General features: G+C 72.0%; 47 protein-coding genes and 1 tRNA gene (1 of these 48 running past the window's edge). 32 read left to right on the forward strand and 16 right to left on the reverse strand.

The window, feature by feature from the left end; all coding sequences use genetic code 11:
• Positions 1–91: 91 nt before the first annotated feature.
• Positions 92–706: a 5-formyltetrahydrofolate cyclo-ligase gene (locus tag ABT070_RS38665; RefSeq protein ID WP_351767606.1), complete on the reverse strand. Its 615-nt coding sequence runs from the start codon at positions 704–706 to the stop codon at positions 92–94.
• A gap of 104 nt (positions 707–810) precedes the next feature.
• Between ABT070_RS38665 and galU the strand changes: the two genes are divergently transcribed.
• The 7 genes from galU to ABT070_RS38700 all read left to right on the forward strand — a co-directional run bounded on the left by galU (position 811) and on the right by ABT070_RS38700 (position 6,361).
• Complete coding sequence (galU, locus tag ABT070_RS38670; RefSeq protein WP_351767607.1) at positions 811–1,713, forward strand: UTP--glucose-1-phosphate uridylyltransferase GalU; 903 nt, start codon at positions 811–813, stop codon at positions 1,711–1,713.
• 5 nt (positions 1,714–1,718) lie between these two features.
• Positions 1,719–3,044 (forward strand): molybdotransferase-like divisome protein Glp, encoded by a 1,326-nt coding sequence (gene glp / locus ABT070_RS38675; RefSeq protein ID WP_351767608.1) that lies wholly within the window; start codon positions 1,719–1,721, stop codon positions 3,042–3,044.
• Positions 3,045–3,107: 63 nt separating this feature from the next.
• The gene (gene moaC / locus ABT070_RS38680) at positions 3,108–3,587 is read left to right on the forward strand and encodes a cyclic pyranopterin monophosphate synthase MoaC (protein ID WP_351767609.1); all 480 of its coding nucleotides are present in this window, start codon (positions 3,108–3,110) and stop codon (positions 3,585–3,587) included.
• A complete protein-coding gene (locus ABT070_RS38685) occupies positions 3,584–4,120 on the forward strand; it encodes a MogA/MoaB family molybdenum cofactor biosynthesis protein (RefSeq protein WP_351767610.1) in 537 nt (178 codons plus the stop codon). Before moaC ends, ABT070_RS38685 begins: the two co-directional genes overlap by 4 nt.
• A 26-nt stretch (positions 4,121–4,146) precedes the next feature.
• Positions 4,147–4,743, forward strand: a complete 597-nt coding sequence (locus ABT070_RS38690; RefSeq protein ID WP_020128382.1) for a GNAT family N-acetyltransferase — start codon at positions 4,147–4,149, stop codon at positions 4,741–4,743.
• A gap of 145 nt (positions 4,744–4,888) precedes the next feature.
• Positions 4,889–6,205 carry a divisome protein SepX/GlpR gene (gene sepX, locus ABT070_RS38695; protein WP_351767611.1) on the forward strand — a complete coding sequence of 439 codons (1,317 nt, stop codon included), beginning with the start codon at positions 4,889–4,891 and terminating at the stop codon, positions 6,203–6,205.
• Positions 6,206–6,287: 82 nt separating this feature from the next.
• Positions 6,288–6,361 (forward strand) — tRNA-Ala (locus ABT070_RS38700).
• Positions 6,362–6,474: 113 nt separating this feature from the next.
• On the opposite strand, the gene ABT070_RS38705 is transcribed toward ABT070_RS38700, so the two are convergent.
• Both ABT070_RS38705 and ABT070_RS38710 read right to left on the reverse strand, forming a co-directional pair.
• Positions 6,475–8,916 (reverse strand): FtsX-like permease family protein, encoded by a 2,442-nt coding sequence (locus ABT070_RS38705; protein ID WP_351767612.1) that lies wholly within the window; start codon positions 8,914–8,916, stop codon positions 6,475–6,477.
• Positions 8,910–9,686: an ABC transporter ATP-binding protein gene (locus tag ABT070_RS38710; protein ID WP_351767613.1), complete on the reverse strand. Its 777-nt coding sequence runs from the start codon at positions 9,684–9,686 to the stop codon at positions 8,910–8,912. The genes ABT070_RS38705 and ABT070_RS38710 overlap by 7 nt, the downstream gene beginning before the upstream one ends.
• Positions 9,687–9,819: 133 nt before the next feature.
• Here ABT070_RS38710 and ABT070_RS38715 point away from each other — a divergent pair, with 133 nt between their 5' ends.
• Positions 9,820–11,220, forward strand: coding sequence for a sensor histidine kinase (locus ABT070_RS38715; RefSeq protein ID WP_351767614.1), 1,401 nt, complete (start codon positions 9,820–9,822; stop codon positions 11,218–11,220).
• Entirely contained in the window at positions 11,211–11,852 is a 642-nt protein-coding gene (locus tag ABT070_RS38720) for a response regulator (protein ID WP_351767665.1), read from the forward strand. Before ABT070_RS38715 ends, ABT070_RS38720 begins: the two co-directional genes overlap by 10 nt.
• Before the next feature lie 6 nt (positions 11,853–11,858).
• Here ABT070_RS38720 and ABT070_RS38725 read toward each other — a convergent pair whose 3' ends face one another.
• On the reverse strand, positions 11,859–12,341 hold the full coding sequence (locus ABT070_RS38725; RefSeq protein WP_351767615.1) for a GNAT family N-acetyltransferase: 483 nt from the start codon (positions 12,339–12,341) through the stop codon (positions 11,859–11,861).
• A gap of 112 nt (positions 12,342–12,453) precedes the next feature.
• Between ABT070_RS38725 and ABT070_RS38730 the strand changes: the two genes are divergently transcribed.
• On the forward strand, positions 12,454–13,257 hold the full coding sequence (locus ABT070_RS38730; RefSeq protein ID WP_351767616.1) for an exodeoxyribonuclease III: 804 nt from the start codon (positions 12,454–12,456) through the stop codon (positions 13,255–13,257).
• A 171-nt stretch (positions 13,258–13,428) separates the two neighbouring features.
• Here the strand turns inward: ABT070_RS38730 and ABT070_RS38735 are convergent, their stop codons facing one another.
• Positions 13,429–14,073: a MerR family transcriptional regulator gene (locus tag ABT070_RS38735; RefSeq protein ID WP_351767617.1), complete on the reverse strand. Its 645-nt coding sequence runs from the start codon at positions 14,071–14,073 to the stop codon at positions 13,429–13,431.
• A gap of 140 nt (positions 14,074–14,213) precedes the next feature.
• On the opposite strand from ABT070_RS38735, the gene ABT070_RS38740 reads away from it, so the two are divergent.
• The 4 genes from ABT070_RS38740 to ABT070_RS38755 all read left to right on the forward strand — a co-directional run bounded on the left by ABT070_RS38740 (position 14,214) and on the right by ABT070_RS38755 (position 17,925).
• A complete protein-coding gene (locus ABT070_RS38740; protein ID WP_351767618.1) occupies positions 14,214–15,722 on the forward strand; it encodes a flavin-containing monooxygenase in 1,509 nt (502 codons plus the stop codon).
• Positions 15,723–15,793: 71 nt separating this feature from the next.
• The gene (locus ABT070_RS38745; protein ID WP_351767666.1) at positions 15,794–16,660 is read left to right on the forward strand and encodes an alpha/beta fold hydrolase; all 867 of its coding nucleotides are present in this window, start codon (positions 15,794–15,796) and stop codon (positions 16,658–16,660) included.
• Positions 16,657–17,541 (forward strand): SDR family oxidoreductase, encoded by an 885-nt coding sequence (locus tag ABT070_RS38750; RefSeq protein WP_351767619.1) that lies wholly within the window; start codon positions 16,657–16,659, stop codon positions 17,539–17,541. Before ABT070_RS38745 ends, ABT070_RS38750 begins: the two co-directional genes overlap by 4 nt.
• A gap of 93 nt (positions 17,542–17,634) precedes the next feature.
• Positions 17,635–17,925, forward strand: a complete 291-nt coding sequence (locus tag ABT070_RS38755; protein ID WP_351767620.1) for a hypothetical protein — start codon at positions 17,635–17,637, stop codon at positions 17,923–17,925.
• Between the two features lie 122 nt (positions 17,926–18,047).
• Here the strand turns inward: ABT070_RS38755 and ABT070_RS38760 are convergent, their stop codons facing one another.
• Positions 18,048–21,512 (reverse strand): S41 family peptidase, encoded by a 3,465-nt coding sequence (locus ABT070_RS38760; protein ID WP_351767621.1) that lies wholly within the window; start codon positions 21,510–21,512, stop codon positions 18,048–18,050.
• 182 nt (positions 21,513–21,694) lie between these two features.
• Here ABT070_RS38760 and ABT070_RS38765 point away from each other — a divergent pair, with 182 nt between their 5' ends.
• The 6 genes from ABT070_RS38765 (at position 21,695) to ABT070_RS38790 (ending at position 27,698) form a co-directional block, all read left to right on the forward strand.
• Positions 21,695–22,300 carry a TetR/AcrR family transcriptional regulator gene (locus tag ABT070_RS38765; protein ID WP_351767622.1) on the forward strand — a complete coding sequence of 202 codons (606 nt, stop codon included), beginning with the start codon at positions 21,695–21,697 and terminating at the stop codon, positions 22,298–22,300.
• A 123-nt stretch (positions 22,301–22,423) separates the two neighbouring features.
• Entirely contained in the window at positions 22,424–24,688 is a 2,265-nt protein-coding gene (locus ABT070_RS38770; protein WP_351767623.1) for an MMPL family transporter, read from the forward strand.
• Positions 24,689–25,041: 353 nt separating this feature from the next.
• Entirely contained in the window at positions 25,042–25,533 is a 492-nt protein-coding gene (locus ABT070_RS38775; RefSeq protein WP_351767624.1) for a YbaK/EbsC family protein, read from the forward strand.
• On the forward strand, positions 25,530–26,375 hold the full coding sequence (locus ABT070_RS38780) for an EamA family transporter (protein WP_351767625.1): 846 nt from the start codon (positions 25,530–25,532) through the stop codon (positions 26,373–26,375). The genes ABT070_RS38775 and ABT070_RS38780 overlap by 4 nt, the downstream gene beginning before the upstream one ends.
• Positions 26,376–26,496: 121 nt before the next feature.
• Positions 26,497–27,351: an arylamine N-acetyltransferase family protein gene (locus ABT070_RS38785; RefSeq protein WP_351767626.1), complete on the forward strand. Its 855-nt coding sequence runs from the start codon at positions 26,497–26,499 to the stop codon at positions 27,349–27,351.
• A 74-nt stretch (positions 27,352–27,425) separates the two neighbouring features.
• A complete protein-coding gene (locus ABT070_RS38790) occupies positions 27,426–27,698 on the forward strand; it encodes a DUF1876 domain-containing protein (protein WP_351767667.1) in 273 nt (90 codons plus the stop codon).
• Between the two features lie 23 nt (positions 27,699–27,721).
• Here ABT070_RS38790 and ABT070_RS38795 read toward each other — a convergent pair whose 3' ends face one another.
• The 6 genes from ABT070_RS38795 to ABT070_RS38820 form a co-directional block, all read right to left on the reverse strand.
• Complete coding sequence (locus ABT070_RS38795; RefSeq protein WP_351767627.1) at positions 27,722–28,900, reverse strand: serine hydrolase domain-containing protein; 1,179 nt, start codon at positions 28,898–28,900, stop codon at positions 27,722–27,724.
• A 77-nt stretch (positions 28,901–28,977) separates the two neighbouring features.
• Entirely contained in the window at positions 28,978–29,442 is a 465-nt protein-coding gene (locus ABT070_RS38800) for an organic hydroperoxide resistance protein (protein ID WP_351767628.1), read from the reverse strand.
• Positions 29,443–29,723: 281 nt separating this feature from the next.
• Positions 29,724–30,191 carry a MarR family winged helix-turn-helix transcriptional regulator gene (locus tag ABT070_RS38805; protein ID WP_351767629.1) on the reverse strand — a complete coding sequence of 156 codons (468 nt, stop codon included), beginning with the start codon at positions 30,189–30,191 and terminating at the stop codon, positions 29,724–29,726.
• Positions 30,188–30,964: an energy-coupling factor ABC transporter ATP-binding protein gene (locus ABT070_RS38810; RefSeq protein WP_451102599.1), complete on the reverse strand. Its 777-nt coding sequence runs from the start codon at positions 30,962–30,964 to the stop codon at positions 30,188–30,190. Before ABT070_RS38810 ends, ABT070_RS38805 begins: the two co-directional genes overlap by 4 nt.
• Positions 30,952–31,713 carry a cobalt ECF transporter T component CbiQ gene (gene cbiQ, locus ABT070_RS38815; RefSeq protein WP_351767630.1) on the reverse strand — a complete coding sequence of 254 codons (762 nt, stop codon included), beginning with the start codon at positions 31,711–31,713 and terminating at the stop codon, positions 30,952–30,954. The genes ABT070_RS38810 and cbiQ overlap by 13 nt, the downstream gene beginning before the upstream one ends.
• Before the next feature lie 4 nt (positions 31,714–31,717).
• Positions 31,718–32,791, reverse strand: a complete 1,074-nt coding sequence (locus ABT070_RS38820; RefSeq protein ID WP_351767631.1) for an energy-coupling factor ABC transporter permease — start codon at positions 32,789–32,791, stop codon at positions 31,718–31,720.
• A gap of 220 nt (positions 32,792–33,011) precedes the next feature.
• Here ABT070_RS38820 and ABT070_RS38825 point away from each other — a divergent pair, with 220 nt between their 5' ends.
• Positions 33,012–33,368, forward strand: coding sequence for an SsgA family sporulation/cell division regulator (locus ABT070_RS38825; protein ID WP_351767632.1), 357 nt, complete (start codon positions 33,012–33,014; stop codon positions 33,366–33,368).
• Between the two features lie 103 nt (positions 33,369–33,471).
• Here the strand turns inward: ABT070_RS38825 and ABT070_RS38830 are convergent, their stop codons facing one another.
• Positions 33,472–35,151 (reverse strand): penicillin-binding transpeptidase domain-containing protein, encoded by a 1,680-nt coding sequence (locus ABT070_RS38830; RefSeq protein ID WP_351767633.1) that lies wholly within the window; start codon positions 35,149–35,151, stop codon positions 33,472–33,474.
• Positions 35,152–35,362: 211 nt separating this feature from the next.
• A complete protein-coding gene (locus ABT070_RS38835; protein WP_351767634.1) occupies positions 35,363–36,994 on the reverse strand; it encodes a penicillin-binding transpeptidase domain-containing protein in 1,632 nt (543 codons plus the stop codon).
• Between the two features lie 437 nt (positions 36,995–37,431).
• Here ABT070_RS38835 and ABT070_RS38840 point away from each other — a divergent pair, with 437 nt between their 5' ends.
• Entirely contained in the window at positions 37,432–39,606 is a 2,175-nt protein-coding gene (locus ABT070_RS38840; protein WP_351767635.1) for an ATP-binding protein, read from the forward strand.
• A gap of 637 nt (positions 39,607–40,243) precedes the next feature.
• Here the strand turns inward: ABT070_RS38840 and ABT070_RS38845 are convergent.
• Positions 40,244–41,995, reverse strand: coding sequence for a dolichyl-phosphate-mannose--protein mannosyltransferase (locus tag ABT070_RS38845; protein ID WP_351767636.1), 1,752 nt, complete (start codon positions 41,993–41,995; stop codon positions 40,244–40,246).
• 96 nt (positions 41,996–42,091) lie between these two features.
• Here ABT070_RS38845 and rsmI point away from each other — a divergent pair, with 96 nt between their 5' ends.
• From rsmI to ABT070_RS38900, 10 genes are all read left to right on the forward strand, one after another.
• Positions 42,092–42,976 (forward strand): 16S rRNA (cytidine(1402)-2'-O)-methyltransferase, encoded by an 885-nt coding sequence (gene rsmI / locus ABT070_RS38850; protein ID WP_351767637.1) that lies wholly within the window; start codon positions 42,092–42,094, stop codon positions 42,974–42,976.
• A 256-nt stretch (positions 42,977–43,232) separates the two neighbouring features.
• Complete coding sequence (locus ABT070_RS38855) at positions 43,233–43,676, forward strand: hypothetical protein (protein ID WP_351767638.1); 444 nt, start codon at positions 43,233–43,235, stop codon at positions 43,674–43,676.
• Positions 43,677–43,717: 41 nt separating this feature from the next.
• Positions 43,718–44,611 carry a TatD family hydrolase gene (locus ABT070_RS38860; RefSeq protein ID WP_351767639.1) on the forward strand — a complete coding sequence of 298 codons (894 nt, stop codon included), beginning with the start codon at positions 43,718–43,720 and terminating at the stop codon, positions 44,609–44,611.
• A 115-nt stretch (positions 44,612–44,726) separates the two neighbouring features.
• A complete protein-coding gene (locus tag ABT070_RS38865) occupies positions 44,727–46,214 on the forward strand; it encodes a resuscitation-promoting factor (protein ID WP_351767640.1) in 1,488 nt (495 codons plus the stop codon).
• A 47-nt stretch (positions 46,215–46,261) separates the two neighbouring features.
• The gene (gene rsmA, locus ABT070_RS38870) at positions 46,262–47,206 is read left to right on the forward strand and encodes a 16S rRNA (adenine(1518)-N(6)/adenine(1519)-N(6))-dimethyltransferase RsmA (protein ID WP_351767641.1); all 945 of its coding nucleotides are present in this window, start codon (positions 46,262–46,264) and stop codon (positions 47,204–47,206) included.
• Positions 47,203–48,096, forward strand: a complete 894-nt coding sequence (locus ABT070_RS38875; protein WP_351767642.1) for a 4-(cytidine 5'-diphospho)-2-C-methyl-D-erythritol kinase — start codon at positions 47,203–47,205, stop codon at positions 48,094–48,096. The genes rsmA and ABT070_RS38875 overlap by 4 nt, the downstream gene beginning before the upstream one ends.
• Before the next feature lie 315 nt (positions 48,097–48,411).
• Complete coding sequence (locus tag ABT070_RS38885) at positions 48,412–50,217, forward strand: ABC-F family ATP-binding cassette domain-containing protein (protein WP_351767643.1); 1,806 nt, start codon at positions 48,412–48,414, stop codon at positions 50,215–50,217.
• 191 nt (positions 50,218–50,408) lie between these two features.
• Positions 50,409–52,247 carry an outer membrane protein assembly factor BamB family protein gene (locus ABT070_RS38890; RefSeq protein WP_351767644.1) on the forward strand — a complete coding sequence of 613 codons (1,839 nt, stop codon included), beginning with the start codon at positions 50,409–50,411 and terminating at the stop codon, positions 52,245–52,247.
• Between the two features lie 85 nt (positions 52,248–52,332).
• Positions 52,333–54,495: an outer membrane protein assembly factor BamB family protein gene (locus ABT070_RS38895; RefSeq protein ID WP_351767645.1), complete on the forward strand. Its 2,163-nt coding sequence runs from the start codon at positions 52,333–52,335 to the stop codon at positions 54,493–54,495.
• Positions 54,496–54,760: 265 nt separating this feature from the next.
• Positions 54,761–55,459 (forward strand): helix-turn-helix transcriptional regulator, encoded by a 699-nt coding sequence (locus ABT070_RS38900; protein WP_351767646.1) that lies wholly within the window; start codon positions 54,761–54,763, stop codon positions 55,457–55,459.
• A 36-nt stretch (positions 55,460–55,495) separates the two neighbouring features.
• On the opposite strand, the gene ABT070_RS38905 is transcribed toward ABT070_RS38900, so the two are convergent.
• Positions 55,496–57,671, reverse strand: partial view of an FG-GAP-like repeat-containing protein gene (locus ABT070_RS38905; protein ID WP_351767647.1) — the 3' portion only. The gene runs 1,415 nt beyond the window's last position; the window shows 2,176 of its 3,591 coding nt (coding positions 1,416–3,591); the start codon falls outside the window, past its right edge; its stop codon occupies positions 55,496–55,498.

Below are 57,671 nucleotides of genomic sequence, written 5' to 3' on the forward strand. Positions count from 1 at the left end.
ACCCCTGGTTCTAAACCCCTGCGCTGTCCCCGCTCCGCTCGGGCCCCTCCCCGCGCGCGTGGAGGGCCCCTTCCGTGTGAGGGCAAGGGTGTCAGGTGAAGCGGCGCGTCCCCGAGGGCGTCACCACCGCGTGCACGGGCCGGTCGTGGGCCTCCCCGGGGACGTGCTCGACGACCTCGGCGTCGTACAGGAGCACCACCAGTGAGGGGCGGGCCCCGGAAGCCGCCAGCCGGGCCAGCACACGGTCGTACGACCCTCCGCCGCGCCCCAGGCGCATACCGCGCGCGTCGACCGCCAGGCCCGGCAGCAGCACCACGTCGGCGTCCGTCACGGCGTCCGGGCCGAGTCGCTCGCCGGCCGGCTCCAGGAGGGCCATCCTGGACCCGTGCAGGACCCGCGCGAGAGAGCCTTCGCCGGTGTAGGCGCCCCAGTCCAGGTCGTTGTCGGGCAGCAGTGCGGGGAGCAGCACGCGCACGCCCCGCGCGCGCAGCGCGTCCAGCAGCGCCAGGGTGCCGGGTTCGGTACCCACGGAGACGTACGCCGCCACCGTGCGCGCGTGCGTCAACTCGGCCAGTTTTAGGGCCTGCTCGGCCAGGGAGACGGCCGCCGCGCGGACGTCATCGGGCGTCAACCTGCTTCTCACGGCGAGGAACCCTTGCCGCAACATACGTTTGTCAGACTCTGGTCCGCCTTCGAGGTGGCTCATATGTCGCTCCCGCTCATCTCCCACACCGCTCCAATGCGTTCATATGATCATCAATTAGCCGGAGTCACAGATCCCTCTCAAAGTCACCGGATAAGGTTGCCGACATGACGCAGTCGCACCCCAGGATCAGCAAGGCTGTCATCCCCGCAGCCGGTCTCGGCACCCGGTTCCTGCCGGCGACCAAGGCCACTCCCAAGGAGATGCTGCCGGTCGTGGACAAGCCGGCTATCCAGTACGTGGTCGAGGAGGCCGTCTCCGCAGGCCTCGACGACGTCCTCATGGTCACGGGCCGCAACAAGCGCCCCCTCGAGGACCACTTCGACCGCAACTACGAACTCGAGTCGGCCCTGCAGAAGAAGGGCGACGCCGCCCGGCTCGCCAAGGTCCAGCAGTCCAGCGACCTCGCGACCATGCACTACGTGCGCCAGGGCGACCCCAAGGGCCTGGGGCACGCCGTCCTGTGCGCGGCCCCGCACGTCGGGCAGGAGCCCTTCGCGGTCCTGCTGGGCGACGACCTGATCGACCCCCGTGACCCACTGCTCCAGCGGATGATCGAGGTGCAGGAGCTGCACGGCGGCAGCGTCGTCGCGCTCATGGAGGTCGCACCCGAGCAGATCCACCTCTACGGCTGCGCGGCCGTGGAGGCCACCGTGGACAGCGACGTGGTCAAGGTGACCGGCCTCGTCGAGAAGCCGGACCCGGCGGACGCCCCGTCGAACTACGCGATCATCGGACGCTACGTCCTCGACCCGAGCGTGTTCGGCATCCTGCGGCAGACCGAGCCCGGCCGCGGCGGCGAGATCCAGCTCACCGACGCCCTCCAGCAGCTCGCGCAGGACGAGAAGGTCGGCGGCCCCGTCCACGGCGTCGTCTTCAAGGGCCGCCGCTATGACACAGGCGACCGCGGCGACTACCTGCGTGCCATTGTCAGACTCGCGTGCGAACGTGAAGATCTGGGTCCGGACTTCCGGTCCTGGCTGCGCAGTTACGTCACCGAGGAGATGTAGCCACTTTGAGCACCGCCGCGCCCCGCCCCACCGGCCAGGACCAGCTCTGGTCGGTGGACGAACACCTGGAGGACATCCTCGCCACCGTCCGCCCTCTGGAACCCATCGAGCTGCAACTGCCCGACGCCCAGGGCTGTGTCCTGGTCGACGACGTCATGGTGCCGGTCTCACTGCCGCCCTTCGACAACAGCTCCATGGACGGGTACGCGGTGCGGGTCGCAGATGTCGCGGGCGCGAGCGAGGAGTTCCCGGCGGCTCTGGACGTCGTCGGCGACGTCGCGGCGGGACAGGCGGCCGACCTGCTGTACGTGGGACCCGGCCAGGCCGCCCGGATCATGACCGGCGCCCCGCTCCCGACCGGGGCCGAGGCCGTCGTCCCGGTGGAGTGGACGGACGGTGGGCTCGGCGAGGGCCCGGTCAGCGGGATGCGTGCCCGCAGCCTCGCCCCCGAGCAGGCGTCGGGGCACGTACGCGTGTACCGGCCCGCCGAGGCACGCGCGCACGTACGCGCGAAGGGCAGCGACGTGAAGGCGGGGGACCGCGCCCTCGACGCCGGGACCGTCCTCGGACCGCCCCAGATCGCCCTGCTCGCCGCGATCGGCCGGGGCGCCGTACGCGTACGCCCACGCCCGCGCGTGGTGGTGATGTCCACCGGCAGCGAACTCGTCCAGCCCGGCGAGGAGCTGGGCAGCGGCCAGATCTACGACTCCAACAGCTTCGCCCTCACCGCGGCCGCCCGGGACGCCGGTGCCATCGCCTACCGGGTCGGGGCGGTCGCCGACGACGCCGAGACGCTCCGCTCCACCATCGAGGACCAGCTCGTCCGCGCCGACCTCGTCGTCACCACCGGCGGAGTGAGCGTCGGGGCGTACGACGTCGTCAAGGAAGCCCTGGAGCACGTCGGCGACGAGGACGAGGCGGGCGGTGGCGTCGAGTTCCGCAAGCTGGCCATGCAGCCCGGCAAGCCCCAGGGCTTCGGCTCCGTCGGCCCCGACCACATCCCCCTGCTGGCCCTGCCGGGCAACCCGGTGTCGTCGTACGTCTCGTTCGAACTGTTCGTCCGCCCCGCCATCCGGACCCTCATGGGCCTCGAGGACGTGCACCGGCCCACCACGCGCGCGAAGCTGATCGCGGACAAGGCGCTGACCTCGCCGAAAGGCCGCAGGCAGTTCCTGCGAGCCACCTACGGCGACGGCACCGTCCGCCCTGTCGGGGGCGCCGGCTCCCACCTGATCGCGGCCCTCGCGCACGCCGACTCGCTGATCGTCGTCCCCGAGGACGTGGAGTCCGTCGAGCCCGGTGCCGACGTCGAGGTGGTCCTCCTCGGCTGAGTACTCCTGGTTGGGGGTACCGTGTCGCGCACAACAGGCCCGGACCGGGAGCGCCACACCACCATGAGTACGCAGGACCGACTGACGCACATCGACGACGTGGGCGCCGCCCGCATGGTCGACGTTTCCGGCAAGGACGTCACCGCGCGCACCGCGCGTGCCAGCGGGCGGGTCCTCGTCTCGCCCCGCGTGATCGAGCTGCTGCGCGGCGAGGGGGTACCCAAGGGGGACGCGCTGGCCACCGCGCGGATCGCGGGCATCATGGGCGCCAAACGCACCCCGGATCTCATCCCGCTGTGCCACCCCCTGGCCGTATCCGGTGTGAAACTGGATGTGTCGGTCGCGGACGACGCCGTGGAGATCACCGCCACGGTGAAGACGACGGACCGCACGGGCGTCGAGATGGAGGCGCTCACCGCGGTCTCCGTGGCCGCGCTCACCGTGATCGACATGGTGAAGGCGGTCGACAAGGGAGCGGTCATCACGGACGTGCGCGTGGAGGAGAAGACGGGCGGCAAGTCGGGCGACTGGAGCCGGGCATGACACTCGACGTGTCGGTCGGCGGCGCCCTGCTCGCGCCGTACAGCGCGCTGGTCGTGACCGCCTCCAACCGGGCCGCCGCAGGCGTCTACGAGGACCGGGGCGGCCCGCTGATCGCCGAGGGCCTGCGCGGCTTCGGCTTCGCCGTCGACGGGCCGCAGGTCGTCCCGGACGGGGACCCGGTGGAGGCGGTGCTGCGGGCCGCCGTCGAGGCCGGGTACGACGCCGTCGTCACCACCGGCGGCACCGGCATCTCGCCCACCGACCGCACGCCCGAGGCGACCCGCGCGGTGATCGACCACGAGGTGCCCGGCATCGCCGAGGCCATCCGGGCGTACGGCCGGGAGAAGGTGCCCACCGCGGTGCTCTCCCGCGGTCTGGCCGGAGTGGCGGGCGGGACGCTGATCGTCAACCTGCCGGGTTCCACCGGCGGGGTGAAGGACGGCCTCGCCGTCCTGGAGCCCCTGCTGATCCACGCCGTCGACCAGATCCGTGGCGGCGACCACCCCAGACCCGGCCACGGGGGTGCCAGCTGAACAGCGCATCCTGGCCCGTCGAACTGGTGGAGGGCGACATCGTCCTGCGGCCCATAAAGCTGCGCGACCAGCGGGCCTGGCGCGAGGTCAACCGGCGCAACCGGGACTGGCTGCGCCCCTGGGAGGCGACCATCCCGCCGCCCGCGCCCAGCGGGCCGATCGCCCACCGGCCGACCTACCGCCAGATGGTCCGGCATCTGCGGTCCGAGGCGAACGCGGGCCGGATGCTGCCGTTCGTGATCGAGTACCAGGGGCGGCTCGTCGGGCAGTTGACGGTCGCCGGTATCACCTGGGGGTCGATGTGCTCCGGGCACGTCGGTTACTGGGTGGACGAGTCGGTCGCCGGCCGCGGTGTGATGCCGACGGCCGTGGCGCTCATCGTGGACCACTGTTTCCGTACCGTCGGACTGCACCGCATCGAGGTCTGCATTAGGCCCGAGAACGGGCCGAGCCGCCGGGTCGTGGAGAAACTCGGATTCCGTGAGGAAGGGCTGCGGCCGCGCTATCTCCACATCGACGGCGCCTGGCGTGACCACCTCGTCTTCGCGCTCACGGCGGAGGAGGTCCCGGAGGGCCTGCTGAACCGGTGGCGCCGGACACGCTCGCAGAAGGCGTCCAATTGAATTAGGCCGACCAGCCGAATGCATGTTCGAAAATGATCGGTTGATCGCACCGGTCGCAAAAAAAGTTCGAAATATCAGCCAGATCGTGCGACACACCGGCCCAATTGGCGGATGGCCTCACGCAAACCCCTCTACCGTGTGAGGCGTGAGCAGCAGCGGCCTCATCTACGCAGTCATTGTCGGGGCCTGGGCCGCCTACTTGGTGCCTATGTGGCTCCGTAGGCAGGACGAGCTGAACGAGGCCCGTCCGACGGAACGCTTCAGCACCGCCATCCGGCTGCTGTCCGGACGGGCGGGAATGGAGCGCCGGTACGCCAAGGACCTGCGGGCGCGCTCCACCGAGGAGGGGGAGTCCGGCGCCGACGTTCCGGACGCCGTCACCGCATCGGTGGACGTCCGGTCCTTCGCCATGCCTCCGACCCGCCCGCAGGTGAAGGCGCCGGTTCAGGAGCGCGGTCAGGAACGAGCTCAGGAACGAGCTCACGAGCGCGGTCAGGAGCGAGGGCCCGGACGTCCGGAGACGGCGCGTGAACCGGCGCGCGATCCGGCGGCCAAGCCCGCGCACGACCACCGCGAACAGGGTGCCAAGCCCGCACGCGACGGGGGAGCCGGGCCGGCGGCCCGACGGGCGCCGGTCGCCAGGCGGACACCCGCCGAGCAGGCGTCCGCCGCCCGCGCCCAGCGCTCGAAGGCGCTCGCGCGCCGTCGGCGCACCACCGTGATGCTCTTCCTCGGCTTCACGCTCGGCGCGATCGTCGCGGCGGTCGGCGGGCTCACGTTCCTGTGGGCGCCCGGCGTGCCCGCCGTCCTGCTCAGCGCGTACATCGGGTACCTGCGTTCCCAGGAGCGCCGTCGTTTCGCCTTCCAGATGGACCGCAGGCGCGCCGAGGTCGCCGCGCAGCGGCTGCGTGAGCGTCAGCCGCGTCGGCGCGCGCCCGCCTCGGCGAACGCCTCGTCCGTCGACACCGGCCCCGACGCCGGCGCAGAGGAGCCGCACGCGGCCCCCGAGCCGGAGACCGACCCGGGTCTGCTGGCGCTCGCCGCGGACCGCAGGGCGCTCGTCGAGCAGACCGATCACGCGGAGTGGGTCGACCAGCAGCGCGAGCGGCAGCGCCGGCCCGGCCACGGCGAGAGCTGGGATCCGGTACCGGTACCGCTGCCGACGTACGTGACCGCCCCGGTCGCGCCCCGGGCGACCTCCGACGTGGACCTCGGGGCGCCGGACGCCTGGAGCTCGGCCCGCTCGAGTTCGGTGGCGCCGGAGCACGAGGCGACGGACGCCGGGGACGCGCCGGCCGGGGAATCCGACGACGCGGACCGCGCGGACGACAGGGGAGCGGACGGCGACGAGCGCAGCGACGCCCGGCGCGCGGCCTCCGCCCGACGCTCGCGCGAACGCGGCCGCACCCCGCTGTTCGACCAGTACGAGGACGGCGAGCGACCGCTGGCGGCCAACGAATGAGAGCCCCGGCATCCCGCGCCCGGCCTCGGGGAACGGATTTCCAGGCAGGCCGACCGGGATGCTAGAGTTTCACTCGTTGCAAGGGCCTGTGGCGCAGTCTGGTAGCGCACCTCGTTCGCATCGAGGGGGTCTGGGGTTCAAATCCCCACAGGTCCACGCAGCATAGAGCCCCCGTCGGGTAACCGACGGGGGCTCTATGGTGTTCGGGGTCGGGCGGCCGGCCGGGTGGGCGTGGTTCGTGGTTCAGGTGGGGCGGCCGGTGCGGTGGTTCACGGCCGGGCCGAACGGAGTGCCGGTGCCGTCGATGCCAGTGCCGTGACGGTCGCGAGCAGGGCGCATGCCGCTGTCGTCCAGGTGAGTGCCTGCCAGGGCAGGACGATTGCCGTCGGGGCCGAGAGCAGGTGCAGGGCGGCGCTCAGGGCGGTCAGGTCGACGGCCGTCACCACCAGGCCCAGCAGTGTGCCCACCGCTACGGCGATCAGTGCCTCCGTGGCGGCCAGTCGCAGTATCTGGCCGCCCGTGGCTCCGGCCAGCCGTAGGGCCTTCAGGCCGGGGCCGCGTTCGGCGGCCGCCATGGCCAGGGTGTTCGCCAGCGAGATGCCGGTGTAGACAAGCGCGATGCCCAGGACGAGCAGCATGCCGAGCCGGGTCGTCCGGTTGGTCTGCGGGAGAGCGGCCCGCACCCACTGCGCCTTGCTCGTCACCCGCACCCCGTCGACGGTCCGCAGCCGCGCCGCCACCGCCGTCGGGTCCGCGCCCGCCCGCACCCGTACGTCCACGCGGTCCACGCCCCCGCCGCCCGCGTTGGCCGGGGTGACGTAGGCGCCGTTGTCCCCGGTGCCGATGGAGAGCACCGCGGCGATCCGGAGGGTCTTCGGCGTACCGTCTCCGAGCCACACCCGCACCCGTTGCCCCACCCGGTGCCGCGCCCACTCCTCGGTCACGACGATCGATTCGTCGTCGAGGTCGGCGAGCCGCCCGGCGGTCACCGGCAGCCGTACGGTCGCGGCGAGCAGCGCCGGATCGGCCGCCCGGGCCTCGGACTTCACGAGCGCGACACCGTCCTCCAGCGTGAACACGGCGGTGGCCGAACCGGCCGACACCACCGTGCCGGGCACCTGCCGGAGCCGGTCGAGGACCCCTGCCCGCAGGGTTGTTCCGTCCCGGGGCGTCACCACGAAGTCGGCGGCCGTCTGCTGCCGCACCTCCGCCGCCCGCGCCGCGCCGATCGTCGCCGTCGCGCCCAGCAAGGAGCCCGCGAGCGCCACGGTGACCAGGACGGGTGCGGCCACCGCGGCGGTACGGCGGACCCCGGTGACCGCGCCGGCCCGCGCCAACAGGCCCACCGCGCCCGGCAGCCGGGGCACGAGCGGACGCACCGTCAGGGGCGAGAGCAGTGCCACCGCAGTGATGAGCAACAGGGGACGGCTGATGTACGACTTGCGGTGGAGCAGCTCGCCCGGGTCGGTCACCAGCGTGTACGCCAGGGTCGCGGCGGCCGCGAGCAGCAGCGCCGTACCGCACACGCGCCGTCCCCGGGTCAGCGCGCGGCCGTCCACCGAGGCCTCGCGCAGCGCCTGGGCCGGGGCGGTGCGTCCGGCCCGCCAGGACGCGGCGAGCGCGCCGCACAGGGCGACCAGCAGGCCCGTCCAGAAGGCCAGGTGGTACGGCCAGACGCCGGCCGAGGGGCCGCCGATCGCGTACCACCGGGGCGCGAGGCCGCCGTCGACGACCAGCTCGGCCAGGCGCGGCGCGCCGTACGTGCCCAGCACACAGCCCGTCGCCGAGGCGAGCGCGCCGACCAGCAGGGCCTCCGCGAGGACCGTCCGCCGGATCTGGCCCGGGGTCGCCCCCGCGGTGCGCAGCAGGCCGAACTCGCGGCGCCGCCGGTCGACCGCGAAGGCGAAGGTGGACGCCACGACGAAGACGGACACGAAGGCGGTCACGCCGCCCGCCGTGCCGAACAGGGCGTTGAGCGCCGTCAGGGCCTCGGCGTCCCGGCCCGGGTCGGCGTCGGCCAGCCGGCGGGCGTCACCGGTGAGGATCCGTACGTCCGCGTCGCCGTCCGTGACCGTCGCCCGGACGGCCGCCGCGTCCGCCTCCACGACCAGCTGGGTCGACTCCGGGGACAGCCGGGCGGCCTGGGCGTCCGGGTAGAACACGGCGTGCTCGAAGCCGAGTCCGGGTACGGCCACCGCCTCGACCGTGCCGACCACCCGCAACGGGCCGTCCTCGGTGCGCAGTCGGGTGCCCGGGGTCGCCCAGTCGCCGCTGGTCACGACCTCGCCGGCCGCTGCCGGGGACCTGCCCGCGGTCAGCCGGTAGGGGGCGAAACGGGCCGTCGACCAGGGGTGGCCGACCAGGTCGTCCGGCGCGGTCCGGGCGCCGTACGTCCGGACCGGGAAGGAGCGGTCCTCGGTGACCGGGCCGAGCGCGCGGAGCGCGGCGACGGTCCCGGCGGGCACCGGGCGCGGCCGGGCCAGCTCCTTCGTCCGCTCACCGGTCGGGGTCGTGACCCGCAGGGTGTCCTGGCCCCCCACCACCACCGGTGCCGCCGCGAACCGCTCCGGGGCGCGCGCCGGAGCGTCCAGTGAAGCGGCCAGCGCCTGTCCCATCACGGTGAGCAGCGCGACGCCGAGTGCGAGGGCGACGAAACTGCCGACGAAGGCGGCCCATCGGGCGCGCAGGGTGTGCCACGCGACGCTCAGCACGCGGCACCCGCCGAGGCGAGCGCGGCGCCGTCGGCCGCGGTCTCCAGCCCCGCCATCCGGGCCGCGATCGCCGCCACGGACGCGTCGGCGCCGCAGAGTTCGCCGTGGACGCGGCCGTCGACCAGGAAGACCACCCGGTCCGCGTAGGACGCGGCGAGCGGGTCGTGGGTGACCATGACGACCGTCCGGCCGGCCTCGTCGACCAGGGAGCGCAGCAGGGTCAGCACCTCGCGGCCGGTACGGGAGTCGAGCGCGCCGGTCGGTTCGTCGCCGAACAGGACCTCCGGGCGGGTGATCACGGCGCGGGCCAGGGCGACGCGTTGCTGCTGGCCGCCGGAGAGCCGGTCCGGCCGGTGACCGGCGCGGTCGGCGAGTCCGACCTGCCGCAGGGCGTCGAGGACCTGTGCCCTGGACGGGCGGCGGCCGGCGAGCCGCAGCGGGAGGGCGACGTTCTGCTCGGCGGTGAGGGAGGGCAGCAGGTTGAACGACTGGAAGACGAAGCCGATCCGCTCCCGGCGCAGCAGCGTCAGCCGGCGCTCGCCCATCCCGGTCAGTTCGGTTCCGCCGATCCGCACCGACCCGGAGGTCGGCCGGTCCAGTCCGGCCGCGCACTGGAGCAGCGTCGACTTGCCCGAGCCGGACGGCCCCATGACGGCGGTGAACGAGCCTCGGGGGAGGGCGAGGGTGACGTCGTCGAGCGCGGTCACCCCGGTGCCCGCGGCACCGTATCGCCTGCTCACGGAGGTCAGTTGGACGGCGTGTGTGGTCATGGCCCCACGAAACCGTGCGCACCCCCGCCGGGTCTGTCGGGCAGGGGCGAGACCTGGGGTGGGGCCAGGCATACCCCCGAACCTCCGGTCAGGCCGATGGCCGCGGCGCGGCGCCCCTTCTACGGTGATCCGCATGCAACCCCGAAACGTGTGGCAGGCCTTGTCCCGCCCGGGCTACCTGCTGTCGCCGTGGCCCTGGCGGGCCGTCGTCTACCTGCTGACGGGGGCGGTCACCGGAGCCGCCGTCCTCGTGGGGCTGGTCGCGGTGGTGGCGGTGGGCGGAGTCCTCGCGGTCGTCCTCGTCGGGCTGCCGCTGCTCGCGGCCGTCGCCTTCGCGGGGCTCCCGGTGGCGGCCCTGGAGCGACGACGGCTGCGGCTCGTCGACGCGGACGACGCGCCCGGCGCGCATCTCGAGCCCGCCGCGCCGGGCCTGCGCAGCTGGCTCACCACCCGGCTCCGGGAACGGGCCACCTGGCGCGAACTCGGCCACACCCTCCTCACCGCCTGTCTCCTCTGGCCGGCCGAGGCGCTCCTGCTGACCGTCGCGCTGTTCGTCCCCCTCGCGACGGTCGCGGCCCCGCTGCTGCTGGCGACGGCCGGCGGGGGCCGTGAGACGAAGGTGCTCAAGGTGTGGACGGTGACCGGCTGGCCAGCCGCCTTCGGCGCCGCCGCGCTGGGCGTGCTGCTGCTGGCCGTGGGCGGGTACGCCCTCGGGGCGGCGGCGGGCGCCCGAGCCGCGCTGACCCGGCTGCTCGTCGCCCCGCGCGGGGGCGATCCGCGCGTCAGGGTCGTCGAACTCACACGCTCGCGCGCGCGGTTGGTCGACGCGTTCGAGTCGGAACGCCGACGGATCGAACGCGATCTGCACGACGGCGCCCAGCAGCGGCTGGTCGCGCTCACCATGAACCTCGGTCTGGCCCGTCTCGACGCCCCGCCCGGCGGCGCCCTCGCCGAGCAGCTCGCCCGCGCCCACGAGGAGGCGGGCGCGGCCCTCGCGGAACTGCGTGAGCTGATCCACGGCATCCACCCCCAGGTGCTCGCCGACTACGGCCTGGAGGCGGCCGTCGCCGACGCCGCCGACCGCTCGCCCGTCCCCGTGGACGTGGAGTTCGCCCGGCCGGCCCCCCGGCTCCCGCAGGCGGTGGAGGCCGCCGCCTACTTCGTGGTGCGCGAGGCGCTGGCCAACGTGGCCCAGCACAGCGGGGCGCGGCACGCACGCGTGCGTGCGGAGCACCGGGGCGGGCGGCTGCTCGTCCTGGAGGTGACCGACGACGGCCGCGGCGGCGCGGACAGCGCCCGCGGCACCGGCCTCACCGGTCTCGCCGACCGGGTGTCGGTGCTCGATGGAAGACTGATCCTTACCAGCCCGCCGGGCGGACCGACCCTGCTGCGTGTGGAGATCCCTTGCGAGCCGAGCCAGCCGAACCCGCCGCGTCAGCCGAACCCGCCGAACCCGCCGCCCCGGCCGAGCGGGCCGAACCCGCCGAGCGGGCCGGACGGCCGGACGGGGACGGTCACCGAGGCCTGCGCGTAGTCCTCGCCGAGGACGGCGTCCTGCTGCGCGACGGCCTCACGACGCTCCTCACCCGCTTCGGACACGAGGTCGTGGCGGCGGTGGGCGACGCGCCGGGCCTGTTGCGGGCGGTCGCCGACCACGCGCCCGACATCGTCGTGACGGACGTCCGCATGCCGCCCGCCTTCCAGGACGAGGGGCTGAGGGCGGCGGTGGGGCTGCGCGTGGAGCGGCCCGGACTGCCGGTGCTCGTCCTCAGCCAGTACGTGCAGCGCGCGTACGCGGCCGAACTCCTCGACTCCGGCGACGGCACCGGCGTCGGCTATCTGCTCAAGGACCGGGTCGGCCAGGTGGAGGAGTTCGTGGACGCGCTGCGCGAGGTCGCGGCCGGCGGCACGGTCGTCGACCCGGAGGTCGTACGGCAACTGCTGCGCCGGCGCCGCGATCCGCTGGCCCGGCTCACCCCGCGCGAGCGGGAGGTGCTGGGGCTGGTGGCGGAGGGGCGGTCCAACGGCGCGATAGCCCGTCAGCTGGTGGTGTCGGAGGCGGCCGTGGGCAAGCACATCGGCGGCATCCTCACCAAGCTGGACCTGCCGCCGGCGGACGACACCCACCGCCGTGTCCTGGCGGTGCTCGCCTACCTCAGAAGCTGAGGCTCTTCAGGAGCCGAGCGGCTTGGCGTAGCAGCGGCTGTTCTCGTACGCGCGGTAGTAGCCGAACTTCGTGCACGGCGCGTATCCGCTGGAGGTGTACAGGGCGATGGCCTCGGGCTGCTCGGTGCCGGTCTCCAGGACCATCCGGACGCGGCCGGCCGCCCGCGCGTCCTCCTCCAGGGCGGTGAGCATCCGCCTGGCCAGTCCTCGGCCCCGCATCTCCCGGATCACGAACATCCGCTTGAGTTCGGCGTCGCCGTCCTCGTGCCCCTCGCCGTCGTCGTCCTGGCTGCGCCAGCCGCCCGTGGCCACCGGCCGGTCCAGCTCGTCGTACGCGATGAGATAGACCCCGCGCGGCCGCTGGAAGTCGGACGGCTCCAGGACCGTGGCGTCACCGCCGTCGCCGTAGCGCTCGTGGTACTCGGCCTGGACCTCGTCGTTGAGCTTGACGGCGTCGGGGTGGTCGAAGGCGACCGGGCGTATATTCATGCCGTTCACAGTAGATGTATGCACAATCCTGGAAAAGTGAATTCTGGACCTGGTCCAGTGTGCCGGTATCCGCCGGAGGCCGGCGCGCCACCCGGGCCTGTATCGTGCCCGGGTGCTGACCGTGACCTCCGTGAACGTGAATGGACTGCGTGCCGCCGCGAAGAAGGGCTTCGTGGAGTGGCTCGCGGACACCTCCGCCGATGTGCTGTGCCTCCAGGAGGTGCGTGCCGAGCCGGGGCAGTTGCCGGAGGCGGTCCGGGCCCCCGAGGGCTGGTTCGTCACCCACGCGCCGGCCGCCGCGAAGGGCCGCGCCGGTGTCTCCCTCTACAGCCGCCGTGAACCGGACGCCGTCCGGATCGGTTTCGGCTCGTCCGAGTTCGACGGCAGCGGCCGTTACGTCGAGGCCGACCTGCCCGGTGTGACGATCGCCTCCCTCTATCTGCCCTCCGGCGAGGTCGGCACCGACCGGCAGGACGAGAAGGTCCGCTTCATGGGCGAGTTCCTGGCCCACCTCAAGGACCTGCGCGCCCGTGCCGCCGCCGACGGCCGCGAGGTCCTCGTGGTGGGCGACTGGAACATCGCCCACCAGCAGGCCGACCTGAAGAACTGGCGCTCCAACACCAAGAACTCCGGCTTCCTCCCGGAGGAGCGCGACTGGCTGACCCGGGTCTTCGCCGCGGAGGACGGCGGCTACGTGGACGTCGTACGGTCGCTGCACCCGGACGTGGAGGGGCCGTACACGTGGTGGTCGTACCGGGGGCGGGCCTTCGACAACGACTCGGGTTGGAGGATCGACCTTCACGTCGCGACGCCCACTCTCGCCGGCAAGGCCGTAAAGGGGTTCGTGGAGCGGGCGGCCACGCATGGTGAGCGCTGGTCGGACCACGCCCCGGTGACGGTGGTCTACGACCTCTAGCGCGATCCCTGGGGCGACCGTGAGTACGACCTGGGTATGACCGCGAGCACCACCGCGAGCACGTCCGGAAGCATGACGGCACGACTGCACGCACGGCCGCGCACACGACCGCACGCACGGCCGCGAGCACAGTGGCATGCAGCGCCGGGAGCGCGACGGCGGTCGCTGCCTCTAGGGCGTCCTGTGCAGCTGTCGGTCCAGGGCGAGGGAGAGTTCCGCTTCGACGACGCTGCGGGCCAGTGGGCGCAGGCGGGGCAGGTCGGCCTCGGTGGCGTGGCGCAGGATCAGGTCGGTGAAGAGGGTGGCGAGGGCGTCGGCGTGTTCGCGGACCCGGACGCCGGCCGCCAGTACCTCGGCGAGCGGGATGCCCTCGCGGACCAGGGCGGAGGAGACGTCCAGCAGGCGGCGGCTGATGTGGACGATCTCGTCGCCGTCGGTGCCCAGGTAGCCGAGGTCCAGGGCGGCGGCGAGGTTCTCGGTGGTGACCTGGCCCTCGAAGCGCGCGGCGAGTTCCTCGGGGGTCAGACGGACCGGCTCCTCCTCGGTGGGGCCGCCGACGCCGAGGAGGTCGGCCACTCCGCGGCCGTGGTCGAGGGCGTCCGCCAGCTCGGCGATGCCGGTGAGGGTGTGGCCGCGTTCCAGCAGTGCCGCGATCGTGCGCAGGCGGGCCAGATGGTGATCGTCGTACCAGGCGATACGGCCCTCGCGGCGGGGTGGCGCGAGGAGTTTGCGCTCGCGGTAGAAGCGCAGGGTGCGCACCGTGATGCCGGCCTCCCCGGCCAGCTCCTCCGTTCGGTACTCCCGCTTGTCCGTCACGGGCGAAGCCTATGTTGTACCGCCGGTAACTTTCCCTCTCCCGGCCCTACCCATCGGTACGGAGCTGCTCTACGCTCCCATTGCGCCAGTGTTCACTGGCAGAGTCCGCGGAGTCGTACGCACGGCTAGGAGGTGTCGGGATGACCGAACACGTACGGGTGGCGGTGATCGGGTCCGGTTTCGGTGGGCTGGGGGCGGCCGTGCGGCTGCGCCGCGAGGGGATCACCGACTTCGTCGTCCTGGAGCGGGCGAGCAGCGTCGGCGGGACCTGGCGGGACAACAGCTACCCGGGGTGCGCCTGTGACGTGCCCTCCCACCTGTACTCCTTCTCCTTCGCGCCCAACCCGGACTGGCCGCGCACCTTCTCCGGGCAGGAGCACATCCGGGCCTATCTGGAGCACGTCACGGACGTCTTCGGGCTCCGTCCGCATCTGCGGCTGGACTCCGAGGTGCTGCGGATGACGTGGGACGCGCAGGAGCTGCGCTGGGACATCGAGACCAGCGGCGGGCGGTACTTCGCCGAGGTCGTCGTGTCGGCCACCGGACCGCTGTCCGACCCGAAGATCCCGGAGATCCCCGGCCTCGAAACCTTCCCCGGCAAGGTCTTCCACTCGGCCCGCTGGGACCACGACGCCGACCTCACCGGGAAGCGCGTCGCCATGGTCGGCACCGGCGCCTCGGCCATCCAGATCGTGCCCGCCGTCCAGCCCGACGTCTCCAGGCTGACGCTCTTCCAGCGCACCCCGCCCTGGGTGATGCCCCGCGTGGACCGGGCGATCAGCGGCGCGGAGCGCGGACTGCACCGGGCCCTGCCCGTCACCGCCAGGATGCGCCGCGGGCTGCTGTGGGGCATCCGGGAACTGCAGGTCCAGGCGTTCACCAAGCACCCGAACCAGCTCGGTCTGGTCGAGCAGCTCGCCAAGCAGAACATGGCCCGCGCCATCAAGGACCCGGCCCTGCGCGCCAGGCTCACCCCGGACTACCGCATCGGCTGCAAGCGGATCCTGCTCTCCAGCACCTACTATCCGGCCCTCGCGCAGCCCAACGTGGACGTCGTCGCGAGCGGGCTGAGCGAGGTCCGCGGGTCCACGCTGGTCGCCGCCGACGGCAGCGAGGCGGAGGTCGACGCGATCGTCTTCGGCACCGGCTTCCACGTCACCGACATGCCGATCGCCGACCGGGTGGTGGGCGCCGACGGGCGGACGCTCGCGGAGAGCTGGAAGGACGGCATGGAGGCGCTGCGCGGCGCCTCCGCCGCCGGCTTCCCCAACTGGATGACGATCATCGGCCCCAACACCGGGCTCGGGAACTCCTCGATGATCCTGATGATCGAGTCCCAGCTGAACTACATGGCCGACTATCTGCGCCAGCTGGACGTCCTCGGGGGCCGCGCGGCCCTGGACGCCCGGCCGAGCGCCGTGCACGCGTGGAACCGCCGGGTGCAGGACCGGATGAAGCGGACGGTGTGGAACACGGGCGGCTGCACCAGCTGGTACCTGGACGCCAACGGCCGCAACACCACCGTCTGGCCGGGCACCACGGCCGAGTTCCGGCGCGCCACCCGACGCGTGGACCTCGCGGAGTACGAGGTCCTGCGCGCACCCGCCGTGAAGAAGGCCGTCGAGGAGCCGGACGAGGTGACGGCGTGACCACATCCGGCAAGTCCTCCGCCGAGCCCGCGGGCAAGTCGTCCGCCGGGCCCGTCGGCAAGTCATCTGCGTTGCGTGAGCTCACCGCCGTCTCCGCCGACGGCACGCGCCTGCATGTCGAGGTCCACGGTCCCGAGACCGCGCCCGCCGTCGTCCTCGCCCACGGCTGGACCTGCTCGACCGCGTTCTGGGCGGCCCAGATCCGGGACCTCGCCGCCGACCACCGGGTCATCGCCTACGACCAGCGCGGCCACGGACGCACCCTGCCGAGCCCGGCGTGCAGCACGGACACCCTCGCCGACGACCTGGAAGCGGTCCTCGCCGCGACGCTCGCGCCCGGTGAGAAGGCGGTGATCGCCGGGCACTCCATGGGCGGCATGACGGTGCTGGCGGCGGCCGCGAGAGACACGTTCCAGGAGCACGCGGCGGCCGTCCTGCTGTGCTCCACCGGCGCCTCGGGACTGGTCGCCGAGTCCACCGTCCTGCCCCTGCGGCCCGGCCCGTTGCGGACCTGGCTGACCCGGCACATCCTCGGCTCGAGGGCGCCCCTCGGGCCGGTCACGCCGGTCGCGAAGCGGATCCTCAGGTACGCCACGATGGGCGCCGGATCCGCACCGCACATGGTGGACGCGTGCGCCCGCATCGTGCACGCCTGCCCGCGCAAGGTGCGGCACACCTGGTCGCACGTGCTGAACCTGCTCGATCTCGACCACGGCGTACGGGAGTTGCGCGTGCCCACGGCGGTGATCGTCGGCAGCGGTGACCGGCTCACGCCGCCGGTGCACGCCCGCCGGATCGCCGCCGCGCTCCCGAGCTGCGTCGGCCTCACCGAACTGCCCGGCCTCGGCCACATGACGCCGGTCGAGGCGCCCGACCTGGTCACCGGCCGGATCCGGGAACTCGTCACCACGTACGCACAGTTGAAGGAGGGCGCATGAGCAGGGTCAGTCTCGAAGGACAGGTCGCCGTCGTGACCGGGGCCGCGCGGGGCGTCGGGGAGCTGCTCGCCCGCAAGCTCTCGGCGCGCGGTGCGAAGGTCGCGCTCGTCGGACTGGAGCCGGACGCGCTCAAGCAGGTCTCCGAGCGGCTGCACAGCGACAGTGACCACTGGTACGCCGACGTCACCGACCACGAGGCGATGACCCGGGTCGCGGCGGAGGTGAAGGAGCGTTTCGGCAAGGTGGACATCGTGGTCGCCAACGCCGGTGTCGCCAACGGCGGTCCGTTCGCCGACTCCGACCCGGAGGCCTGGCGCCGGGTCATCGAGGTGAACCTGATCGGCTCGGCGGTCACGGCCCGCGCCTTCCTGCCGCTGCTGCGGGAGAGCCGCGGCTACCTGCTCCAGATCGCCTCGCTCGCGGCGATCACCCCGGCGCCGATGATGACCGCCTACTGCGCCTCCAAGTCGGGTGTGGAGGCGTACGCGCACAGTCTGCGCGCCGAGGTCGGCCACCAGGGTGTCCGGGTCGGCGTCGGCTACCTGTCCTGGACCGACACCGACATGGTGCGGGGCGCCGATCAGGACGAGGTGATGCGGGAGTTGAGGCAGCGGCTGCCGTGGCCGTCGAACAAGACGTATCCGCTGGGGCCGGCCGTCGACCGGATCGTGGCCGGGATCGAACGACGCTCGTCGCACGTGTACGGGCAGTGGTGGCTGCGCGGGATGCAGGGTGTGCGCGGCTATCTGCCCGCGCTCATCGGGACGGTGGGCCAGCGCGAGATGAAGCGGTTCGCGCCCCGGCTGCACGGGATGCGGACGGGGCTGGTGGGCGCGGGCGGTTCCGCCGACGAACAGGCGAGGGCTACGCAGCGTAGTTGATCGACATGCGCGCCGTGAGTGCCCGTGTGAATCTGGTCGAGGCCCCACCAAGGGGCCCCAACCCCCCTCATCTCCCCACAGGAGTGAACCCACATGGGTATGAAGGACAAGTTCCAGGACCAGTCCGAGCAGTTCAAGCAGCAGGCCAAGCAGAAGGTCGGGCAGAAGGTCGGGCAGGCCAAGGAGCAGGCGCAGCAGCGCGGCAAGCAGCACCCGGGCGAGCGTCCCGGTGAGCGTCCGGGCGAGCGGTCCGGTGAGCGTCCCGGTGAGCGTCCCGGTGAGCGTTCGGGCCAGCGTCCCGGTGAGCGTCAGGGGCAGCGTCCGGGCCAGGACACGGAGCGTATGCGACGCGACGACGACGACCGTATCGGCCAGGACTTCTAGCCGAACGCGGTCCGTGCGATGACGTGGGGCGCCCTCCTTTCCGGGAGGGCGCCCTGCCTCGTTGCGGAGGCCGTCGTCGCGACGACCGTGACGACCGTTGAGACCAGCTCCGGCGACGGCCGCTAAAGCCCGCGCCGGGGAGGCAACTTGGGGCGGGAGCGGTCGGGGACGTCGTCGTAGGTCGGCGGGGCCGCCGGGGGGCGGGTGGTGAGGAGGTCCAGCGCCAGCCGTACGGCGTCGTCGAGTTGGGCGTGGCGGCCCTCGGCCCAGTCGAGCGGCGTGCGCAGCACCTCCAGGTCGGGGGTGACGCCGGTGTTCTCCACGGACCAGCCGTACGCGTCGAACCAGGCCGCGTTCATCGGGACGGTGATGACGGTGCCGTCGCCGAGCTGGTGGCGGCCGGTCATGCCGACCACACCGCCCCAGGTGCGCTGGCCGACCACCGGGCCCAGCTTCAGCAGCTTGAAGGCGGCCGTGATCATGTCGCCGTCGGAGGACGTCGCCTCGTCGGCCAGGGCCACCACGGGGCCCCTCGGCGCGTTCGAGGCGTACGACACCGGCTGGGCGTCGCGGGTGAGGTCCCAGCCCAGGATCGTGCGCGTCAGTTTCTCCACCACCAGCTCGCTGATGTGCCCGCCCGCGTTGCCGCGCACGTCCACGAGCAGCGCGGGCCTGGACACCTCCATCCGCAGGTCGCGGTTGAACTGGGCCCAGCCCGAGCCGCCCATGTCGGGGATGTGCAGATAGCCGCACCGGCCACCGCTCAACTCGTGGACCACGGACCGCCGTTTGGCCACCCAGTCCTGGTAGCGCAGCGGGCGTTCGTCGGTGAGCGGGACCACGGCCACCCGGCGCGGGCGGCCCGCCTCGCCCTGGGCCGGGGTGAAGGTGAGTTCCACGGTGGTGCCGCCCGCGCCGGCGAGGAGCGGGTACGGGCCGGTGACCGGGTCTACCCGCCGTCCGTCCACGTGCGTGAGGACCGCCCCGTCCCGGATCCCGGTGCCGGCCAGCGGTGAACGGGCCTTGGAGTCGGAGGAGTCGCCGGGCAGGATCCGCCGGACGGTCCAACCGGCGTCCCGGCGTACGAAGTTGGCGCCGAGCAGACCCTGGAGGCGCTGGTAGTGCGGCGGGCCCTCGTTGCGGCGGGCGGCGGTGACGTACGCGTGGGACGTGCCGAGTTCGCCCAGCACCTCGCGCAGCAGATCCGCGAACTCGTCGGGTGAGGTGACCCGTTCGACCAGTGGCCGGTACTGGTCGAGGATCGCGTCCCAGTCGATGCCGCACATCCCCGGGTCCCAGAAGTAGGCGCGGATCAGCCGCCCGGCCTCCTCGTACGACTGCCGCCACTCGGCGCCCGGGTCCACCTCGTGCAGGATGCGCCGCAGGTCGATCCAGACGGTGGAGTCCAGGTCGCCCGACTCGGTCGACGGCACCGCCCGCAGGTCGCCCTCGTCGACCACGACCAGCCGGGAGCCGTCGCCGCTGAGCGCGAACCAGTCGAGGTGGTCGACGAGTTCGGACTTCTTCGCCTTGCTGATGTTGAAGTACTCGAGGGTCGGCCGCCCGCTGGTGTCGTCGGGGTTGGCGAAGGTCTCGCCCAGCGCCCCCGAGATCGGCCAGCGCAGCCACACCAGCCCGCCGCCCGCCACCGGACAGAGCGCCGAGTACTTGGACGCCGGCACCGGGAAGGGGGTGACGCGGCTCTCCAGGCCCTCGATCTCGACGGTCACGGTTCCGTCGCCGCCCTCGTCGTCCTCCACCGGGTCCAGGCCTCCGGCGGCGGGCCGGCCCTCCGGGGTCAGGGCGAAGGGGGAGGGGGTCGCCGACGACAGCGGCACCAGGTAGGGGCGGCAGCCCAGCGGGAAGGACAGGTCGCCGGTGTGCACGTCGTACACCGGGTCGAAGCCGCGCCAGGAGAGGAAGGCGAGATAGCGGCCGTCCCGGGTGAAGACGGGGTTCTCGTCCTCGAACCGGCCGTTGGTGACGTCGACGATGAGCCGGTCCTTGATGCGGGCCATCTTGATCTGCCGCAGCGACCGGCCGATCCCCGGATGCGACCAGGTCAGCCAGCTTCCGTCGGGGGAGAAGGCCAGGTCCCGCACGGGTCCGTTGACCGACGAGATCAGCTCGGTGACCGCACCGTCGGGGCTCGCACCGACCGGGCTCGCACCGGCCCTGTCCGCACCGGACCGGTCCGTACCGGCCGGGCTCGCGCCCTCCGGGTCCGCGTCGGCCGGATTCCCGGCGCCCGCGTCGTCGGGCCCGGTGATGCCGTCGGGCTGGGTGATGCCGTCGAGCCCGGTGACGCTGTCGGGCCGGGTGATGCCGTCGAGCCCGGTGATGTCGTCGGCCAGGGTGATGTCGTCGGACACGGTGATGAGGAGCAGGCGTCCGTCGTGCGCGGCGACGGCGAGCCGCTCGCCGTCGGGGTCGGACACCATCTCCAGCACCCGCCCGAGCCGTCCGGAGGCCAGCCTCCGGGGTGCGCGGTCGCCGGTGGCCCGGGGGAGATGGGCGATCTCGACGGCGTCCTCGCCCTCGGCGTCCGTCACATAGGCGACCTGGCCGCCCGAGCCGAGCATCTCCGGCAGCCGCACCCGTACCCCGGGGGTGTCGGTGATCGTCCGGGCGGGGCCGTCCCGGTGGGTCAGCCAGTACAGGCTGCCGCGTACGACGACGGCGCTCGCCCGTCCCGTCTCGTCCACGGAGATGCCGTCCACGTGCTGGGCGGCCGGGATCTGGTAGGGCCGCCGTCCCGCGCGCGGTCCGCCGAGCCGTACGTCGATCCGGCGCGGTTCGGAGCCGGCGGCGAGGTCGTCGACGATCCACAGATCCCCGGCGCACTGGTACACCACCCGGGTGCCGTCGCCGGCGGCGTGCCGGGCGTAGAAGGCGTCGTGGTCGGTGTGCCGGCGCAGGTCGGAGCCGTCGTGGGTGCAGGAGTAGAGGTTGCCGACGCCCTCGTGGTCGGAGAGGAAGGCGATGCGTCCGCCGACGAAGAGGGGGGAGTGCAGATGTCCGTCGAGGTCGGCCAGGAGCCGCTGCCCGTGCAGCCACAGGCGGCCCGTCGCTCCGCCCCGGTAGCGTTTCCAGGCGGCGGGTTCGTGCGGTGGGGTGCCGGTGAGCAGGAGGGTCCTGCGCTCGCCGTCGATGTCGGCGCTCTGGAGGTCGGAGACCGGGCCCCAGGGGAGCTTGCGGCCGGGGGCGCCGTCGGTGGGGACCTTGTAGGCCCAGGTGAAGTAGGAGAAGGGCTCGCCGTGGGAGGCGACGGCGAGGATGTCGGTGTTCCCGTCCTGGTCGGGGGGCGTCCAGCCGCAGACCTGGGTGTCGGAGCTGCCCCAGTACGTCAGCCGTCGTCCCGGTCCGCCGTCCACGGGCACCAGATGGATCTCCGGGACGAGGCTGCGCCAGCTCGTGTACGCGATCATGCTCCCGTCGGGGGAGAACCGGGGGTGTCCGGCCTTGGTGCGGTCGACGGTGAGCCGCCAGGCGCGGCCGGGGTCGGCCAGCGGGGCCAGCCAGAGGTCGTCCTCGGCCACGAAGCACAGCAGGTCACCACTGAGGTGGGGCAGACGCAGATAGCTCACCTCCCCATGCTTTTCCGGCGAATGGGGCCGGGCAACTTGTGGGCTCGCCGCGCGCCCGCCTTATGCGCTCTTCACAGGCGTGAGCCAGCACACGTACGAAACGGTTTCGTTTCGTTGATCCTCAGGGTATCTTCATGGTGTACGAGACGAGTTGGCTACGACGGAGCCGGAAGGTGAGTGGCATGACTGAGATCGCAACGGCGCGTCGCAGTCGCATCACGCCCGAGCGCGAGGCCGAGCTGTACCGGGCCGTGCTCGACCTGCTCCGCGAGGTCGGTTACGACGCCCTCACCATGGACGCCGTCGCCACCCGCACCCGATCCAGCAAGGCGACGCTCTACCGCCAGTGGGGCGGCAAGGCCGAGCTGGTGGCGAAGGCCGTGCGGCACGACAAGCCGGGCGCCGCCGCCGGCGGTGTCGACACCGGATCGCTCAGAGGCGATTTGCACGCCCTCACCATGCGTTCGGACGACTGCGAGATGGAGCAGAACTCCGCGCTGATGCGAGGTCTGGCCATGGCGATCCATGGCAGCCCGGACCTCCTGAAGGCGTTCAAGGAGCACCTCGTCGAGCCGGAGATGGCGGAGTTCCGCAATGTGCTCCAGCGGTCGATCGACCGGGGTGAGATCCGTGCGGACAACCCCGCGATCGACTTCGTGCCGCACATGATGATCGGCGCGTTCGCCGCCCGCACCATGCTCGACGAACAACCGCCGACCCAGGCCTTCCTCCTCGCGTACATCGACGCCGTCGTCCTCCCTGCCCTCGGCGTCTCCACCACCACCTGACCGTCCCCGCGGTCCGCCCACCTGACGTCACCGCTCACGTCGTCGGGCCGATCACCCCTGCCTCCCCGCCGGGTTGGTCAACCCTGCCCTGCACACACACGACCTGACCGGGAGTACGCCTCCGTGGCCACGTTCCTTTACAAACTCGGCCGGTTCGCCTTTCGGCGCCGCCACTTCGTCGCCCTCATATGGGTGGCCCTGCTGACCCTCGCCGGCGTCGGCGCCGCCTCCGCGCCCGCCGCCGGCACGACCTCCTTCTCCATCCCGGGCGTCGAGGCCCAAAAGGCCTTCGACCTGCTGGAACAGCGTTTCCCCGGAGCCAGCGCCGACGGCGGGACCGGACGCATCGTCTTCAAGGCGCCCGAGGGCCAGAAGATGACGGACGCCGCCAACAAGGCGACCGTCGAGAAGACCGTCAAGGCGCTCGGCGACGGCTCCGAGGTCGTCTCCGTCACCGACCCGTTCACGACGAACGCCGTGAGCAAGGACGGCACGGTCGCCTACACGTCGGTGAAGTACGACGCCCCCGGCATGGAGCTGAAGGACTCGACCAGGGACGCCCTCGAGACGGCCGGCGACGAGGCCCGGGCGACCGGACTGACCGTGGACGTCGGAGGTGACGCCCTCCAGGCGGGGGCCGAGCCCGGTGCGATCGGCGAGGTCATCGGTCTCGCGATCGCCGCCGTCGTCCTCGTCATCACCCTGGGCTCACTGGTCGCGGCCGGACTGCCGCTGCTGACGGCGATCATCGGCGTCGGCATCGGCGTCTCCACGATCACCGCCCTCGCCAAGGCGCTCGACCTCGGCGACACCACCTCCACCCTCGCGCTGATGATCGGCCTCGCGGTCGGCATCGACTACGCGCTGTTCATCGTCTCCCGCTACCGGAGCGAACTGGCCGAGGGCCGCGACCGCGAGGAGGCGGTCGGCCGCGCCACCGGCACCGCCGGCTCGGCGGTGGTCTTCGCCGGCCTCACGGTCGTGATCGCCCTGGCGGGCCTCGCGGTCGTCAACGTGCCGATGCTGACCAAGATGGGCCTCGCGGCGGCCGGCACGGTCGTGGTGGCCGTCCTCATCGCGCTGACCATGATCCCGGCGCTGCTCGGATACGCCGGCAAGAAGGTCAAGGCCACGGGCGAGAAGCGCAGGTCGGCCGGCGACAGGGCCGGCGCGAAGACCGCCGCGAAGACCGGCGACACCATCGGCGGGAAGGGCAAGCAGGGCAAGCCCGGCCTGGGCGTCCGCTGGGCGAGCTTCGTCATCCGCCGTCCGGCCGCCGTGCTGCTGCTCGGCGTGGTCGGTCTGGGCGCGATCGCCGTCCCCGCCACCCAGCTGGAGCTGGGCCTGCCCGACGACGGCTCGCAGCCGACGTCCACGACGCAGCGCCGGGCGTACGACCTGCTGTCGGAGGGCTTCGGCCCCGGTTTCAACGGTCCGCTGATGATCGTGGTCGACGCCAAGAACAGCGACGACCCCAAGGCGGCGGCCACCACGGTGACCGACGGGATCAAGGACCTCCAGGACGTCGCGACGGTCACCCCGGCCATGTTCAACAAGGCCGGCGACACCGCCACGATCACCGTGATCCCGGATTCCAAGCCGTCCTCCACCCAGACCGAGGACCTGGTGCACGCCATTCGTGACCAGGGCGTCGACGTCAGGGCCGACACGGGTGCGCAGGTGCTGGTCACCGGCACCACCGCGATGAACATCGACTTCTCGCAGAAGCTCAACGACGCGCTGATCCCGTACCTGGGCCTGGTCGTCGGTCTGGCCTTCCTGCTGCTGATCGTGGTCTTCCGCTCCATCCTGGTCCCGCTGAAGGCGGCCCTCGGCTTCCTGCTCAGCGTGCTCGCCGCGCTCGGCGCCGTGGTCGCGGTCTTCCAGTGGGGCTGGCTCGGCGGCCTGATCGGCGTCGAGGAGACCGGCCCGATCATGTCGATGATGCCGATCTTCATGGTCGGCGTGGTCTTCGGCCTCGCGATGGACTACGAGGTGTTCCTCGTGACCCGGATGCGGGAGGCGTACGTCCACGGCGAGAGCCCGAGCCAGGCCATCGTCACCGGCTTCCGGCACAGCGCCAAGGTGGTGGCCGCGGCCGCGATCATCATGATGGCCGTCTTCGGCGGCTTCATCAGTTCCACCGAGTCGATGATCAAGATGATCGGCTTCGGCCTCGCGATCGCCGTCTTCTTCGACGCGTTCATCGTGCGCATGGCGATCGTGCCGGCGGTGCTGGCCCTGCTCGGCAAGAAGGCCTGGTGGCTGCCGAAGTGGCTGGACCGCGCCCTGCCCAACGTGGACGTCGAGGGCGAGGGCCTGAAGACCCAGGCCGACGCCGCCTCGTCCCGGGACGGCGACGAGGACCGGGAACTGGTACGCGCCTGACGTACCGGTCCACCTGAAGACCGCCGGTGAGGGCTCCGTGGGGACGGGGCGCCCTCACCGGCTTCTTTTTTCACGGTCGGCCACGGTCGGTCGCGGTCGGTCGCGTCGGCCACCGTCGGCCAGGGTCGGCCGGGGTCGGCCGGGGTCGGTCGAGGCCATCGTCCGCGCGGGTCGCCGTCGTGATCCTCCCCGGCGTCTCGCGCGCGCCCGCGCGGGACGTCGTTGCGTCGGCTCCGCGCGGGACGTCGCGTCGGCTCCGCGCGGGACGTCGCGTCGGCTCCGCGCGGGGCCGGCGGCGCGAGGCGGGACAACCCGCTCGCGTGGCCCGTACACCGACCGCTAGCGTGCCGTGCATGACGACGACAGCCGCGCATCCCCGATTCGCCGAGGCGCTGCAGGACCTGGGCCTCGACCAGCTGCACACCCGGGTCCGCCGCTTCCCCGAGGCGACCCGGACCGCCGCCGAGGCCGCCGCCGCGATCGGGTGCGAGCTGAGCCAGATCTGCAAGTCGCTGATCTTCGCGGCGGACGGGGTGCCGGTGCTGGTGCTGATGGACGGCGCCTCGCGCGTCGACGTGGAACTGGTGCGCCGGGAACTCGGCGCGCAGAAGGTGACCCGGGCCGCCGCCGACGTCGTACGGGAGACCACCGGGTACGCGATCGGGGGCGTGCCGCCCTTCGGGCACCGGACGCGGACCCGGGTGCTGGCCGACCGGAACCTGCTCGCGCACGACATCGTGTGGGCCGCCGCCGGGAACCCGCACGTCGTCTTCCCCATGGCGCCCCGGGACCTCGTCGCACACGCCGACGCCACCCTCGTGGACGTGCGCGAGCACACCGCGTGACCCCGCTGGTCACCGCGGCCGTCCTGTTCGCCGCGATCACCCACGCCAGCTGGAACGCCATCGCCCACCGGATCACCGACAAACTCGTCGGGTTCACGCTGATCGCCGGCGGCGGCATGCTCATCGGGCTCGCGATGGTGCCGTTCACCGCCTTCCCGGCGGCCCGCGCGTGGCCGTACCTGCTGTCCTCCGCGCTGATCCACATCGTCTACTACGTGCTGCTGATGCGGTCGTTCCGGCTCGGCGACTTCGGGCAGGCCTACCCCATCGCGCGCGGCTCCGCGCCGCTCGTCGTCACCGTCCTCGCCGCCGTCTTCGCGCACGAGGTGCCGGACGGCTGGGCGGCCGCCGGTGTCGCGCTGTCCTGCGCGGGGCTGACCGGCGTCGCCCTGTGGGGGCTGCGCGGCCGGCGGCCGAACTGGGCGGCGATCGGCGCCGCGCTGGCGACCGGGCTGACCATCGCCGCGTACACCGTCGTCGACGGGCTCGGCGTGCGCGCCTCCGGGTCCTCCCTGGGGTACATCGCCTGGCTGATGGCCGTGCAGGGCGCCGTCATCCCGGCGTACGCCGTCCACCGCTGGCGCGGGCGGACCGTCGCCGTGCTCCGCCCCTACGCGGCCCTGGGCCTCCTCGGCTCCGCGCTGTCCGTCCTCGCGTACGCGCTCGTCCTGTGGGCGCAGACCCGCGCCGAACTGGCGCCGATCGCCGCGCTGCGGGAATCGTCGATCATCGTCGGGGCGGCCATCGGCGCGCTGTTCTTCAAGGAACGGTTCGGCGCGCCCCGGCTCGTCGCCGCCGGACTCCTCGTCGTCGGTATCGGCCTGATGCTGCACACCGGCTGAACCGCTCCGCCCTTCCTTCCGCTCGTCCCTCTCCTCCGCTGGTCCCTCCCCTCCGTTCCTCTGTTCCTCCGCTCCTCCGTCTCCTCGGCTCGTCCAGTGCCCGGCTGGTTAGGGTGAGGTCATGCCCGAGACGACAGCGTTCGGCCCCGACGAGCTCGACGCGTATCTGCGGCGGATCGGCTGGGAGGGGGAACGCCGTGCCGACGCGGCGACCCTGCGGGGTGTGCACCTGGCCCACAGCCGTGCCATCCCCTTCGAGAACCTGGACCCGCTGCGCGGCACGGTCCCCTCGTTGGCTCCCGCGGACCTGATCGCCAAGCTGGTCCGGGGCGGCCGGCGCGGCGGCTACTGCTACGAGCACAACATGCTGTTCGCGGCCGTCCTGGAGGCGCTGGGCTTCGGGGTGACCCTGCTGACGGCCCGGGTCGTCGTGGGCGCGCGGCGGTTCGAGGACCGCCCCCGCACCCATATGGCGCTCCTCGTCGCGGTTCCCGGCGCCCCGCTGCCGTACCTCGCCGACGTCGGTTTCGGCGCCCGGGGAGCCCTCCTCGAAGCCGTCCCGCTCACCGCGGACACCGAGTTCCACGACGCGGGCCGCCGCCATCGCCTCGTCCACGCCCCGCACCACGGCCCGCTGGACCTCTGGGTGCTCCAGGCGCACGAGACGAACGGGGCGTCCGACGGGGGTGCCTGGCAGGCGCAGTACGTCTTCACTCTCGAACCGTTCGAGCGGCCAGACTTCGAAGTGATCAACTGGCACATCGCCACCAACCCCCGCTCGCCGTTCAGCAGCCGCGTCTACGTCCAGCGCAGCACGCCCGGCCGCCACCTCCTCCTCGACGGCCCGCTGCTCACCGGGACCGGCGCCGACGGCACCGTCGAGCGGCGCGAGCTCACCGGCGAGACGGAGGCGCGTCGGGTCCTCGACGAGGAGTTCGGCGTCGCCGTGCCGGACGGGACGCGGCTGCTGCCCTGAGCCGACTGGGTGCGTCCGTCCGCTCTCAGGAGCACTCTGGAAGGAGGACTTCCGGAGGTGACCTCATGACCACTATGCACACCACTGTCGGATGGCATGTCGAGCTGGAGTTCGAGGAGGACGGTCGGCACACGCGCGCGGTCGCGCTGGTACGCCTGCCCGACGGGACCGAGATCAGGACCCAGGGGCACGCCACCCGGCACAACGTGGACATCGACCAGCCACGGGTCGGCGAGGAGATCGCCGGTGCCCGCGCCCTCAACGAGATCGCCATGCAGTTGCTGACCAAGGCCCATGTGGAGATCGACGACGACTCGGGCCGCAGGTCGCACTCGATCAACGTGTGAGCGCGCGTGAGCGCGTGTCGGCGTCAGCGCCCGGCGGCCAGGGCCGTCCGCAGCGCGCGCAGCAGCGCCTGCGCGCGCGGGTCCGCCGTCACGCTCGTCCGGAAGCCGTTGGTGACGTAGCCGAAGGCGATCCCCGACTCGGGGTCGGCGAGGCCGAGCGCGCCACCGCGGCCCGGGTGGCCGAAGGAGGCCGGGGACAGCAGCGGGGACGCGGCTCCGTGCAGCATGGGGCCGAGGCCGAACCGGGTGTTCACGACGAGCACCCGGTCCGGGCCCGCGGACTGCTCGCCGCGGGCCAGTTCCATCGTCTCCGGCCGCAGCAGCCGCACCCCGCCCGCCACCTCGCCGATCAGCGACGCATAGAAGCGGGCCAGGCCGTCGGCGGTGGCGATGCCGTTGGAGGCGGGGAGTGCCGCGGCCCGGTACGCGGGGTCGTTCTCGTCGGGGAGCGGGGTGATCGCGGCGAAGGCGCGGCGGGTGAGCGAGGCGGGATCGGCGTAGGCGGCGGCGACGGCAGGCTTGGGCCGGGTCCGCAGTGTCCCGCTCTGCGCGGGCGCGTCCACCTGCCCCACGCGCCCCACGCGCGCGCTCTGCGTCGGCGGCAGTCCGAGCCACAGGTCGGCCCCCACGGGCCCGGTGATCTCGTCGGCGATCCACTCGCCGATGGTCCTTCCGGTGATCCGCCGCACCAGCTCACCGGCCAGCCAGCTGTACGTCTGCGCGTGGTACCCGTGGTCCGTCCCGGGCTCCCAGGCCGGTGCCTGCGCCGCCACGGCGGCCGCGCCGAGGTCGGGATCGGCGGCCTCGGCCGGGGTCAGCGGCCGGTCCAGCACGGGCACGCCCGCGCGGTGCGCGAGCAGGTGCCGGACGAGCGTCCGCTCCTTGCCCGCCGCCTTGTACTCCGGCCAGTACGCTCCCACGGGCGCGTCCAGGTCCAGTTCCCCGCGCTGGTGCAGCAGCAGGAGCGCGGTGGCGGCGACGCCCTTGGTGGCCGACCGCACGATCTGCGCGGTGCCCTGCTCCCAGGGCGCCCCGTCGGCCGCGCCGTCGACGTCCCGTGCGCCGCCCCACAGGTCGACGACCTTGTGCCCGTCCCGGTAGACGGCCACCGCCGCGCCCCGGTCCCCGAGGGTCTCGAAGTTGCGGACGAACGCCTCCCGGACCGGCTCGAAGCCCTCGGCCACCGCACCGCTCACGTTCACGCCCGTCACGCCCTCTCGAAGATCGCCTTCAACTCCTGGGGGAACACCCCCGTCGAGCCTGCGATTCCTTCGTGTCGCTAGCCGAGAATGATCGTTACGTCGATGTTGCCGCGGGTGGCGTTCGAGTAGGGACAGACCTGGTGCGCCGCGTCCACCAGCTTCCCGGCGAGTTCCGGGTCGAGGACGGGGAGCGAGACACTGAGCGCGACGGCGAGCCCGTAGCCCTTGGTCTTGTTGGGCCCGATCCCGACCTTGGCCGCCACGGTGGACCCGGTGAGGTCGAAGCCCGCGCGGTTGCCGACGAGGATCAGCGCGTTGTGGAAGCAGGAGCTGTAGCCGGCCGCGAAGAGCTGCTCCGGGTTGGTGCCGTTGCCGTCGCCGCCCAGCTCCGGCGGCATCGCCACCTTCAGCTCGATCTGGCCGTCCTGGCTGGTCACGTACCCGTCGCGGCCGCCGTGGGCGGTCGCCTCGGCGACGTATGTGATCTTCGTCGGACGGGTGTCGACGGTGTTGACGCTGTCGACGGCGCTGCCTTCGGTCACGGCGGGACCTCCCCCGGGAACTTGCCCAATTGCTTTGCCCAATTACATCGTGCACAAGGTACCGGCCGGTAGGTAGGCGCTCGTTTACCAGGGGGGTGGTAACCGGGGGTAACTTCAGCGCCGGAACGGCGGCGGGGCTCAGGCGGGGCTCAGGCCAGGCTGCGGCCGTGCTCAGGCCGGGCTGCGACGAGGCAGCCGTGAGGTCATGGCGAGCGCTGTGGGTGTTGCGGGCGCTGTGGGCGCTGTGGGGCGGCCGGGGGCGTCACGGGCGGCCGTGGGGCTCAGCGGGTGCGGTCCGCCGCGCCCTGCGCCCGTTCCGCGAGCCCCCGGAGTTCCTCGCGCAACCGCGTGACCTCGGCCGTACCGAGCCCCGTCGTCGCGAGCAGGGTGCCGGGTACGCGCTCCGCGCGCCCCTTCAGTTCCTCGCCGCGCCCGGTGCACGCGACGAGGACCGAGCGCTCGTCCCGCGCCGAGCGCTCCCGGCGTACGAGCCCCGCCGCCTCCAGCCGTTTCAGCAGCGGTGACATCGTGCCGTAGTCGAGGCGCAGGGCCGCGGCCAGCTCCTTGACGGTCGTCTCACCGCGCTCCCACAGGACCAGCAGCACGAGGTACTGGGGGTAGGTGAGCCCCAGTTCGTCCAGGAGCGGCCGGTAGGCGGCTGTGACCGCGCGCTGGGCCGCGTACAGCGCGAAGCACAGCTGCTCGTCGAGGAGCAGCGTGCCGTCGGCGGTGGGTGCCTTGTTCGTCACGCGCCCATTGTTGCGGAGCGCGGGTCGAACCCGAAGGGCAACTCCAGGCGATGGGCGCGCATGAGGGCGTCGTCGGCGAGCAGTTCGCCGGTCCGGCCGTCCGCCGCGATCACGCCCTCACTGAGGATGAGGGCGCGCGGGCACAACTCCAGGGCGTACGGCAGGTCGTGCGTGACCATGAGCACGGTGACGTCCAACGAACGCAGGATGTCCGCCAGTTCACGGCGTGAGGCGGGGTCGAGGTTGGAGGACGGCTCGTCCAGGACGAGGATCTCCGGCTCCATCGCGAGCACCGTGGCGACGGCCACCCGGCGCCGCTGGCCGAAGGACAGGTGGTGCGGCGGACGGTTCTTGAACTCCGCCATGCCGACCTGCTCGAGCGCGTGGTCGACCCGCGCCTCCAGGGCGGCCCCCTTCAGCCCGGCCGCCGCCGGTCCGAACGCCACGTCCTCGCGGACCGTCGGCATGAACAACTGGTCGTCCGGGTCCTGGAAGACGATGCCGACCTTGCGGCGGATCTCCGCCATGTGCTGCTTGCCGACCGGCAGCCCGGCCACCGTGACGGTGCCCGCGCCGCCGGTCAGGATGCCGTTGAGATGCAGCACGAGGGTCGTCTTGCCGGCGCCGTTGGGGCCGAGCAGCGCGACCCGCTCGCCGCGCGCGACGGAGAAGTCCACGCCGAACAGGGCCTGGTGGCCGTCGGGGTAGGCGAAGGCCAGGCCGGCCACTTCCAGGGAGGGCGAGGGCGTCACGGCGTCAGTCACAGGGACCATCCCAACACGCAGACCAGGAGGGCGGCGAACGGGAGGGTCAGCGCGTACGACCACTGCGTCCGTGAGGCGGTCACCTCGTCGATCACCGGCATCGAACCGGCGTACCCCCGGCTGATCATGGCCAGATGCACGCGCTCGCCGCGCTCGTAGGAACGGATGAACAGCGCGCCCGCCGACTTCGCGAGCACCCCCCAGTGCCGTACGCCCCGCGCCTCGAACCCGCGCGACTCCCGGGCGATCCGCATGCGCCGCATCTCGTCCGTGATGACGTCGCCGTAGCGGATCATGAAGGACGCGATCTGCACGAGCAGCGGGGGCAGCCGCAGCCGCTGGAGGCCGAGCAGCAGTTCCCGCAGCTCCGTGGTGGACGCCAGCAGGACGGAGGCGGCGACGCCCAGGGTGCCCTTCGCGAGGACGTTCCAGGCGCCCCACAGGCCGTTGACGCTGAGCGACAGGCCGAGGACGTCGACCCGCTCGCCCTCCGCCACGAACGGCATCAGCACCGCGAACGCGACGAACGGCACCTCGATCAGCAGCCGTTTGAGCAGGAAACCGGCGGGCACGCGCGCGTGGTGCGCGACGAAGGCCAGCAGGACGGCGTACAGGCCGAACGCCCACATCGCCTCGCGCGGGGTCGACACGACGACCACCACGAAGGCGAGGACGGCGGCGAGCTTGGTGTGCGGCGGCAGGCCGTGCACGGGCGAGTGCCCGTGCCGGTAGAGCCGGTGCGCGTGTCCTGCGCCCATGACGTCAGGCGTTCTCTACGGCCGTCGGTGACACGTCGTCACCCGTCCGGCGCCTGCGGACCGCCCAGAACACCGCGCTGCCCGCGACGACGGTCGTGCCGACGCCGATCACCCCCGCGAGCCCGCCGGACAGCCGGGCGTTCGTCACGTCCTCGACGCCGTAGTCGGCGAGCGGGGAGTCGGAGGACGCGTGCTTCTCGGCCTTCGCGTCGATGCCCTTGTCGGCGGCGACCTTCTCCAGGCCGTCGGGGTTCGCGGAGGCGTAGAAGCTGACGAAGCCGGCCAGGACGAGGGAGGTGACCAGACCCGTCACCCACAGCGTGCGCCGCGAGGTGCGCGCCGCCACGGGCGCCGTGCGTGCCCCGGCCGGTGCCTCCTCGGCCGCCGGCGCGTCGACGAGTTCGCCGTGCACCCGCAGCTGGAGCTTCTGCCGCAGATCGCGCGCGCCGTGGACGAGATCCGGCCGTACGGCGACGACGGCGCCCACGGTCAGCGCGGTGATCACGGCCTCGCCGACGCCGATCAGCACATGCACGCCGATCATCGCGGTCGCCACCTTGCCGATCGACACATCGGTGGTGCCGCCGATCCAGTAGATGAGCGTGAAGGCCACGGCGGCGGCGGGCACGGACAGCACGGCGGCGACGAAGGACGCGGCCGTGATGGACCGGCGGCCGCGCGGCAGCACCTTCACCAGGCCGCGGAAGACGGCGTACGACACGACGGTCGTCACGATCGCCATGTCGGTGATGTTCACGCCGAGCGCGGTCAGGCCGCCGTCGGCGAAGAGGATGCCCTGCATCAGCAGGACCACGGACACGCACAGGACCCCTGTGTAGGGGCCCACGAGTATCGCGGCGAGCGCGCCGCCGAGCAGATGGCCGCTGGTCCCCGCCGCGACGGGGAAGTTCAGCATCTGCACGGCGAAGATGAACGCCGCCACCAGGCCGGCCAGCGGCGCGGTGCGGTCGTCGAGCTCGCGGCGCGCGCCGCGCAGGCTCACGGCGATGGCGCCGGCTGCGACGACCGCGGTCACGGCGGAGGTCGGGGCGTTGATGAATCCGTCGGGTACGTGCACCCGACGATGATAGTGGCTTAATGCGAACGGTTCGCAAGAGCGAGAAGGTTGTCTCTTCGGGCCCGCGGCGGGTCCGTGCCGGTGGCGGGTACCGGACCCCGTGTATCGCACATGTGAGATACGCCTGCGCGGAGGAGCGCAATCCGCAAAATATGCGACATTGGAAGGGGAGCGGACGCACAGCTTCCGCACAGGTCACGCTGCGTGAGAGGGTCGGCCGATGTCCGTAGTCGAACAGTACGCGCGAGCCCGCATCGTCACCGACGCCGACCAGGCCGAGGAAGAACGCAGGGCCGTACCCGTAGTCCTGCGGTACGACCCCGAGGACCCCCGAGCGGTTCGTATCGGACTGCCCGACCGGCGCGAGTGGACGTTCTCCCGCGCCCTGCTCGAACAGGGGCTGCGCGCCCCGACCGGTACCGGTGAGGTACGGGTATGGCCGTGCGGGCGCGTCCAGACCGTTGTCGAGTTCCACTCGCCGCACGGCGTCTCGGTCGTCCAGTTCGAGTCGAAGACGCTGCTGAGATTCCTGCGCCGCACCTATATGGCGACGGCGCAGCAGCCCGTCACGCACTAGCCGGGGATCGATCGTTCCGGCGGGCGTTCCGGCCGGGGATCGTCCGGCGGGCGTTCCGGCGGGCGTTCCGGCGGGTGTTCCGGCGGGTCTTCCGGCCGGGGTGTCAGCCGCCCATGCCCAGCAGTGACGCCACGATCGGTCCGGCCGTGTCGCCGCCGTGCCCGCCCGCCTGTACGACGCCCGCGGCCGCCAGGTCGCCCCGGTAGGCGGTGAACCAGCCGTTGGGCTTGTCCTGGTTGTCGACCTCGGCCGAGCCCGTCTTGGCGCCGTAGTCGGGGCCCAGACCGGACATCGCCTCGGCGGCCGTGCCGGCCGCGGCGGTGTAGTTCATCAGCTCCCGCAGCTGCGACACCGTGGACGACGACATCGTGCGCGAGGCCGTCGCCAGCGTGCGGTCGTCCACGGACGGGGCGACCAGATACGGCTGGTGGAAGGCGCCCGCCTTCACGGTGGAGGCGACCGACGCCATGTTCAGCGGGTTCATCCGCACCCCGCCCTGACCGATCAGCGACGCCGCCATCTGGGCCGCCGACTGCACCGGCACCGAGCCGTCGAAGGACGGGACGCCGATCGCCCAGTCGTTCATCGACAGACCGAAGACCTGCTGAGCCTGCTTGGTCAGGCTGTCGTTGTCCAGCTCGGGCGCCTGGCTGATGAAGGCGGTGTTGCAGGAGCGCGCGAAACTCGCCTTGAAGGTGCCGCCGGTGATCTGGAAGTCGTCGTCGTTGTGGAACTTCCAGCCGCCGTAGGTGAACGTCTTCGGGCAGGGGTGCGCCTTGTCCGCCGACGCCAGGTCCTTCTCGATGAGCAGCGACGAGGTGATGACCTTCATCGTGGAGCCGGGCGCGAGCGAGCCGTTGAACGCGGTGTTGAAGCCGTGGCTCGCGTTGGCCACCGCGAGGATCTCGCCCGTGGAAGGGCGCATCACGACGACCGACGAGCGCGCGGTCTTCGCCACCTGCTGCTCGGCGGCCGCCTGGAGGGTGGGGCTCAGCGTGGTCTTCACGGTGCCCGGAGTGCCCTTGCTGAGTTCCAGCAGCGTCTTGTCGGAGGCCTTCTTCGCCTTCGACGCCTTGCCGCGGACGACCTGGAGCTCGACGCCCGCCTTGCCGCCCGCCTTCTTGCCGTACTTCTCCCGCAGCCCGTCCAGGACCGGCTCCAGGGAGGGGTACTCGGCGGCGGTGAGCTCGCCGCCCGCGCTGTCGACGGCCTTGACCGGCGGGGTGCCGGACTCGCCGGTGACGAGCGTGTCGCCGTCCTGGAGGTCCGGGTGGACGACGGACGCGTGCCAGTCGACCTGCGCCTTGCCGTTCTTCGGGTTGCGGACGACGGTGAGCGTGCTGCTGTACGTGAGCGGCTTGCTGACGCTCTTGTACTTCACCGTGCCCTTCACGGAGAACGGGACCTTGGCGCCGGTGGCCTTGCCGGCGGTGAGTTTGACGCCCGTGACGTGCGCGTCCTTGGTGTAGCCGGTCAGGAGGGCGGTGGCGGCCGCGGAGTCGTCCGTGGCGGCGGCCGCCCCGGACACCTTGCCCTGCTGCCAGGCCGTCAGGAACCGTGTGGCCGTGGTCTTCGCCTCGGCCGCCGACGGCGCGTCGGCCCTGACCCGCGGCACCTGCTTGCCGTTGGCCGCCGCGGCGGACCCCTCGTCGGCCGCCGCTCCGCCGCCGTACAGCGCGTAGCCGGCGATGCCCGCCCCGCCGACCACGACGGCGATCATGCCGCCGGCGACGGCGGGCCGCCGCTTCTTGCTCCGCTCTTCGACGCGCCTTCTCTTGCCCACTGCCAGATCCTCCGGATCCCCAGGGGCTTCCCCCCAGCCCCGCTGCCCTCGTTGCCCTCACTGACCCCAACGACGGCTACCACCCTAGAGTCCCGTCCTGTGAGGGTGACGTCACGTGTGACGTCAGCCACCGTGACGTGAGCCACCGTGCCGTCGGTCACCGTGACGTGAGCCACCGTGCCGTCGTCTCCGTCGTCTCCGTCCCGCCGGTTCAGCCCGCCCGCAGTACGTCCACGACGATAGGGCCGGACGCGTCGACGCCGTGACCGCCGTCCTGGGTCATCGCGGCGGCCGCGACATCACCCCGGTACCCCGTGAACCAGCTGTCCGACTTGTTCTGCCCGTCGACCTCGGCGGAGCCGGTCTTCGCGCCGATCCGGCCGCTCAGTCCGGCCATCACCTCGGCCGCGGTGCCGCTGGTCGCGGTGCGGTTCATCATGGAGCGCAGTTGCTGCACGGTGCTCGACGACAGGCCACGCGCGTGTGCCGGTTCACGGCCGTCGAGACTGAGCGGCACGATCACCGGCTGCCGGAAGGCGCCCGTCATCGCGGTCGCCGTGACCGACGCCATGTTGAGCGGGTTCATCTGGACCTGGCCCTGGCCGATCAGCCCGGCCGCGGTGTCCGGGCCGCCGGCGGCCGGGACGGAGCCGTCGAAGGACGGGATGCCGGTCTGCCAGTCGAGGCCGATCCCGAAGCGGTCCCGGGCCTCGTTCGTCAGCGAGTCGACCTTCACCTCGTCCGCGAACTTCACGAACGCCGTGTTGCAGGAGCGGGCGAAGCTCTCGGCGAGGGTCGCCTTCTCGTTCGGCTTCATGCCGGTGATGTTCTGGAAGGTCTGGCTCTCGGAGACGGCCGAGGGCGGACAGGGCGCGGGCCCGTTCGCGGTGGTGAGGCCGTTGTCGATGAGGGTGGCCGCGCTGACGATCTTCATGGTGGAGCCTGGGGCGACCTCCCCCAGGAACGCGGCGTTCCAGCCGTCGGTGCGGTTGTTGGCGACCGCCAGCACCTCACCGGTGCTCGGTTTCACGGCCACCACCGACGACTGGTTGTACTTCTGCACCGCCTTCTCCGCGGCCGCCTGCACGTCCGCGCTGAGGGTGGTGGGCACCTTGCCCGCCTTGCCCTCGGCGAGGGTCAGCAGCGGGGTGTCGGCGGTGTCCTGGGTGGCGTGTCTGATCGCCAGCTCGACGCCCGCCGTCCCGCCCGCCTTGCTCCCGTACTTGGCGCGCAGCTGGTCCAGGATCGGCCCCAGGGAGGGGTACTTCTCCTTGGTGAGCACCTTGCCGTCACGGTCCACGGCCTCGATCGACGGCGCCGCCGACGAGCCCGTGACCAGGGTGTCGTCCATGGACTTCAGCTCGGGGTGGACCACCGACGGCGCCCAGTCCACCAGCGCCTTGCCGGTGGTGACGCCCCGTACGATGGTCAGCTCGCTCTTGTAGCCGAGCGGCTTGGACTTCCCTCCGTACGACACCGTCGCCCTGACCGAGAAGGGCACGCTGTCGCCCACCGCGGCACCCGGTGTGATCTTCACTTCGGTGATGTGCGCCGACTGGCCGTAGGAGGTCAGCAGGGGCTCGGCCTTCGCCGCGTTGTTGGTGAGACCGGCGGCCGCCACGGCCTGCCCCTTCTCCCAGGCCGCGAAGAACTTGGCGCTCGTGTCCTTCACCTCGGACCCGCTGGGCGGCCCGGTCTTCACGACCGCCGGCTCACTGCCCCCCGACCCGTCGCCGCCGCCCCCGCTCAGCGCGTTCACGATGTTGAAGGCCCCGTAACCGGCCCCGCCCACCATCACCGCGAAGACCGAGCCGACTACGGCTGCCTTGGCCCCCTTGCGCATGTTCGCCCTCCCCGTCGTCCCCGTCACTGTCCCCGCGAGGCTTTCTGAACGCGTTCAGAAAAATCCCCTCAGCCTCACAGTAAGCGGAAAGGGTGGTACGTGGGGCGCGAGTTGCCGCAATCGTTAGACCCACGTATCCAGCCACATACGTGAACGCCGGTCGCCGACCGGGATGGCCTGTCTGTCGGTGTGACGCCGCAGGAGTCCCGCATGTCGGCCGATGAAGGTCGATCGGGCGTGCCGTCCGCCTTCGGCCAGGGCTGTGTATGCAGCCTTGGCGCCGCTGTGCAGCGCGCCTCTGTGTGCGGATGGGCACGCGGCCGGAGGCGGAGTGGGCCCGGGCGCGGCCGCGGTGCGGTCTTGCACGGTGCGGAGTGTTGTGGGTGGGATGGGCAGGAACAGCATGCTGAGTGGGCGATATCCGGCGAGGGGGACTGGTGCGAGATTCGCTACCGGGGGACGGCACGCGTAATCAGGTGTCGGGCGTGGGTGCGGGTGCTGTACAAGGGCGGGACTTCCAAGGCAACACGATCCATCTGCATTCCGGCGGGGTGCAGATGTCGAGGCCTCGTCAGTTGCCGCGTGACGTTTCCTGCTTCACGGGGCGGCGCCGTGATGTGGCGGCCCTCGACTCGCTGCTCGACGAGTCGACATCGCGGTCCGTCACCATGATTGTCTCCGCTATCGCGGGGGCGGCGGGCGTCGGGAAGACGGCGCTCGCCGTCCACTGGGCGCATCGGGTGAGGGATCGGTTCCCTGATGGGGATCTGTACGTGAACCTTCAGGGATATGGCCCGAGCAGGCCGCTTCGGCCCGGGGACGTGCTCGATGGATTTCTGACCGCCATGGGTACGGCGCCCGAACGTATCCCGCGGGAGGTCGAGTCGCGGGCGGCCATGTTCCGCACGCTGGTGGACGGGCGGCGGATGCTGATCGTTCTCGACAACGCCAACAGCGCCGAGCAGGTGCGACCCATGCTGCCCGGTTCACGGGGGCCGCTGGTCCTGATCACAAGCCGTAGTCGGCTGGCTGGACTCGTCGCCCGTGACGATGCGTTCCGAGTCGACCTGGATCTGCTGGCCCCGGATGAGGCGAGCATGCTGCTGGGCAAGATCGTCGGCCCGGACCGCGTTGCCGCCGAGTCGGAAGCGGCCACGCGCATCGCCCAATTCTGTGCGCACCTTCCACTGGCGCTGCGGATCACGGCCGAGTATCTGGCGGCACATCCGCGCAGGCCGCTTGCCGAACTCGCGCAGACTCTCGCCGGTGAAGACAACCGGCTGGACGTCATGGCTACCGGCGACGACGAGGTGACCGCGGTGCGCAACGTGTTCTCTTGGTCGTATCGCGCCCTTCGCCCTGAACTTGCCCGTACCTTCAGACTCTTGGGTCTGCATGCCGGTCCTGACATGTCCATCGACGCCATTGCGGCGCTGAGCGGTACGGGAACGGTCGCCACGCGCAGGCTTGTCGACGGAGTGGCGGCCGTGCACCTCATCGAAGAACCCGTCGACGGCCGCTATCGATTCCACGACCTGCTGCGGGTCTACGCCGGTGAGCGCGCCATCGCGGACGAGTCGGAGGTGGCCCGTAAGGAGGCCGTGGAGCGAGTACTCCTGTGGTATTTGCACGCCACCTCGGCGGCCAGGACCGTGCTCACGGTCGGCCGACCCGGGACCCCGTTCATGTTGCCCTCCGCATTCGGCCTCCCACCTGCTTCCGCTCCCGTGTTCACCGGTCACAAGGAGGCGTTGGCGTGGTGTGATGCCGAACTGGCCAACGTGGAGGCGGCGATAGGGCAAGCCGCAGAGCAAGGTCGCGACGACGTGGCTTGTTGGCTGCCTGTGGTACTTCAACCGTATTTCCAGCGCCGAAACCTCTTCCGTGCTTGGGTCGCCACGCATACGGCCGGTCTTGCCGCCGCCCGGTCGGTGAACGACTCTCAGGCGGAGGCCGAACTGAACCGGGGCATCGGCGGCGCCTACTACTACCAGGGCCGTTTCGAGGAATCGTATGAGCATCAGCGCCGCGCCCTCGACGGCTATCGGTCGCTGGGCCAGGAAGGGGAGATCGTATTGGTCAATCTGGGGAGCGTCTGCGCCGCTCTGGAACGGTACGACGAGTCCCTCGCCCACCTCCGAGAGGCGTTGGGCGTATCCCGGCGGATCGGTCACCGCAATGCGGAGGCATTCGCTCTCCAGAGCATGGGATCGACCTACCAGCGGCTGAACAGGTTCGAGGAGTCGGTGCCTTACTGCAGAGACGCCGCCGAAGTGTTCCGCGAGACGGGTGACCGTTTCGGTTTCGGTATTGCTCTCGCCCGGCTGGCCTATGCCCTTTTGCGGCAGCGTAAATTACCGGAGGCGATCCACTGCCTGCGGCAGGCGCTCGGCAATTCCCGTGACATCGGGGACCACCCTGGCGAGGCGTGGATCCTTGAGACCCTGGGGGCCGCCACGTACGAGGTCGGCCAGAAGGATTCGGCACTGGAGAACTGGCGGAACGCGCTCCGTCTCTACGAAGGGCTGCTGGACAACGACGGCGCGGCCCGCGTCCGTATGCAGGTCTCCCGTCCCGTGGTCCCGCTGACCACTCCGCTTCCCCGCCTATGAGGCGCCCGGTGGCTCGGGCGGGACAACAGGAAGGTACGCAGGGGCGGATCCAGTGACGAACGAGTTCCTGGAGAAGTTCCTGCCCTGCAGCACCGGCCCGTGAAAAGTGCCTCCGCTGATGGCGTTGTGCGTGCCACCGGCACCCGTATCAACGAGCTTCGCCTGCTCATGCCATCGCTGTAGCGCCAGGTGGAAGTCTGCGTCCACGGCCGCCCGTACCGCCAGCACGGTACTGAGCGCCTGAGCCTGGGTCGGATCGCCCGGCGTTCGAACCAGTCGCGCCAGTTCGGCTTCACCCGAACTCACTGTCGGAGCACCAGGGTCCTCGGCTCCTCGGAAGGGACGCCGCACCAGTGAACCGAGGCCGGCCCACACTTGCCGACCTATTTCCCCGCCGGCGCCACCCGCCAACGCCGCAAGCAACCCCACCGACACCGGATCCACGCTGCACCGCCTCTCACATCTGGCATTCACCACAAGTGGACCACCCCAGGGAAGAGGGCATGGCCCGGTTCGGTCATCTGCCGGCCGAAGAGGGCTCCGAAAGTCCCTGGGGCGGCCCGGAGAGGTCGTCGACGGCCAACGATGCCCACGACGACTGAATGTTCGTCGTGGGCATCGTGACGGGTCGGCGGGGCTAGACCCAGGTGTCGAGCCACATTCGTGATCGCCAGTCGTCGATGGGGATCGCCTGGCCGGTGTACAGGGGCCAGAAGTAGATGAAGTTCCAGGCGATGAGGAGGACGAGGACGCCTGCGCCGGTGGCGCCCGCCACGCGGCGGGTGTCGCTGGAGCCCGGTGGGCCGACGAGCGCGCCGATCATCATCGCCAGCGCCAGGCACAGGAAGGGCAGGAAGACGACGGCGTAGAAGAGGAAGATCGTGCGTTCCTGGTACATGAACCACGGGAGGTAGCCGGCCGCGATGCCGCAGACGATCGCGCCCGCCCGCCAGTCGCGGCGGAAGAGCCAGCGCCACAGGACGTAGGCGAGCGCGAAGCAGGCCGCCCACCACAGCAGCGGGGTGCCGATCGCGAGGACCTCGCGGGCGCACTTCTCGCCGGCGTCGGTCGGGCAGCCGTCCTTGCCGGGGGCGGGGGACTCGTAGAAGTACGAGACCGGGCGGCCGAGGACGAGCCAGCTCCACGGGTTCGACTGGTACGTGTGCGGCGAGGTGAGGTGGGTGTGGAACTCGTAGACCTCGTGCTCGTAGTGCCACAGGCTGCGCCACCAGTCGGGGAACAGCCAGGTCCAGTTGCCGCCCTTGCCGTCGGTGGCCGCCCAGTTGCGGTAGTAGCCGCCCTTGCCGTCGGTGGCGGACAGGATCCAGCCGGTCCAGGACACCAGGTAGGTGGCCAGCGCGACCGGGACCGTGGCCAGGAACGCGAAGCCCGTGTCGCGCTTCAGCACCGCCAGGTACGGGCGGCGGGCGCCCGCCACCTTGCGCGAGCCGACGTCCCACAACACCGCCATCAGGCAGAACGCGACCAGGATGTAGAGGCCGTTCCACTTCGTGCCGATGGCCAGGCCCAGCATCAGGCCCGCACCCCAGCGCCAGGGGCGCAGGCCCAGGCGGGTGGTCTCGGCGATGTGCGGGTCGGGGCGGTAGCGGCCGTCCACGTCGGGTGGGAGCGCGGCGGCGAGTTTCTCGCGTGCCTTGTCCCGGTCGACCACCAGGCAGCCGAAAGCCGCCAGTACGAAGAACATCAGCACGCCGTCGAGCAGCGAGGTGCGGCTCATCACGAAGGCGAGCCCGTCGACCGCCATCAGGGCGCCCGCCAGACAGCCCAGGAAGGTGGAGCGGAAGATCCGGCGGCCGATCCGGCACAGCAGCAGGACGCTGAGCGTGCCGAGCACCGCCGTCATGAACCGCCAGCCGAACGGGTCGAACCCGAAGAGCAGTTCGCCCAGCCCGATCACGTACTTGCCGACCGGCGGATGCACGACGTAGGCCGCGTCCGTCGGGATCGTGACGTGCCCGCCCGAGGAGAGGATGACGTCGTTGGCGTTCTTGTCCCAGTTCACCTCGAACCCGCGGTGGACGACCGCCCACGCGTCCTTGGCGTAGTACGTCTCGTCGAATATCACCGCCTTGGGGCTGCCCAGGTGCCAGAAGCGGAGCACGCCCGCCAGCAGCGTGACCAGCAGCGGACCGCCCCAGGACGACCAGCGCCCGATCCGGTCCGCCCACACGGGCGGAAGGCCCAGCGCCTGCCACAACCGGGGGCTGGGCTGCGCGAACGGAGGCACCAGCCGCTCCCGGACGTCGGCGGACGGCTCCGCTGTGTATCCGAAACGGCGCAGCCGTTGCTGCCACGACGGCCGCTGGTCGGGCGGCGTCCGGCCCTGCCGGTAGTCCGTGGAGTCCATGGAGGACGCGGTACTGGTCACCGCGCCATCGTAGGGAACAGGTCTGTGCGAGTCCCGTGCATGGGCCCTAACCGGCCTGGTCGATCGAGCGGGGTCCGGCCCTGCGAGGATGGAAACGTGACAGCTACGCCCGGAATCCTCGTTCTTGCCGGTACTCCCATCGGTGACGTGTCCGACGCCCCGCCCCGGCTCGCCGAGGAGCTGGCCGGTGCCGACGTGATCGCCGCCGAGGACACGCGCCGGCTGCGGCGGCTGACCCAGGCGCTCGGGGTGACGCCCAAGGGGCGTGTCGTGTCCTACTTCGAGGGCAACGAGTCCGCCCGTACCCCCGAGCTGGTCGTGGAGCTGGTGGGCGGCGCGCGGGTGCTGCTCGTCACGGACGCCGGGATGCCGTCGGTCTCCGACCCCGGGTACCGGCTGGTCGCCGCGGCCGTGGAGCAGGACATCCGGGTCACCGCGGTCCCCGGCCCGTCCGCGGTGCTCACCGCGCTGGCCCTGTCCGGGCTGCCCGTCGACCGGTTCTGCTTCGAGGGGTTCCTGCCGAGGAAGGCGGGGGAGCGGCTGTCCCGGCTGCGGGAGGTCGCGCAGGAGCGCCGGACCCTCGTGTACTTCGAGGCCCCGCACCGGCTCGACGACACCCTGGCCGCGATGGCCGAGGTGTTCGGCACGGACCGGCGGGCCGCCGTGTGCCGGGAGCTGACGAAGACGTACGAAGAGGTGAAGCGCGGTCCGCTCGGCGAGCTGGCGGAGTGGGCGGCCGAGGGCGTGCGGGGCGAGATCACCGTCGTCGTCACCGGGGCGGCCGAGCGCGGTCCCGAGGAGTTCGACGCGGCGGAGCTGGTGCGGCGGGTGCGGGTGCGCGAGGAGGCGGGCGAGCGCCGCAAGGAGGCCATCGTGGCGGTGGCGGCGGAGGTCGGGCTGCCGAAGCGGGAGGTGTTCGACGCGGTGGTGGCGGCGAAGAACGCCGGGGAGCTGCGACCGCCGTCGGCGGAAAGCCCGTGACGGTGGGCTGTGACGGTGGGCCGTGACGGTGTGACGGTTGTTGCCCGGGCGGGGTGAAGGGGCTCACACCCCCTCTGAGCAGGGCGCATGCCGTCTGAGCGTGCGCCCCATGTGCGGGCAAAGGGCGCCGGGCGTTGTGGCAAGGGACGCCCAAATCGGCTTCAACAGTGCACAGGTCGAGTGCATTCGCTCCGGGCGAGGCGTCCACTGGATGACGGGACTCGAACCGTCCCACCGGCGGACCACAGGAGCGGTCATGAGTGAGATCACAGGGCAGACCGGCCTCCGCGGCGGCGCGAGCGCCGTCGTCAACGAGTCGTACTCCTTCGCCTGCATGCGCTGCGGGCACGGCTGGGAGCAGGCCTTCGAGATAGAGCACCACACCGACGCCGACGGTCACGAGTTCGTCCTCTACGTGGCGAACGGGCGCGTCGTGCCGTCGCCGCTGAGCCGCCCCGCGTGCCAGAACTGCGACGGGCACGTCGTGCGCATCATGCGGGCGGGGCAGGTCTCGTCGGTGCTCAGTGCGGCCCGTCCGCAGAAGGCGTCCCCGGCGGGTCCGGTCCAGGCGCCGGTCGCGGCGGCCGAGGAGCCGTCCGACGCCCACTCCGACGCCCACTCCGGCCCGCACTCCAAGGTGCCGCAGCAGCACCACTGGCACCTGTCCGACCTTCTGCACCCGTTCCGCAGGGCGAGCTAGCCGGCCGGAGGGAGGGCGTGCCCCTTCCGTAGGATCGGGGCATGCCTTCGAACGCCGACAAGAACGCCGACAAGAGCGCCGCGCCGCCGCTTCCGGCCCCCCTCGGGGTGCCGGTCGCCGACTCCCACACCCACCTCGACATGCAGTCGGGCACGGTGGAGGAGGCCCTCGCGAAAGCCGCGTCGGTCGGTGTGACGACGGTCGTCCAGGTCGGCTGCGACGTACGGGGCTCCCGGTGGGCGGCCGAGACGGCGGCGGCGCACGACAGTGTCCACGCCGCGGTCGCCCTGCACCCGAACGAGGCGCCGCGCATCGTGCACGGGGACCCCGAGGGAGGCTGGTCCCGCCAGGGCGCGCGGACGCCGGGCGGCGCGCAGGCGCTCGACGAGGCGCTCGCCGAGATCGACCGCCTGGCCGCGCTCGAGCACGTCAAGGGCGTCGGCGAGACGGGACTCGACTACTTCCGCACCGGCCCCGAGGGCAAGGAAGCCCAGGAGAGGTCCTTCCGCGCCCATGTCGAGATGGCCAAGCGGCACGGCAAGGCGCTGGTCATCCACGACCGCGACGCCCACGCCGACGTCCTGCGGGTCCTGAAGGAGGAGGGCGCTCCCGAGCGCACCGTCTTCCACTGCTACTCCGGCGACGCCGAGATGGCCGAGATCTGCGCCCGCGCCGGATACTTCATGTCCTTCGCCGGCAACGTCACCTTCAAGAACGCCCAGAGCCTCCGGGACGCCGTCGCCGTGGCCCCGCTGGAGCTGCTCCTGGTGGAGACCGACGCCCCCTTCCTGACCCCGGCGCCCTACCGCGGACGGCCCAACGCCCCGTATCTGATCCCGGTCACGGTGCGCGCCATGGCGGCCGTACGGGACATCGACGAGGACACCCTGGCCACCGCTCTCGCCGCGAACACCGCACGCGCGTTCGGCTACTGAGCGGCGCCCGACACCCGTCGAACACAACTCTCGGTAGCCGTGCCACTTTGGAGAGTGACCGTCGCTCCGCTAGGTTCTGGGGGCCCGATCCGGACCCCTCCCCTGGAGTGTCGGCGTGAGCAACTCGCAGTACTTCGAGTACGAGCCGTACGGCGGTGGCGGGTCGTACGCCGACCTGCACAACGCCGAGACGATCGCGTACGGGGTGTACGCGGCGCCCGGGACGTACGACGACACGTACCGGCCCGCGTACGAGGCCTACGAGGCGCCGCCCCGGCCCCCGGATACCCTCCAGCTCCCCGAACCGATCCAGTTCGCCGAGCCGGACCGGCTCGCCGGGACCACTCCGTACGCCGAGACCGTGCAGCTCGCGGGGGCCGGACCGTACGCCGAGACGGTGCAGCTCACCGGGCCGGTGCTTCCCCGGCAGGCGCCGCTGCCGCGGCAGGACGCGGGGCCGGATGTGGGGCGGGCGGCGCGTCGGCGCAGGACGCGCTCCGCCGAGCGCCCGGAGTCCACGATCCGCCGGCTGGTCCCGCAGGCACTCGTCGTCGCCTTCCTGGCCGGCGGCACCACTGCCTTCGTCGCCGAGGACAAGGCGGTCGAGCTGACCGTCGACGGCAAGCCGCGCACGCTGCACACCTTCGCCGACGACGTGACCGAACTCCTCGCGGAGGAAGGCGTACGGGTGGGCGCGCACGACGTGGTGGCGCCCGCCCCCGGCACCGCCCTCGCCAGCGGCGACGAGATCGCGGTGCAGTACGGGCGGCCCGTCCGGCTCACCCTGGACGGCCACCGGCACGAGGTGTGGACGACGGCGCACACCGTGGAGGAGGCGCTCCAGCAGCTCGGGGTGCGCGCGGAGGGCGCCTACATGTCCGTACCGCGCTCCCGGCCGATCGGACGTGCGGGGCTCGCGCTGGACGTACGCACCGAGCGTTCGGTCACGGTCATGGCCGACGGCCGGGCCCGCACCGTCCGCACCAACGCGGCGACCGTGGGCGAGGCGGTGGCCGCGGCCGGCATCACCCTGCGCGGCCAGGACACCACGTCCGTCGCGTCCGGCAGCTTCCCGCGCGACGGGCAGACGGTCACCGTGCTGCGGATCACCGGCACCAAGGAGGTGCGGGAGGAGGCGATCCCGTACGACGTGCGCCGTACCGACGACTCCTCGCTGTTCAAGGGCACGGAGGTGGTGGAGCGGGCCGGACGGCCCGGCCTGCGGCGGATCACGTACTCCCTGCGCACCGTCAACGGCGTCCGGCAGACACCGCGGCGGATCCGCGACGAGATCGTGCGCGAACCGCGCGATCAGGTGGTGAAGGTCGGGACGAAGCCGCTGCCGGCGTCCGTGCGCGGCGCCGACGGCCTGGACTGGCAGGGCCTCGCGGTCTGCGAGTCCGGCGGCCGGCCGAACGCCGTCGACCCCTCGGGCACGTACGGCGGGCTGTACCAGTTCGACACCCGCACCTGGCAGAGCCTCGGCGGCAGCGGACGGCCCCAGGACGCCCCGGCGGCGGAACAGACGCTCCGCGCGAAGAAGCTGTACGTGCGACGCGGGGCGAGTCCCTGGCCGCACTGCGGGACGCGGCTGCACGGGTGAGAGGTGCGGCGGCGGACGGTGTCCGTGCGCCCCCGTACCCTTGTCCCGTGAGCACCAGCCCCGCCCCCGACGCCCTTCTGGGCCCCGCCGACATCCGTGAGCTGGCGGCGGTCCTCGGCGTGCGGCCCACCAAACAGCGCGGTCAGAACTTCGTGATCGACGCGAACACGGTCCGCCGTATCGTCCGCACCGCGGAGGTCCGGCCCGACGACGTGGTCGTCGAGGTCGGCCCCGGGCTCGGCTCCCTCACCCTGGCGCTGCTGGAGACCGCCGACCGGGTCACGGCCGTCGAGATCGACGACGTCCTGGCCGGCGCGCTGCCCGCGACGATCGCCGCGCGCATGCCGGAGCGCGCGGAGCGCTTCGCGCTGGTGCACTCCGACGCGATGCGGGTGACCGAACTGCCCGGCCCCGCCCCGACCGCGCTGGTCGCGAACCTGCCGTACAACGTGGCCGTGCCCGTGCTGCTGCACATGCTGGAGACCTTCCCGAGCATCGAGCGCACCCTCGTCATGGTCCAGTCGGAGGTCGCCGACCGGCTCGCCGCCGGGCCCGGCTCGAAGGTGTACGGCGTGCCGTCCGTCAAGGCCAACTGGTACGCCGAGGTCAAGCGGGCCGGCGCCATCGGGCGCAAGGTCTTCTGGCCCGCGCCGAACGTGGACAGCGGGCTGGTGTCGCTGGTGCGGCGGACCGAGCCGATCAGGACCACGGCGTCGCGGCGCGAGGTCTTCGCCGTCGTCGACGCGGCGTTCGCCCAGCGGCGCAAGACTTTGCGGGCCGCGCTCGCCGGCTGGGCGGGCTCCGCGGCGCGGGCGGAGGAGGCACTCGTGGCGGCCGGCGTCTCGCCGCAGGCGCGCGGCGAGGCCCTCACGGTCGAGGAGTTCGCCCGTATCGCCGAGGCCGCGCCGGACCGGGAGACGTCCGCCGGATCCCCGGCCTCCCTCCCCTCCCGGGCCTCCCTCGCGTCCCCGAAGCGGAAGGACTCCGAGTGAGCGTCACCGTGCGGGTGCCCGCCAAGGTCAACGTGCAGCTCGCGGTGGGCGCCGCCCGCGCGGACGGCTTCCACGACCTGGCGAACGTCTTCCTCGCGGTCGGCCTCTACGACGAGGTCACGGTGACCCCGGCCGACGCGCTCCGCGTCACCTGCGAGGGCCCGGACGCCGGCCAGGTCCCCCTGGACCGTACGAACCTGGCGGCGCGGGCCGCGATCGCGCTGGCCGAGCGGTACGGCCGTACGCCCGACGTGCATCTCCACATCGCCAAGGACATCCCCGTCGCCGGGGGCATGGCGGGCGGCAGCGCGGACGGCGCGGGCGCGCTGCTGGCCTGCGACGCACTGTGGGGCACCGGCGCCACCCGTGACGAACTCCTGGAGATCTGCGCCGAGTTGGGCAGTGATGTGCCGTTCAGCCTGGTCGGCGGGACGGCTCTCGGCACCGGGCGCGGCGAGAAGCTGACGCCCCTGGAGGTCGGCGGCACGTTCCACTGGGTGTTCGCGATGGCCGGGCGGGGGCTGTCGACCCCGTCGGTGTTCCGGGAGTTCGACCGGCTGGCCGAGGGCCGTGACATCCCCGAGCCGGTGCCCTCCCGGCACCTCCTCGACGCCCTGGCCGGGGGTGACCCCGACGCCCTCGCGGCCACCGTCTCCAACGACCTCCAGCCGGCCGCGCTGTCGCTCTTCCCCGAACTCGCCGGCACCCTCGCCGCGGGCCGCACGGCCGGCGCCCTCGCCACGCTCGTTTCCGGCTCGGGCCCGACCACGGCGTTCCTCGTGCGGGACGCCGGGTCGGCCGAGAAGGTGGCGGACGCGCTGCGGGCGTCGGGGACCTGCCGGGCGGTGCGGGCGGCGGCGGGGCCGGTACCCGGCGCGACGGTCCTCTGAGGCCGTAGCCCCGCGGCTCGCAGAGCGTCGATCGAGGTCAGGCCGATCAGCCCGGTGCGCGGCGGGAGACCGGGCAGCGTGCACAGGTCGTCCACGGTGCAGCCGTCCTGCGCCGGCACCGGCCACCGGACGCGGTGCCCTGCGGACCCGGCGGTCATGGTTCCTCCCATGGACGGGATCCCGCTGCCCGTCCGCCACGGCGGCGGCCCGGTCCCAATCGCGTCATCACGAAGAGTGACCGCCCCCTCGCGCCCGGCCCCTCACCCGCCAGGCCGTAGGCTAGAAGGCTGACCGACCCCGATGCGCAGGAGAGTAATGGCCGTCAATCTGGTCAATGTCGAGAACGTCAGCAAGGTGTACGGGACCCGTGCGCTGCTCGACGGCATCTCGCTCGGCGTGTCCGAAGGGGACCGGATCGGCGTCGTCGGCCGCAACGGCGACGGGAAGACCACGCTGATCCGCATGCTCGCCAAGCTGGAGGAGGCGGACTCCGGCCGGGTCACGCACTCCGGCGGGGTACGCCTGGGCGTGCTCACCCAGCACGACTCGCTCGACTCGGCCGCGACCGTACGGCACGAGGTCATCCGGGACATGGCCGACCACGAGTGGGCCGGCAACGCCAAGGTCCGGGACGTGCTCACCGGGCTCTTCGGCGGGCTCGACCTGCCCGGTTTCCCGCAGGGACTGGACACCGTCATCGGTCCGCTCTCGGGCGGTGAGCGTCGCCGGATCGCGCTCGCCAAGCTGCTGATCGAGGAGCAGGACCTGATCGTCCTGGACGAGCCGACCAACCACCTCGACGTCGAGGGCATCTCCTGGCTGGCCCGGCATCTGCGCGAGCGCCGCTCCGCGCTCGTCTGCGTCACCCACGACCGCTGGTTCCTCGACCAGGTCTGCACGCGCATGTGGGACGTGCAGCGCGGCGACGTGCACGAGTACGAGGGCGGCTACTCCGACTACGTCTTCGCGCGCGCCGAGCGGGAGCGCATCGCCGCGACCGAGGAGGTCAAGCGGCAGAACCTGGTCCGCAAGGAGCTCGCCTGGCTGCGCCGCGGCGCGCCCGCGCGGACGTCCAAGCCGCGGTTCCGCGTCGAGGCCGCCAACGAGCTCATCAAGGACGTGCCGCCGCCCCGCGACAGCAGCGAGCTGATGAAGTTCGCGTCCTCGCGCCTCGGCAGGACGGTCTTCGACCTGGAGGACATCACCGTCCAGGCCGGTCCCAAGGTGCTGCTCAAGCACATCACCTGGCACCTCGGCCCCGGTGACCGCATCGGCCTGGTCGGCGTCAACGGCGCCGGCAAGACCTCCCTGCTGCGGGCCCTGGCCGAGGCCGCCCGCAGCGAGGGCGAGGTGCAGCCCGCGGCCGGCCGGGTCGTCGTCGGCAAGACCGTCAAGCTCGCCTACCTCTCCCAGGAGGTCGCCGAGCTCGATCCCGGTCTGCGGGTCCTGGAGGCCGTCCAGCAGGTGCGTGAGCGCGTCGACCTGGGCAAGGGGCGCGAGCTGACCGCCGGGCAGCTCTGCGAGACGTTCGGCTTCAACAAGGACAAGCAGTGGACGCCGGTCGGTGACCTGTCGGGCGGTGAGCGCCGCCGCCTGCAGATCCTGCGCCTGCTCATGGACGAACCGAACGTCCTCTTCCTCGACGAGCCCACCAACGACCTCGACATCGAGACCCTCACCCAGCTCGAGGACCTCCTCGACGGCTGGCCCGGCTCGATGATCGTCATCTCCCACGACCGTTTCTTCGTCGAGCGGACCACGGACCGGGTCTTCGCGCTCCTCGGTGACGCCGCCCTGCGGATGCTCCCGCGCGGCATCGACGAGTACATCGAGCGCCGGCAGCGCATGGAGGAGACCGCGGCGGCCTCGGCTCCGGCGGCCGTCGCGAAGCCCGTGGCCGAGAAGAGCGCGGCCGACCAGCGCGCCGCCAAGAAGGAACTCCAGAAGATCGAGCGGCAGTTGGACAAGGTCTCCGAGAAGGAGTCCAAGCTGCACGCCCAGATCGCCGACAACGCCACCGACTTCGAGAAGGTCGCGAAACTCGACGCCGGGCTGAGGGAGTTGGTGGGCGAGCGCGAGGAACTGGAGCTGCGGTGGCTGGAACTCGCCGAGGACGCGTGAAGGGTGCGTGAAGGCGCATAACGACGGCATCACGGGCCGGTCCTCCCTTGGGAACAGGGGTGGATCGGCCCCGGGAGCCGTCCGTCACGGGTGATAGAAAGAGCCGTCTGAGAACTTTCTGAAGACGGCTCCGGGCGGGTCACTGACCTGGGGGCGTGGCTAAAAACCAGTGACATAGGGGGAACACGCTGATGGCTCAGCCGCCCAATCAGCCGCCGCAGCAGGGTGGTTTCGGAGCACCGCAGGACCAGCCGCAACAGCCACAGGCACCGCAGGCGCCACAGCCGCCACAGGGGGGTTTCGGCGTGCCCCACATACCGCCGCAGCCGCCCCAGGGCCCGCCCGCCCAGCCGCCGCAGCCGGGTTACGGCTATCCGCAGCAACAGCCGCCGCAGCCCGGCCCGTACGGTCAGCCGCCGCAGCCCGGTCCCTACGGCCAGCCGCCGCAGCCGGGCCCGTACGGCCAGCCCGGCCCCTACGCCCAGCCGGGGCCGTACGGCCAGCCGGGCGGACCCTACGGTCAGCAGCCCGGGTACGGCTATCCGCAGCCGCCCCAGTTCCCCGGCGCGCCCGGCGCGCCCGGCACCCCGCCCGGTGGGCGCAACCCCTTCAAGGGGCGGCCCGTGCTGGTGGTCGGGGCCGCGGTGGCGGCGCTGCTGGTGATCGGCGGGACGGTGTTCGCGGTCACGAAGGGCGACGACGAGGGCGGCAAGAAGCCGGTCGCCGGACCGAGCGACGACGGCAAGGCCACGTCGAGCGGCGCACCGGCGAACCCCGGGGACGGCAGCGGCGACGGCGGTGCGGACACCGAGGACTTCAACGCGGACCGCAAGGCCGGCGAGGCGAAGGTGCTCTGGTACAAGGAGGCGCCCGACGCGCCCGCCTCCGGCGCCGACGCCCCCGGCATGTGGATCACCTCCAAGACGGCCGTGAAGGCGGCGTACAAGGAGGTCGTCGCGTACAACGTCGGCGACGGCAAGCCCACCTGGGACACCATCGCCCTGCCGCAGAAGATCTGCGCGGTCACCCCGCAGAAGACGGCGGACGACAAGGTCGTCGTGGCGTACATGAGCGGCACCAGCGACCGCGCCAAGTGCAACCAGCTCCAGCAGATCGACCTCGGCACCGGCGCCAAGGGCTGGAAGGGCGTGGTCGCGGACGGCGCGCTGTTCGACAGCGCCATCAGCATCGAGCTGTCGCTGACCGGCAACACCCTGATGGTGGGCCGCTCGCAGTCCGGCACGGCGTACGACGTCCGCACCGGCAAGAAGCTGTACGACAAGCAGAAGTACGGCGACGCCTGCTTCCCGACGGCGTTCGCGGGCGGGACCCGGCTGATCGCGGTGGCGTCCTGCGACGCGACCGAGGCCGATGAGCACGACGAGATCCAGGAGCTGGACCCGGCGACCGGCAAGGCCAAGTGGACCCAGAAGTTCGACAAGGGCTGGTCGGTCGCGAAGACGTACTCCGTCGACCCGCTGGTGGTCTACAGCACCAACGAGGACAAGAACACCTGGAACATCGCGACGTTCAAGCCGGACGGCTCCTACCGCTCGCAGGTCGGCTTCGACGAGGACTTCGCGCCCGAGTGCGACTCCGGCTTCCTCCAGCGCAACCTCACGGGCTGCACGGGCACGGCCTCCGACGCGAACACGCTCTACCTGCCGACCGAGTCGAGCAGCGGTCCCAACGAGATCGTGGCGATCGACCTCTCCACCGGCAAGGAGAAGTGGCGGGTGAAGTCCCCGACCGAGGAGACGATGCTGCCGGTGAAGGTCGAGGGCGGCAATCTCGTCGCGTACGTCGAGCCGTCGTACGACGCGGCCGGCCGGGTGGTGGGCATCCCGACGGCCGGGTCCGCGCACACGCCGACGACGCTGATGCAGCTTCCCGAGAGCACGGCCGAGATCGAGGACGGCTTCTACTCGCGCGACCTCGCCTGGGTCGACGGGCGCCTCTACCTCTCCTCCACCCGGCTGACGGGCAGCGACGAGACGAAGGAGAAGCTGATGCTCGCCTACGGCAAGTGAGGCGACCCACCGCCTTCCCCGCCCCGTCGACGTCCCCGCCCCGTCCGCCCGAGCTTTCCGAGCGTTCTCCCGAGGTATCCACACCATGACCCAGCCGCCGCCCCCACCGCCGAACCAGCCCCCGCAGCAGCCGCAGCAGGGCGGTTTCGGCCCGCCCCAGCCGCCGCAGGACACCCCGCCGCAGGACACGCCGCCTCAGGACGCCGTGCCCAAGGACGCGGCACCTCAGGACGCCGCGCCGCAGCCGCCCGCCCCCAGCCTGGCCAAGGCCCCGCAGCCGGGTTACGGCTACCCGCAGGCACCCCCGCCGGGCCAGCCGGGCCAGCCGGGCCAGGTGCCTCAGGCGCCCCCGGCCCCGGCGGCTCAGCCCGCGCAGGCTCCGCAGTCTCCGCAGACCCCTCCGCCCCCGGCCCCGTCCGGGCCCCCGCAGCAGCCCCAGCCGGGGTACGGCTACCCGCAGGCGCCGGGCGGGCCGACGCCTCCGGCCGCCGCTCCGGGTTACGGCTATCCGGCCCAGCCGGGCGCGCCCGCGCCGTCCGTGCCGTCCGTGCCGTCCGCGTATGGTCAGCCGCAGCAACCGGGCCCCTACGGCGGGCAGCCGACGCCCCCGTACGGCCAGGGCCAGCAGCCGACGCCCCCGTACGGCCAGCAGCCCGGTTACGGCTACCCGGGTCAGCCGGGTCAGCCGGGGTATCCGACCGCTCCGGCGGGTTACGGCTACCCGGGGCAGCCGACCATGCCCATGCACCCGCAGGCCGGCGGCCCCGGGCAGGGACCGGGCGGCGCCGGCAAGAAGTTCAACGCGCAGGTGGCGATCATCATCGGGGCGGTCGTCGCGATCGCGCTGATCGTCGGCGGTGGCGTCTGGTACTCGAAGTCGAGCGACAGCGGCAAGAAGACGGAGGCGGACACCGCGGGCCCGACCGGCGGCGGGGGTGACACCGGCGGCACCGGCGGCACGGGAGGCACCGGCGGCACGTCCTCCGGCGGCACGGAGAAGGTGCCGGCCGACCCTGCCTCGAACGTCCTCTTCAAGGTCCCGATGCCCGTGGTCAAGAAGGACGACAGCGTCGGCGTCAAGGGCTCCTGGCTGACCGACAAGGCGTACGTGAAGACGGGCGTCAACGAGGTCGCCGGCTACGACCTGGACAAGGGCACCAAGCTCTGGTCGGTCCCGCTGCCCGGCCCGGTGTGCGAGGCCAGCAGGTTCGCCACCGACGACCACCGCACGGCGGTCACCTTCCAGGCGAGCGCCACCGATACGGCCGCCTGCGACCAGGTCGCGGCGATAGACCTCACCGCGGGCAAGCAGTTGTGGAAGAAGACCGTCAACTCCGGTGACTACCCGATCAGTTTCAACAACGTCACGGTCAGCGCGAACACGGTCGCCCTCGGCAGCACCAACGGCGGCGCCGCCTTCGACATCGACTCCGGCAAGGTGCTGTGGTCGCCGAAGCCGGCCGACACCTGCTACGACGCCGGCTACGGCGGCGGCCCGAAGCTCGTGGCGGTCCGCAAGTGCGGCGCCTACGACAACCCCGAGCTGCACATCCAGACCATCGACCCGGTGTCCGGCAAGGTGATCTCCGAGTACAAGCTGGCCACGGGCATCGAGTACGCGTCCGTCGTGTCCAGCGACCCGCTGGTGGTGGCCGCCGACGTCGGTGACAGCGCCGGTGACGGCAGCGGCATCTCGGACTTCTTCTCCATCGACAACAAGACCGGCAAGCTGCGCACCCGTATCTCCGTCCCGGGCGACCAGTACGCGGCCGACTGCGAGGGCATCACCAGGATCGAGGCCTGCACGGGCCTGGCCGTCGGCAACGACCGGATCTACGTCCCGACCGAGGAGCACGACGGCACCGGCGACTACAGCCGGACCAACGAGGTCATCGCCTTCGACCTGACCACCGGCAAGCAGACCGGCCAGCGCGCGGACGCCGGCGACGGCTACACGATCTACCCGCTGCGCATGGACGGCAGCAACCTGATCGCCTACAAGCGGCCGCCGTACGACAAGGGCGGCCAGGTCGTCAGCATCGCCGGAGGCTCCTTCAAGGAGACCAAGCTGCTGGAGAACCCGTCCACGGAGGCGGTGCACGACCTGGAGACCAGCATGTCCCCGGAGTACTCCGAGGTCCTCTTCTCCCAGGGACGCCTGTTCATGTCGGAGGTGTACGCCGACGACGGTTCGCTCTCGAGCGGTGATCCGCAGTACCTCGCCGTCGCGTACGGCACGGGCAGCTGATCGTCCTTCTCGCCGTGACGGCCCCGTCCCTGCTCAGGGGCGGGGCCGTTCACTTATCGCTCATGACCCTCGAATGTGAGGAATTTCGGCGATCCGGGGCACTTCTCACCGGTAGGGGGAGCGCAACGTCGAACAAGCGTGTAGCTTCCGGGGGCATGAAGAACGGGGTGCCGGGGGGCACCCTTTGTTGGTCCGCGAGGGTCCGTGTGAGTCCGTGTGGGCATCCATGGGGGGACTGGGGGGTTGCTCGTTGGGAGTGCGGCTGATGGTGGTCGACGACCACCGACTGCTCGCCGAGGCACTGGCCTCGGCGCTCAAACTGCGGGGGCACCGGGTGCTCGCCGCGGCGGCACCGGCCGCGGGCGCGGCGGAGCTGGTGATCACCCGCGCCCCGGAGGTGTGTCTGCTGGGTACGGCGGTCCCGGCCGAGCCGGGCATCTTCGACCCGGTGGTCCGCATAAAGCGGGAGCGGCCACAGGTGGCGGTCCTGGTGCTCGGCCCGGTGCCGAGCCCCCGTGGCATCGCGGCGGCCTTCGCCGCAGGCGCCTCCGGTTACGTACGCCACGACGAGCGCATAGAGGGCGTCGAGCGGGCCATCATGAAGGCGCGGGCGGGTGAGGCGGCCGTGGCTCCGACGCTGCTGCAGGGCGCGTTCAGCGAACTCCTGAACCCGGCGGCCCAGCCGGACGACGAGGGCCAGCGGCTGCTCCAGATGCTGACGCCCCGCGAGGTGGAGGTCCTGGTCCGGGTCGCCGACGGCGAGGACACCCGCCTGATCGCCGCCGGCATGGGCATCGCCCCGTCCACGGCCCGGACGCATGTCCAGCGGGTCCTGATGAAACTGGGCGTCGGCTCCCGCCTGGAGGCGGCGGCCCTGGCAGCCCGCACGGGCCTGCTGGACCGCGCGGGGCCGCTGCCGCACATGTCCCGGGGGCCGGAAACGGGTACGGGGCCGGAGTTCTGACGAACTCCGGCCCCGTACCGGGGAGTCGCGGGCGGGTCAGCCGAAGCGCAGCTTCGTCGTCGCCCACGCGCTGTCCGCGCTGATCACCGCCGTGCCCGTGCCGATCACGGCGGCGCCGCCCTTGTAGAAGTAGATGCTTCCGGCGCTGGACAGGGCCCAGAGGTCGGGGACGCCGTCGTTGTCGACGTCCGGGGTGCCGTAGAAGTGGCTCGTGGGCACCGTGGTGGTCGACCATCCCTCGGCGTAGACCTCGTCGGCGCCCGTCCTGGAGGCCGCCGCCGTCGACAGGGAGGCGATGGTGGAGCCGCCGGCGCTGTCCTTGACGCCGAACCGCAGGTAGAGACGGCTGGAGGAGCCGGAGCGCCACAGCAGGTCGGGGGCGCCGTCGGCGTCGTGGTCGCCGACCGAGACGAGGTCGCGCTCCAGCCACGCGGTGGAGGCGATCTTGGTGACCGTCAGGAACGTGGCGCCCGTGTAGCCCTCGAAGGCCCACATCTCACCGCCGGTGGCGGTGGCGAACAGGTCGACGCGGCCGTCCGCGTCGTAGTCGCCCACGATGATCTGGTCGAAGGTCGCCGGGTCCGGGGAGCCCGAGGGCAGCCGGACGGTCATGCGCGCGGAGACGTCGACGCTGCCGTAGCCGTCGCCGGGGTACACGTACAGCCTGCCGTCGGGCATCCGGGCGAAGACGTCGCCGATGCCGTCGGCGCCGAGCGCGTCGCCGCCGTGGGCGATCAGCGCCGCCGTGCCGTCGGCGCCCACCCAGTAGGCCGGCGCGTGGTCCACGCCGTCCTCGTCCGGGTCGGAGAGCAGGCCGACGCCGTCGTCATGGGCGGCCTCCATGCCGACGTGCAGGTCACCTGCGGTCGACGAGGGGTACATCCACAGGTTGCCGCCCGAACTGATCGCGAACAGGTCGGGGGTGCCGTCCCCCGTGGTGTCGCCCGCCTCGTCGGCGGTGTCGCGCGGGGTGACGTAGAACAGGTACTTCGTGCCGATCGAGACATTGCCCGCGCTGTCCACGGCCCGCGCGTACAGCACGTTGGGGCCGGCCAGCGGCGGCGGCAGCGACACGGTCGTCGAGGCGCCCGCGGTGACGGTCTTGCTGCTCGCGTAGGTCGTGGTGTTGAACGACCACTGGAACTTGGTGACGTCGGTGTCCTCGTCCGGCGCGAAGGTGAAGTTGCCGGACGTGCCGAACTTCACCGTCGACCAGACCGAGCCGTCCTCGTCGGCCGCCGGGAAGGCGGTGGAGGTGATCAGCGGTTCGTTGGGCACGCTGCTGTCGTAGACGAACCGGCACACGTACGGGTCGGAGGTCGGCGCGTACGGTGAGGCGGCCCCGCTGGAGTCGATCGCGCGCACCCGCCACGAGTACTGGTAGCCGTTGGTGAACGACGATTTGGCGACCGTGGCCGACGCCTTGCCGGCGCTGGTGACCGTGACGTTCTTGTCGAGGATCTTGCTGTCGCCGTAGCCGGTCCGCCACAGCTCGAAGTCCAGGTACTTCAGGTCCTGGCGGGTGGAGGTGTCGTCCGCGTCGGAGGAGGCGGCCGACAGCACGAGGTCGCGCTTGCCGATGTGGAGGTAGGGGGTCGTGCGGTCGCAGGTGCCGCCCGGGGACTGGACGACCGAACTCGGCGTCTTCGGCTTGCGGTTGTAGACGAGGGTGAGCTTGGGGGCGCTGTCGCCCTCCGCGCGGAACTTCTTCCAGGCGTATGCCGAGTCCTCGGTGCTGGCCCGCAGTCCGATGGTCATCGAGGACCAGCCGCCGTCCGCGGCGTCCTGCGCGACCGGCTTCGCGTCGTAGCTGACGTAGGAGTCCGGGCAGGAGGAGTTGTAGCCGTAGGCGAAGGACTTGGTGCCGATCTCCGACTTCCAGTCCGGCTGGTTGTTCCAGGTGGTCTTGGAGGAGATGCCGGAGGTCAGCCAGACCTGGGTCTCGCGCGCGGAGCACGACCAGGAGTAGGTCTCGCGCAGCCGTATGGAGGCCGACGAGATGCTGGCGCCCTTGATGTCGGTGGACCAGCCGAGCTTGAAGAAGGAGCGGGACAAACCCCAGGTGGTGGACTCGAAGCCGACCCGGGCCTCGGTGGTGCCGCTGTTGTAGTTGGCGCCGTCGTAGAAGCTGGAGGTCGGGTACTTCTTGTAGGCCGTGGTCCAGTTCTTCGTCTTGCCGTAGATCGTGGGGTCGACGAAGACCGGGTAGACG

Origin of the sequence: Streptomyces sp. NPDC002884 (genome assembly GCF_040295245.1) — a bacterium.
GTDB lineage: Bacteria > Actinomycetota > Actinomycetes > Streptomycetales > Streptomycetaceae > Streptomyces.

Bases quoted from the DNA above. Each gene is read 5' to 3' on its own strand.
- ABT070_RS38665 (WP_351767606.1), bottom strand. From the start codon at position 706: ATGAGCCACCTCGAAGGCGGACCAGAGTCTGACAAACGTATGTTGCGG.
- galU (WP_351767607.1), top strand. From the start codon at position 811: ATGACGCAGTCGCACCCCAGGATCAGCAAGGCTGTCATCCCCGCAGCC.
- moaC (WP_351767609.1), top strand. From the start codon at position 3,108: ATGAGTACGCAGGACCGACTGACGCACATCGACGACGTGGGCGCCGCC.
- ABT070_RS38685 (WP_351767610.1), top strand. From the start codon at position 3,584: ATGACACTCGACGTGTCGGTCGGCGGCGCCCTGCTCGCGCCGTACAGC.
- ABT070_RS38710 (WP_351767613.1), bottom strand. From the start codon at position 9,686: ATGACCACACACGCCGTCCAACTGACCTCCGTGAGCAGGCGATACGGT.
- ABT070_RS38715 (WP_351767614.1), top strand. From the start codon at position 9,820: ATGCAACCCCGAAACGTGTGGCAGGCCTTGTCCCGCCCGGGCTACCTG.
- ABT070_RS38725 (WP_351767615.1), bottom strand. From the start codon at position 12,341: ATGAATATACGCCCGGTCGCCTTCGACCACCCCGACGCCGTCAAGCTC.
- ABT070_RS38740 (WP_351767618.1), top strand. From the start codon at position 14,214: ATGACCGAACACGTACGGGTGGCGGTGATCGGGTCCGGTTTCGGTGGG.
- ABT070_RS38750 (WP_351767619.1), top strand. From the start codon at position 16,657: ATGAGCAGGGTCAGTCTCGAAGGACAGGTCGCCGTCGTGACCGGGGCC.
- ABT070_RS38755 (WP_351767620.1), top strand. From the start codon at position 17,635: ATGGGTATGAAGGACAAGTTCCAGGACCAGTCCGAGCAGTTCAAGCAG.
- ABT070_RS38765 (WP_351767622.1), top strand. From the start codon at position 21,695: ATGACTGAGATCGCAACGGCGCGTCGCAGTCGCATCACGCCCGAGCGC.
- ABT070_RS38775 (WP_351767624.1), top strand. From the start codon at position 25,042: ATGACGACGACAGCCGCGCATCCCCGATTCGCCGAGGCGCTGCAGGAC.
- ABT070_RS38785 (WP_351767626.1), top strand. From the start codon at position 26,497: ATGCCCGAGACGACAGCGTTCGGCCCCGACGAGCTCGACGCGTATCTG.
- ABT070_RS38790 (WP_351767667.1), top strand. From the start codon at position 27,426: ATGCACACCACTGTCGGATGGCATGTCGAGCTGGAGTTCGAGGAGGAC.
- ABT070_RS38810 (WP_451102599.1), bottom strand. From the start codon at position 30,964: ATGGTCCCTGTGACTGACGCCGTGACGCCCTCGCCCTCCCTGGAAGTG.
- cbiQ (WP_351767630.1), bottom strand. From the start codon at position 31,713: ATGGGCGCAGGACACGCGCACCGGCTCTACCGGCACGGGCACTCGCCC.
- ABT070_RS38825 (WP_351767632.1), top strand. From the start codon at position 33,012: ATGTCCGTAGTCGAACAGTACGCGCGAGCCCGCATCGTCACCGACGCC.
- ABT070_RS38835 (WP_351767634.1), bottom strand. From the start codon at position 36,994: ATGCGCAAGGGGGCCAAGGCAGCCGTAGTCGGCTCGGTCTTCGCGGTG.
- ABT070_RS38855 (WP_351767638.1), top strand. From the start codon at position 43,233: ATGAGTGAGATCACAGGGCAGACCGGCCTCCGCGGCGGCGCGAGCGCC.
- ABT070_RS38860 (WP_351767639.1), top strand. From the start codon at position 43,718: ATGCCTTCGAACGCCGACAAGAACGCCGACAAGAGCGCCGCGCCGCCG.
- ABT070_RS38885 (WP_351767643.1), top strand. From the start codon at position 48,412: ATGGCCGTCAATCTGGTCAATGTCGAGAACGTCAGCAAGGTGTACGGG.
- ABT070_RS38890 (WP_351767644.1), top strand. From the start codon at position 50,409: ATGGCTCAGCCGCCCAATCAGCCGCCGCAGCAGGGTGGTTTCGGAGCA.
- ABT070_RS38895 (WP_351767645.1), top strand. From the start codon at position 52,333: ATGACCCAGCCGCCGCCCCCACCGCCGAACCAGCCCCCGCAGCAGCCG.
- ABT070_RS38900 (WP_351767646.1), top strand. From the start codon at position 54,761: ATGGTGGTCGACGACCACCGACTGCTCGCCGAGGCACTGGCCTCGGCG.